Origin of the sequence: Fervidobacterium riparium, assembly GCF_025370035.1 — a bacterium.
Taxonomy (GTDB): domain Bacteria; phylum Thermotogota; class Thermotogae; order Thermotogales; family Fervidobacteriaceae; genus Fervidobacterium; species Fervidobacterium gondwanense.
Window position 1 is genome coordinate 765,686 of sequence record NZ_CP009277.1, and the last position, 57,671, is coordinate 823,356.

Genomic DNA, 57,671 nt, shown 5'->3' on the forward strand with positions numbered 1-57,671 from the left:
ATGGTGGACCAGACTGCCCAGATGTTCATAACGGGTCCCAACGTCATAAAGGCAGTGACAGGAGAAGATATATCGAAAGAGGACCTCGGTGGTGCTTATGTGCACAACTCAAAGAGCGGAAATGCGCATTTCCTTGCTTCTGACGATAGACAGGCTATAGAGATGGTCAAGAAATTGCTTTCTTACATTCCTGAAAACAACATGGAAGAACCGGTTTCACAAGAAGAATATGTTACGCCCAATATCTCTGATATCCACACAATAGTTCCTATCGATTCGAGAAAAGGATTTGACGTTAGGGATGTTATAAAGAAAATAGTTGACGAAGGAACGTTCTTCGAAGTGCATGAGCATTTCGCAAAGAGCATAGTAGTTGGATTTGCAAGGATTGGCGGGAAATCGGTCGGTATAGTCGCAAACCAGCCAAATTATCTTGCCGGTGTGCTCGACATAGACTCATCAGATAAGGCGGCAAGATTCATAAGATTCTTAGACGCTTTCAACATACCGATAATTACATTTGTCGATACGCCTGGATATTTACCAGGAGTCAAACAAGAACATGGCGGAATAATAAGGCACGGTGCAAAATTGCTCTATGCATACAGCGAGGCAACTGTTCCGAAGATTACGATAATTCTCAGAAAGGCATACGGTGGGGCGTACATTGCAATGGGGAGCAAGCACCTTGGCGCTGACTTTGTTGCCGCATGGCCAACAGCCGAAATTGCGGTCATGGGACCAGATGGTGCGGCGAATATCATATTCAAGAAAGAAATAGACGCTTCAGAAAACCCAGAAGAAACAAGAAAGCAGAAGATAGAAGAATACAGACAGCTCTTCGCAAATCCATATGTTGCAGCCTCAAGAGGATACATAGATGCTGTCATCGACCCAAGAGAAACGCGTGAATGGATCGAAAAAGCTCTCGAATACAGTGCCACAAAAGTAGAATCAAGACCGAGGAAAAAACATGGCAACATACCTTTGTGATCGTTAGATTGAAAAAATAGTTAAGAAGCTAAGAGGTGATTGATTCATGCCACAAGAATTAGTAGTGATGATAGTAGGAGTTACAGCAGTTTTTGCCATATTCGTTGTTCTTTATTTTGTTTTCAAGCTGATGGAACTTTTTGGTGTAAGCAAGAACAAAAAAGTGAAATTGCCTTCGCAAGAACCTCGAGAAGCTGTTGAGACAGCGACTAAAAAAACCGATGAAGGGAAAAAACTATTCAGCGAAGCGAAAATCTCTGAGGCTTTAGATAATTTAGATAATACCGAAGAAATAGCGGCAATATTTGCAGCAATTTACGCAACGATAGGAACGAACGTCGTCGTAAGAAGTATAAGACCTGTGTCTAAAGGAGAAAGTAAAGTAAGGCACAAAGGTATTAGAGGATGGGATGAATGGAGAACATATGGTTGGAGAGGTGGAAATAGATGATTAGAAAATTCGTTGTTAGGGTGAATGGAAAAGAGTACGTCGTAGAGGTCGAAGAATTGGGAGCACAAGTGCAACAATCTGTGCAAGTATCTCAACCAACACAACCAGTGCAATCAACTCAGCAAGTAGCTGCAGGACCCACACAACAAATGCAGAGAACATCTGCTCCGTCGACAACACCGACAACACCAACTGTGCCAACTACACCAACAGCACCATCAAGTTCCGGCACAAGTGCTGGTGCGAAAATAGTGGCACCGATGTCTGGTGTGATACTGAAAATACTGGTTGGGGAAGGACAAAAAGTTGAGTACGGTCAGAAGGTTCTGATACTCGAAGCGATGAAGATGGAGAACGACATCGTAGCTGATAAACCGGGAGTTATTAAGAAGATACTCGTGAAAGAAGGAGACAACGTAGATACTGGACAAATAATGATTGAACTCGAATAATCTTTGGAAGATGGGTAAAATTCAGATAATCTAAAATTCAAGAATTCAAGCCGATGGACGACCATCGGCTTTTTATTTATTTTTTGATTATGATTTAAGCGTTTTTTAATACTTATTCCTTGCATTTTCCTATACATGGTTATAGAATGGTTTACCTTTGTAAATAATGGGACTATACTTGCGTAAAGGGAGAAGCGTTTCAAGAAAGGAGGGATGAGATATGAAGAAGTTATTAATCGTTCTCTTGATAGTTCTTGTCTTTACGGAGTTCGTAGCAGCTGGAAGCACCACCATTCAAATGAGTTCAAGTGGACAGTGGTCACAGACGCTCAAGTTTTCAGTAAAACACAAAATCGTTGTTACTTGGGAATACGATGTGTCATCAACATTCTTAGTCGATTATGATACCGGAACTGCAAGTGTTGGAGATATTCAATTCTGGTCTAATAAGAAATTCAAACTTTACTACGCTATAGGCAACCAACTTCCTACTGGCTTAGGAATTTCTGCAGTCCAAGTTGGCACGCAAGTTCTTTCAGACAATGCTAATAGTCCAACAGAAGTTCCTACAAAGTCTCTTGCCGGTGTATTAAGTGTAACGTTTACAGGTTATACAGACATTGAAGATGACTTTGACGTAAAACTCGATTTTACCTTCTTGCCGTTTTGATTAAGGATATGATTTTAATAAAAACTGAAAGAAGAGGGCTTCGTGCCCTCTTTTAATTTAAACAGTTTCGTAGGAAGTGGTATAATTTTAGAGCGAGAAGATGGTAGTAATAAGAAGGTGATCAAGAGAATGATAATAAAACGACAGTTCGAAAAAGGTGACAGCATTGAGCGGTTCAAGGTATTAGCGATTTTGCTTTTGATCATATCTTATCTATTCTGCGCTGAGCGGACTTTTGCTGAGCAGATAATAACAATTACTTGGTATTACGATGAGAGCCAGACTTTTGTAGTAAGTGAATACACCAAAACAGCGTCAGTTGGAGAAATTTATATTTATGCTTCGGTGAGCAGATTTAAGATGTATGTTGAACCTGTCGTATTGGATTCTCAAGATGTGGTCGTTAAAAGTGTTAACATAGGCAACACCAAAATATCAATGTCTCAAGATAAACCAACAAAAATAAATAACTTCATAAGAGGAATTCTATCTCTGCGTTTCGATTTAGATGAAGCAGCTGGAGACTTCCAAGTGTCTTTAACGTTTGTATTTTTGCCGTTTTGATTTTTAGCACCCTGGTATAACGGAGGTTGATTTTTTGACAAAAAGATTGTTTTTGGTGCTTTCTGTTGTTTTAATACCACTTTCGTTGTTTTCTAATGGTCCAGTTCATATAATATTTGGACCAAGCGGAGCTGTCTGGAGTCAGGTACTTACTTTCACTGTAAAGCCGGCAATAAAAATCTCGATGGACTACGATGAAAGTCAGCAGATTCTAACCGAGCAAATGGATTTAAAAACGGTTGTGGGAAGCATCACATTAGAATCAAGTAAGAAATTCAAATTTTCTGTGGACGTTTTATCCACTGACGGTGTTGCTCAAGAAATGAGAATACCTATAACAATTAGGTTAGGTAATAAAGTCATATCTTTGAGCCAAGCTACTGAATTCAATCCGAGAAAACAGTTTAGAATGACTTCTGTTTTCTTCATCATAAACTTGGAAGAACTTGAAAAAGAAGAATCTCCAGTGGTCCTTTCATTTACTTTTTTTCCGTTCTGACTAATTGGCTAAAGAGCTAAAAAAGCTTTCCTCACCAAGAAATTCCTCCAGTAACTGCAAAAAACTGACCTGACCATAAAGTTCCTAATCTGAATTCATAATCTTTCCCTCTGTATCTTGCTGTCACTCCATATCCCGTGGTTTCATAAAATGCATTCCCTTGGTTTCCGAATTTTATCAATGGAACGAGTGAGAAATCGCCAAAAGAGATAACAAAGTCTATTTCTGCCGTGATTGCAAATGAATTATCATTTATCGAATATCCTATTTTTGGATAAATCTCAAAAAGAGGAAGAGTAATCTTGTCGTGTACCAAAATGTAGATCTTTGAACTTGATACCTCAAACCCAATTCCTATGAAAGTATTATCCACTATTCTTGTTAGTATCTCTGCATACAAAGGTAAAAAGTCTTGACTGCTTACAACAACCGATGCTTTGTTCCTTTCATTCTGAATAGACAGTATGGTCGATGAACTGCTGTATGTTAGTTCAATATCGCTTTTTAGTTTTGTTAGATTGTAGTTATCTTTCTTCTCTACATACGTATAATTTCTTACTTCATCAGTATTTTCAATTTCCAATTTGTAGAATTCCAAGTATATCAGATATTGTCCAGACTCCAATATAGAGTATCCTGTGCCCTGACCTTCTCCGAATTTAATCTTTTCCTCTGCACTCTTCAAAATCGGTATACTGTTCAGCGGTAGTGTCCCCTCAGCTTCTTTTGTTCCGAACTTAATAAACTCGGTACCATCTTTGTTGATCAACCGTACAGTAACTTGTCCAAAACCACCTTCTATTGTCATTGTTGCAGCGATGGTTTCTGACAAAAGCAAGGTTGACTCTTCAACTTGAGCTTTGTAGATCGGGATAGATATGTAGCAATATTCTCTTGAATATTCGCTCACTCGTTCAACGATTCTTGGCAAAATGTATGCTATATTAGATTTGTCGATACTTTGGTTAGCATTTTTGTTTGCTGAAATCGTGAACTCGCTTTTTGAAATCGACAACAGCTTTACCAAAAGAATCGAAGAATCTTTGGAATCCTTCCTTACATCGAGCTGTGAAATGATAGAAAGCAATTCATCTGCCTTCTGATTGCTCGCCGAGTAAAACACATTTCGATTTTCAAAAACATAATTCTCAATGTCTAAAGTGTCCAAAACACTTTTGATAGTAAACGGGTCCAGGTATTTTGGCTCGTAGTTTGTGATATATCTTGGGTAATACCGTGTCTGCGAAAAAACGACATAAGTTTCTGAATCGATTTTCTCAAAATCAAAGCCGAGATTTAGAAGCAACATTTTCAGCGCAGTCTCTATATTAACGTTTTTCAAGTTGATAGTAATCTTAAGTTTAGAGAGTTCTAAAGGGTAAACTATGACGGAACTGGTTTCTGAAGATATGAAATCGAGAATCTCAGAAAGAGGCGTATTTGTAAAATCAAGAGTGACCGAAATGCCAACGGAAAATAAAAACGAAGAGATAAGAAAAAAGAGCAAACTGTATAGACTTCTTCTCATTTTCCATCAACTCCTGATTCTTGAACATATTCGTTCATATTCGACAACAAATCTATACTTCTTGCGACGATTACAAGGAACATAACATATCTTTTCTCTGATTCGATGTAATAGCTTTTGAAAAGACTACCTATTATCGGCAAATCTTTAAGAAATGCGATTCCACCTTCCTTTTGCACACTCTTGTCATAACTAAACGATCCAACCAAGTAAACCTTCCCGTATTCCAAGTTAACTGTTGACTGAAGTATCGCACCCCTTGTTTCAAAGTTCAACTCGTTGGCATCTGGAATTCCATCTAACTTCAAAGAGATTTCCATTACACAGCTGTTGTACAAAAATCTTGGGGTTATGGTCATCTCCATTGTTGTTATATTCTGCCCGCTTGTTAATTTACCATCTCCGAATTTTGAAATCGTAATACTTCTCTGAGCCGTTATCTTTGTTTGATAACCACTTAAAGCTTGGACTTTACCTTCGTATATGATTTTAAAATCTTCCGAGTCTTCCTTGTTGTTAAGAAGAATATTTAGGTTTGTATCAGAAATTGGAATTTGCAACAAATTCGGCGCAAAGATTGACTGGCGTGAGGACGAGAAATCGAGCCGGAAGTTAAAGAGAAAGGCCTCGCTTATATCCGTAATCTTCACATAAACTTCGTAAGCTTGTTTCGGCTTGTCGATATCTGAAACAAAGCTCGCAATCTTCGAAGCTATCGGCGGTGGTGCAAACACTAAAAGATTATTCTGCTCAAAGGGTTTCAAAACGAAACTTTCAAGAGCCTTCGGCATGACAGCAATGATCTTCTCAGCAGAGCAAAACCTAAGCGGTATCTGATAGAATTTAGCAGTATTTAAAAAAGAAGATGCGTTTACATCCGAGATGCCGACAAAGTATACGTTTTCGAGCTTAGTCCAGTAGTAATTGTAAGGCATTAAAATCAAATCGAGGACTCTTTCAAAATCAGCATCTACTTGTATCGTAACTGCACCACTGATATTTGGTTCGTAAATGATAACAGCACCAGTATCAAGTGAAAGAATATTCAAAGCCTCTTTTATATTAGTGTTGAAAAACGATACTTCCAACGCAAACAAAAAAGGTAGAGAGTATATCATAATCAAAATAATTAAAAGAACCGGTGAAATTCTCTTCACAAAATCCCTCCTTCGAAGGTTTTTAAAGATCCATCAAAAGTCTTCGAGCGAGTTAGTTGTGTTTTCTCCATAAGGTCCGTACTTCACTTGTAGTTGGTTCTTGTTAATAACTGTCCCAAAATCGATGGTGAGTGTCTGCCCGGGGAAGATAACCAAAGATTCGCTGTTCAATTTCTGGTTGCCGTACATAACATCGAACTGTACAACGCAATTCCCTTCGTTGCTTACTACCAAACTTGAACCAAACTGGGATGATTCTAAATGACCTTCTAACAAGGCATTTATAGTCTTGCCTCGCAATACTACGTACGCAGGTTGAACATTCCTCAAAGTTGTTGACGATTCTGCTTGGAATTTTATTTCATATATCCTGTCTCCTGAGAAACCAAAGTCTTTTGTTGATGTTCTAACATTGAATGAAGTGGTCCTGTAAGGATAGATTATGGACTTTTTGGGGATAAACGAGAGTTCATCTGAATTGACAATTGGTATGATCGAATCTTTGATAAAAGAAAGGTTGCTTATTGTTAAACTGTATACTGTGTTTTTGTTCTTATCGTTAAAAATAACAAGTTGAGGTTCTGTCTTGACTATCATCAGGTTGTTTTTATTCTCGATTTTCTTTGAAGCACTTGTGCTAAAATCAAGACCATATGATTTTCCAGAGAGGTTGATGTCTAACGTTCCAGACGGTAGCGTGCACGGTATGTAAAATGTGTAGTAAGTTCTTTTCTCAGGAAAGACAACAAGATCAAATGAATCAATAGGAACCTCAGCTATCGTTGTTTTTAGTTCTCTTGCTGAAACTAAGATAGAACCTTTTGGTATTAATCCGATATTTCCATTATTCTCAATTTCAAGTGTAATCAATGAACCATAATTTCCATATTCATCGTCTGGCTCTAAAGAGAGATCCCTCACTGAAATATCCTTAATTTTAACTGATTGAAATATCGGAACAACCGTGAACCTTATAAAGAACGGTACTATATAATTTAGGCGTATCTGTACCTTACCGCCAGTGGTACTTTCCTGAGAAATCCGCAATGCGAAGACACCAGTCGCACCCGGAAAATTCTGAGGCACGTTGAATTCCAACTTTACAGGCTTTTGTTCGTTCACAGCTAAAATGATCTCTTTTTCGTTTACCGACACGTGATTTCTCAAACTGTATTTATAGTCCGGTTCGTCGAACGAATAGCTTCGACCATCAGTTATGAAATCTATTACCTCGACAGTAACTTTACTTTCGTAAGGTATATCGTTCTTTACGTAGAGTTCGTAAGAGAATTGATATTTCGCACTCTCAATTTGATATATGAGGTTAGGTGATATTTCTAAGGCGAAGAGAAGAGTTACAAAACACGTAAATACCAAAATCATGAAAACTCTCAAATTCATACGCAAATCCCTCCGTTCCTTTCGTGCTAATGGACGTTAATTTGAAAAATCCTTTTTTTCATAAGAATCACTATTCCTGATTTTTATTATTTCTAAAACACCATTTTCATCAAGAATCTTTACAGCTTGTTCAGTCAGCCCTGCCCTTTTTAAGAAACCTTTGATAGTTTTTTCATACGACTTTGTCCCTTTTTCTAAAACAATGATAACAATGTCTTCAAAATCAACCAAAATGTCGCCTTTTCTGACCGAAAATCCAAATATTACTTCGTCTTTTCTGAGAAGTAATGGTATGAAATGCTTTTCTCTTGTCAATTTCTGCTGTTCAAGGATGGCTTTTAATTTTGTGATTGGATTATTTTCTTTATCGAGGTTCTTTTGAGAGGCAGGATAGTTTAATTCTTCAAACATCTTCTGGCAGGTTAGTCTATATTTTTTCACCCAATCATCGTTGATACCATCTAAAAGAGGACCGGTGTACATGCTTTCTGCTCTCTTCAAATCACCCGATTCTACCGCTTCAAGGAACTCTTTGTAGTCACTTTGAAAATGACTCTGCGCAATGTGCACAAAATCCCTTTCGCCGCTTAGATAATCGGTAGGTATTTTAAGTCTGTTCTCAAATAACACAGGAGAGTATTTAGGTTCTTCTTGGCATAATCTTTGTTATATCTAATCCAGAAAGTTTTGAAAAGTTCATCCTCAGATACTCTCGTTCTTCCAGATAGTACAAGGTAAAATAGGATCTTCAATGATTTCTGGGATTTGAATTTTTTAATCAACTTTCCATTAGAATACACCTTCCAATCTCCGAAAAACTTGATGTACATCACCTTAACCACCCCTGAACCAGGGTTGACGGTTCAATCATTCTTTCTTCATCTTGATCAAAGCGTGTATAGTTTCGGAATTCACAACTAATACCACTTCATTATCGCCAACAAACGAAACTTCACTGCAACCCTTAATTAGATTTAAAAGCATATCCGTTGGTATGTTCGTAATTCTCAAAATCCCCAATTCTTCATTAACTCCAAAGACATAATCACCAATGTTGACACGAACATAACCAGAGAGGCTTTCCAAGGTGCTCAAGTCTATAACGCTCATCTGCAATTCGGGAAAAATTCTTAACATTTTTAACTTTGATGCTGAAGAAAGAGTCTTTGACAAGTACAATTTTGAAAATAGGGAGAAGACTATAGATTTAAGCATGTCTCTATAACTCTCGACCCAAAGGTTTTCTATGAATGGAAGAAAGTGGCCACGATAAAGTGCCAATAAAGACTCAATATCCGTGTCTTCCAAAGCACTGTGTTTCATTTTCTCTTCCACCTTCTCAACTTCCTTAGGCAAAACTTTTATATCACAGCTGTCTCTAAATTCTGAGCTAATTCTTCCTTCAGATACGTTTATATCAACATTATCACACACCTTCGCTCTTAGATTTTTTAAGATCTTCCTTACGTATGCAATTTCATAACGTCCTTTTTCTTCTAAAATATCATATAACTCATTTATGTAAAATCTCTCTTTGACCGCACAATAGGCAAGAGCTATCAATTCGTTCTTAGATAATTCCAGCTCGTTGCAATTACCTATAGAGAAATCGCCGAGAAACCTAATCATTTCGAATCCTCCCTAAGTGCGAGCGTTAAAAACCGACGTAGCGTACTGGGTGCAAAGATAAATAACAATTAAAAAATCTTTCAAAATCGTAAATAGACAATCTTTATCATATTTTAGAATATTTGATAGTATTTGATTAATTTTACACCTAAACAGACTGTTTAAGCACGAAAATACATTACGTTTTAGTAAAGTAATTGTAAATTTTTAACACATAAGTTGGATTTTTTCAAATCCCAATAAACCTTGGTGTAAGTTTGCATGCGATTTTGTGTAAGTAGAGAACGATGCCAAAAAACGTCTGAAAAGAACTTTCCGTTTTATCGAAACTCTAATTCAAGGCTCTTGGGCTTTTTTTCTACTTTGAATCTTTTATCTTGTGTGATAGAATAAAACTAAATAAAAGTATCGATTTTATCGGAAGGGGTGAGCGCTTGTGGATAAGAAAATTAGGGTGTTGATTGCTAAGCCCGGTCTTGATGGACACGACAGAGGAGCGAAAGTTGTCGCTCGTGGTCTTAGAGATGCAGGTATGGAAGTAATATACACCGGTTTAAGACAGACTCCTGAGGAAATTGTGAGAGCTGCTATGCAGGAAGATGTTGATATAATCGGGCTTTCAATACTTTCAGGCGCACATATGAGTGTCTGTAAGAAAGTCTTTGAGCTTATGGATCAGTACGATTTCCACGTTCCTGTTTTCGTTGGTGGCATCATTCCAGCAGACGATGCTGAGGAATTGTTAAAGATGGGAATAAAAGCTGTTTTTGGACCTGGAACGCCTATTTCCGAAGTTGTGAAAAAGATACAAGAAGTTGTCGAACAAGGAGTTGCGTAATAAGTGAAAAAGTCCATAGATGTTGAAAATATCTTTCATTACTGCGAAAGGATACTGAATGGTGACCAAATAGGACTTGCAAAGGCTATAACGCTTGTGGAGTCTGACCCAGAAGTCATTTTTCATGTTGAGTCGAGGTACTGGGAGCAGCTTAATAAATCTTCTTCGCATATAGTCGGATTCACCGGAAGCCCCGGTGCGGGAAAAAGTACGCTGACAGATGCTTATGTTGCGCGTCTGAGAAAGGAAGGCAAGAAGGTAGGCATCATCGCTGTTGACCCATCGAGTCCATTTACTGGCGGTGCTCTGCTTGGTGATAGGATTAGAATGAAGAGGCATTTTACCGACAGTGGTGTTTTCATACGAAGCATGGGCAGTCGCGGGAACGTCGGTGGATTGAACGATGCCGTATTTGGTGTAATAACGCTTTACAAACTCTACGGATTCGACTATATTCTAATCGAAACTGTCGGAGCAGGGCAGAGTGAAATAGATATAGCTTACGTTGCCGATACCGTTGTCCTGGTTCTCTCTCCAGCCGCTGGTGATGAAATTCAGCTCATGAAAGCGGGAATAATGGAGATAGCAGATATTTTCGTAATAAACAAATCAGACATCGAGGGCGCTCATGTTTTGAAGACGAATCTCGAAATGGTGCTTCAATTTTCCGAAACAGTTAAACCAATAGTACTCACAGTTGCGACATCTGGTAAAGGGATTGACGAGATGCATACGGAGATTGAGAATCATAAAAGAAAAATAAATGAAACCGGGGAAATTGTGAACAGAAAACTCCGCAGAGTGAAAAAGCATGTCGAGGTTTTGATAGGTAAGAAAATCTCGCAACTTGTCAGTTCGCAAGGTTTAAGCGAAACGGATAGGGTGGATGTGATCGTTGAAAATGTCATCAACAAAATCTGCGAACTTAAAAAGGAGAAAAACTAAAATTCCTCATTTTCGGAGTGTGGTTTTCATTTGAACGATATCACAACTTCTGAACGTCTCTGTACCAAGGAAGAAGCCATCTATTTAAACTATCGATTTTCAGATATTGTTAACATCGTTGGTGTTGGAAGAGTCTCATCATCTATTGCACATGCTCTTTTCGGGAAGGTAGAGTTTGGATACGTCATCTCGAGGGACATTGAAAAAGCAAAAAAGCTTTCTAAAGAAATAAACGCCGTGCCGAAGACGTACGATGATGAATTTCTTTTAAACGGCACGGTTTTGCTTGGTTTAAACGACTCTACACTTCCAAGAGCCGAAGAACTGTTAAGCGGAAAAATTGGTGATATAACAGCTTTACACTTCAGTGGTTTCTTGACATCAGATATATTTCCTTCCGACTGGTCACCAGCCTCAATGCATCCAAACTGTGCAGTATCAAGTGAATGGCAAGATTTTAAGGACATTATTTTTGGTATAGAGGGAACTAAAAAGGGAACAGAAATTGCGAAGGACTTGATAACACTGCTCGGTGGTACGTTTGTTGAAATCAGCAAAGAAGAAAAACCACTGTACCACTTAGCTGCAGTCATTGTGAGCAATTTTTCCGTTGCACTTTCGTACCTTTCAAGTTCCATATATAAAGACATAGGGTTTTCAGATGAACAATCCCGAAAAATCATATCGACACTTCTCAAAAGTGTAAGCGAGAATATTTCTGAAAAAAAGCTTTCTGATGCACTCACAGGTCCTGTAAAGCGCGGCGACTGGGAAGTTGTTGAGAAAGAAGCACTAATTTTCAAGAGCAAATACCCAGAATATGAAAAACTCTATTGGATGTTAGTTGATATATTAAAAAAGTTAGAATGACTATATATTGAAAAAATCTCACTTCCTTCCTGTGAACAATTCGGCTCCAGTTATGAAATATTTAGTCATGGAAAGGAATATGATTAGCATTGGTATACTTGCAAGGACCGCCGCTGCCATGAGTGCTCCTTCGTTTGTGTATTTCTCCGATGCGAATTGTGAAATGTAAAGCGGTATTGTTTTCTTTTCAGGGCTTTGGACTACGAGAAGTGGCCATATTAAGTTGTCCCACTGAGCTCTGAAAGTTAGTACTGAGAGCGCTGCTATCGCTGGTTTACTATTCGGTAGTGCTATCTTCCAGAAAATCATTAATTCATTCGCACCATCTATGCGGGCCGAATCCATTAATTCATCGGGGAAAGTAATGAAGAACTGCCTCATCATGAAGATTCCGAATGCGCTTGCGATGAGTGGGATTATTAAGCCTACATATGTGTCTTGCCATCCGATGTTAACTACAAGCAGATAGAGAGGAATCATTATTGCTTCGAATGGTATCATCATTGTGCTGAGTATCAAGATAAATGTTAAATTTCGTCCCCTGAATTTGTATTTTGCCAAACCAAAAGCGGTGATTGCTGAGAGCAATACAGTACCAAGAGTTGTCAATGATGCCACGATTAGGCTGTTTAATATGCTTCTTGCAAAGAGAAATTTCCCATCGTTTCCTCTTATTGCCTGCCAAAAATTCTGAATTTGAAGCGTGCGCGGTATCCACGGATACGGGATGCTCATGATATCTTTCGATGGCATCCACGATGCTGTGAACATGAATATCACAGGCACTATTACAAACACTGCGAATCCTATCAAGAAAAGCCAAATAAGTGTATCGATGACAATGGAAAAGAATCTATTTACATTTCTCAAAGAGATCACCTCATTTCTCTTTCTAAATATTTTCTTCAATAGCTTCAATACTGGACTTCCTCAGATCTCGAAACCCGGAGCTGAATTATCGTAAGGATCATGATTACTATGAAAAGTAAAACACTCATCGCACTTGCCCTTCCAATATTTCTGTCTCGAATAGCGGTATGATAGATATTTAAAGTAATCACTTCTATTGGCTTAACACTTGCTCCCGCCTGGACAAAAAGGTACTGCGTACTGAACGTTCTGAGACACTGTATCATAGCGACAACAGAGACAAGGGTTGTCGTCGGTTTCAAAAGCGGAAGAGTTATATATATAAAATCTTGGAATCTATTTGCTCCATCTATTCTTGCAGCTTCGTGTATTTCGCGCGGGATACTCGCCAGACCGGCGAGGAAAAGGACGGTAAAATAGCCTATGTATTTCCAAAAGTATACAATTATTGTTGATAGCACAAGCATATTCTCGTTAACCAGCCACTTGTAATCAACGCCTTTTGTGTTAAGGATAAAATTCATGAACTGATTTGCGATACTTCTCGGGTCGAATATTATCAACCAAACGAGCGCTGCAACGGCAGACTGCATTATAGCTGGTGAGTAGTATACCACCTGAAACAACTTCTGAAATCTCTTTCTTCCGAGTATGAAAGTTGCTAACAAGAGGCTGAAAACTACCATAGGTACGAAAGTACCCACTGCGAACTTAAGTGTTGCAATTACCGAATTCCAAAACGAGTCTGATTCTAACAGCCTCACATAGTTTCTCAAACCTATGAATTTTGGCGATTCTAACGATAGAAGCTCCTTCTTATAAAGACTTACGAAGAAAGCATAACCAATTGGGTAAAAGCTAAAAATGGAAAACAAAATTATCGAAGGTAATACAAAAACGATCCCCCAAACGGCTTTTTTTCTTTCTAAACCGCTAACCTTCTTTTCTTTAGACTTCTTTTCCTTCTTCAACTTTGCATCCCCCTTCCATTGTTTCATATTTACAACAAGAGTTAAAGCACTATCTATTAAAAAGGGGGCGCCGAGCCCCCGAATGATATGTAGATGGCAATAAATATAAATCAATCTTCGAGTAATTGAGCTAACTTCTTCTTGAAGTTGTTCAAAGCGTTTTCTGGTGAGACGTTGGACAGCATTACCGACTCTACCATTTCCTTCAAAAGCTGTTCGATTTGAGGATCCTTTTCGTGTAGTGGTATCATGTGAGATTTTTCAAGATCTTCTAAGAAGACTTTTGCATAAGGGAATTTTTTAAATGTTTCCGACTGCATCAAAGATAACTTTGGTTGAATGAGTCCAACCTCTGTTAGATACTCTTCTGGGTGGCTCAGCATATACCAAATCAATTTCCAAGCCATCTCGCGCTCAGGTCTGGAAGCTTGCATGTTCACCATGTAATAATGTCCGTAATAGTTGCACCTGACGTCTTTAACCGCATCTTTCCAAATGGGCCAATTAACCACCATCCATTCTCCGCTGTTGTAGAAATTCGGATTTTCTTCCTTTATTCTAAGTATCTGGTAAAGTCCCGATTCGCACATCGCTATCGTGTTGTTGTCTTTATTAAACTCTTTTCTTGCTGCAGTGTAGGTTGGAGAGCCGAGATTCTTACCGTTTGGTCCCCATTCTTTCATGTAGTTCAAAACTTTAATCCAAGCCTGGTCGTTGATAACAACAGGATTTCCCTTCTTATCGAACAAAGCTCCGCCCAATTGTTCTACCATCGGCAGGAAGAATGTGAGGTAATACGGATACCTGAAGTCGAAGCCTCTTCTCTTTATTATGTTACCATCGCGGATCGTCAGTTTCTCACTTATCCTCATTAAATCTTCCCATGTCTTTGGATAATCCTTTTCAGGATCCAATCCCACTTCTTTGAAGTACTTTTTGTTTATGAACAGTGCCCAGTTTGTAACTTCAAGTGGCAAGCCATAAATCATATTTCCATACGTCACTGCGTCCAATGTTCCCTTAACGTACATGTTCTTAAGTTCAGTATAGCTCTTTACACCTATCGCGTTAAGATCGACCGGAACGACTCGCTTGTTCGTGATGTATGGGTAAGCGTACTGAATTTCGAGGTTGAATATAGTGGGACCTTTACCTGCCGCGAACGCTGTCAAAACGATATCTCTTATCTTGTCGGATGGATAAGTTACTCTCTTCACTTCTACATTTGGATACATCTTCATGAACTCTTTAATGTACTTCTCCTCGATCCTTGTCCTGTTTGGATCCTCATGTGTCCATATCGTGATCTGGATCTTCGCACCGAAAGATATAACTACTGAAATCAACAAAATTGACAATAATAACTTCCTAAACATACGATCACCTCCTATCGGATAAAACAATTTTACTACTTATATTTTTGAAAAAGAAAGAATACAGTTTTGAGAATTTTAGAGTAAATAATCGTTTTTAACAGGAAATAACCCTTCTAAAATATATGCCAATCTTTTTCACCGATATTCACGAGACTTTCGTTAAAGTTGTATTCTTGGAAATGCTCATGAAATTGCCGAGAACAAATTAAAAATAAAAAAGGGACAGATTATTCTGTCCCTTTCTTTTCATTAAATTAGCTAATTTAATCTCTTCTCGCTATAAGTATCATCCTTACAAGTTGTAAGACTGCCATGAGCATTGCTGCTACATATGTCATTGCAGCGGCAGAAAGAACAGCCTTGACGCCTTTTAGTTCTTCAGCAGGCATCATTAAGTTCCTTTGCAAGATTGAAAGCGCTCGTCTGCTTGCGTCGAATTCCACTGGGAGCGTTATTATAGAGAACAGAACGGCTATTGAAAAGAGTATTATTCCAAGCTGAGCAAGGCCGAACATTCCTGTGACTAAACCTATTATGAAGAATATCCACGCAAGGTTTGAAGAAAATTGTGCCACAGGTGCAATGGTGTTCCTAATAACTAGAGGCACATAACCTTTTGCATGCTGAATCGCATGTCCGATTTCGTGTGCTACAACGCCGAGCGACGCAACGGAATCGCTTGAGTAAGTTGCCTGTGAGAGTCTTACTACTCTTGTTCTTGGATCATAATGGTCGGTTAATGTTCCAGGCAAAGCTTCTATTTTTACATCATACAGTCCTGCTGAATCAAGTATAAACCTTGCAAGCTCTGCACCAGTCATTCCAACTCTTGATCTAACTCTCGAATATTCAGAAAATCTTGACTGAACAGATATAGTCGCCCAGAGTGAGAGCAAAAGTGCGGGCAATAATATTATAAATGTTGGATCGTAAAACATCTTGCTTCACCTCCCGGTTTTTAAGCTTTTTTCTATTATATATTATACCACAAATACAAACTCTAACCTTAGAAGAAACTTAGAATCAGAACTCTGATTTTATCCTCCAATATTCATTCGCGAGTATACCCATTATTATCACGTCAAGGTACTGACCTTTCAAATATCTTCCTTGCCTCATTCTTCCTTCTTGGATGAATCCGCATTTTTCATAGACCGCTATGGCTCTTGGGTTGTTCTCAAAAACCTTTAGCCAAACGCGGTTCAGATTCAGGTACTCGAACGCGTATTTCAATATTAACTGAGTAACTTCCGTTCCTATGCCGCGATTCCAATATTCTGGATCGTATATGGCTATCCCGTACTCAGCACTGCGCGCTACCCAATCTATATCTTTTAATCCAGCCGTTCCTATAAGGACGCCTTCAACATCTATTCCAAAAGTTAAGTTGTTGTGAGATATTGCATTCCGCTTTATCCATTCTTCTTCCAAGAACTGGTTTATTGGAAAGACCAAACTGACAAACTCTTTGATGCTTTCATCGTTTAGATAATGTGCTAATTTTTTCACGTCCGATATCTCTAAGGGTCTGACTCGTGCAAGCTTCCCCTCTAATCTCATCTCTATCACCCCAATTTGAGCTTCGAATGTTTATTTCTTAACTAATTCCTCGCTCAGATTTATGATTTCTCTTAAACCAAGATTCCTTATGTGAGACACTTTTCTGTTCTCTTGGATGCTTCTTAACTCATCTATATTTACAACTTTCGTTGTCTTTTTAGCACCTTCGTAATACGTTACAGAATAGAATTTTTCATACTTGTTCCAAAACTCGTCAACGTTTCCAAAGAACGTCGTTTTTCCATTCTTTAGGACTAATATCTTATCACACACCTCTTCAACCTCGTCTTCATCATGGGTCACATAAAAAACGATGCATCCTTTATCTTTGAATGACTTAACGATATTCTTGACTACCGCTTTGGTTTCGACATCTAAGCCTTCTGCTGGTTCATCGAGCAAAATAACAGAAGCGTCCTTTAGCAAGCTTATCGCCAAGGATAGCCTCTGTCTTTGACCTTTCGACAGCCTTGCCGGTCTTTGACTCAAAAACTTTTCGATACCAACTTGTTCAGAGATGGAATTTATATCTTTTTCAGATTTGAATACATACTTGAAGTAGTTTAGATTGTCTTTTAAGTTAAGCTCCGATATGAATTGTGAGTTTTCGGAGACATAAGTGACCAATTTGCGATATTCATTTATGCTTTCTGGAGAACCGAAAACATCGATATTGTTGTAATAGAGTTTCCCTTCTGTTGGTTTAAGAAACGTCCCAAGTATATTTAAAAGCGTACTCTTTCCGCTTCCGTTTTCACCAATTACGGCAACAACTTCGCCTACTTCCACTCTACCTTCGATTTTATCAAGAGCGAGTTTACTCTCAAATCGCTTGGTGATTCTCTCTAAGATTAACACTTAGCACACCTCACTAATATCAGTCATAATTATCCTCATGGCTTTGGCACTCGCAAGATGAGTTTTCCATCTGAATCTATTTCGAGAGAGTTAAAGATATTCTTTACCCTCGTTGGATCTATGTCGTCAAGCATGTATTTAATGATGTACTCTTTTGTGTCTGACTTGTAGGTTATCGTGAATCCGCTGGGTTTAGTACTAATATGGCCTTGGGTATAAATATAATCCAATATATCCCCAGTTGTGGGGGGATTCGGTTCAAGTGTTAACATTTGAAGTACAGCTTGGTTCAACGTACGAAAATTTCCAGCAACATTTGTTGCTTTTGCTTGTTTTAAAGCATTTATACCTGTTGGAGTTGCCACAGCCATGAGAGCAGATATAATAGACAAAACTATCAAAAGTTCAATAAGTGTAAATCCTTTCCTCACTTTCTCGCCCTTCTTCCTGTTTTACCTATTAGATGTAGAAGGTGAAACTAAACTGCAAGAATTAGCCTATTAATACTATGCTCTTACTGGTAAGACTATGTAGATGTATCCTTCTACATTCCTCGGGTTTATTTGCAACGGGTTTATGTTGTCAACAAAGTTGAATTCAATTTCCTTTTCACCAATGTGCTTGACAGCCTCGCTCAAAAATTTCGGGTTGAAGTTGACTATCAAATCTTCGCCGTCTTTTGTGACTGGTATGTTTTCAATTGCCTCGCCGAAATCTGGACTCTGGCTGGAAAGTTCCATTACATCGTCGGTGATTTTGAGCTGGACCTTTTCGTTTCCACGTTTTGATATGATCATTACGCGCTTGAGTGCTTCTGAAAAGTCTTCGCTGTTGAGGACAACACGGGTCTTAAATGCCTTTGGAAGCACTCGCTTGTAATCTGGGAACGTTTCTTCAACGGTTCTAACAACCATAGTTACATCTCCGGCGCTAAACGACACGATCGAGTGATCGTACACTATATTAATAGTTGGTTCTGTAGTGCTTGAGACGAGCTTCTCGAGCTCTTTTACACTCTTTAGAGCGAGTATGAAGTCGAACTCACTATCGATGTCGAGTTTCTGTTCTGCGAGCGCAAGTCTGTAACCATCACTTGCCACCAGTCTCAAGAATCCGCCGTGTACCTCCCAGTAAACTCCGTTAAGTGCCCTCATTGCGCTTTCGCTTGATGCGCAAAAGCTCACTCTTTCGAGCATTTCTTCTAATATGGAAGTGTCTATGCTGAATCTAATTCCACCGTTATCTATTTCTATTATCGGAAATCTTTCAATGTCTGAAATAGTTGAGATGTTGTATTTTGCCTTGCCACTTTTGACCAAGAGTTTTCCATTTGAGTATTCAAAGATAACCTCTTCCTCAGACTGGTTACTTACTATATCGTCTATCAGCTCTGCATCGACAGCGAATGATTCGTTGCCTTCATATTCGCCAACGCGCACCAATGAAATCACAGAAGTTTGCAGATCTGTTCCATATATGCTTATGTGCCCGTCCGTTGGTTTGAACAACAAACATTGCAGAATTGGGTCTACAGTTCTTGAGCCTATTGAAGAAGATGCAATCGATATTTTCTTTGCGATCTCTGACTTGTTAACCGAGAATCTCAGCATCGTATATCCCCCTCTCACATATCGGTGTTATACATTATTTCGTTAATCTATCAAATGCTCTCTAATGAGCTTCACAAACATCCTCACTATATTTGGATCGAATTGAACTCCGGAGTGTTCAATCAGTTCTTTCAAAGCATCTTCTTTACTTAGACCCTTTCTGTATGGCCTACTGCTTCTCATAGCATCCCAAGCGTCTGCCACTGCTATGATTCGCGAAATGAGCGGTATGTCTTCACCTGAAAGTCCTGATGGATAGCCTTTGCCATCCCAACGTTCATGGTGGTGGTACACGTATCTTGCAAGTTCTCTCAAGTCAGCAGATGTTGAGAGAAAATCATGGCCATAAACAGGGTGTTTTTTAATTATTTCAAATTCTTCGATCGTGAGTTTTCCTTCCTTGTTAAGTATCGTTGACGGAATGACAATCTTTCCTATGTCGTGCACTAAAGCTGCCCAATAAGTTTTTCTTATTAACTCATCAGACAGTCCCAATTTCTCTGCCAATAGTGAAGCAAGATTTGCAACGTTCTTAGAATGCCCTTTCGTATATGGATCATGGTATTCCAAAATTCTAATTATTGTTAAAATCATGTCTTTTTGGAACTTACCTTGGGTTGTCACATAGCTGTGAGTTGCCATAAAGGACGTAAGAAAACCACTCAGGCTCTTAATGGTCTCTATTTCCTCTGTGACAAACGGTTCATCACGCTCAATTAAGAGTTTACCTTTCAGTTCGCCTCCGATATGTATATCAGTTACGAGAAGCTTGTTAGTAGAATTGTTTGAAGACCCTGAAGGGTTAGATGTATCGAGTGAAGGTTCAAAGAGTGCAGAAAATCTGTCCTTCTCAATTAAGTATACCCTTTCTGCAGAATAAGGCAAGTCTATCTTTCTTACTTTTCTTTCCTTCGCTGAAGTGTCGCCAAGAACAGATACAACTTGTCCATATTCACCATCAAAAGTTATTAAGTAGCTTTTCTTGACGTTCTTAAGGAAACCAACTGATAATTCGTGGAGGTTTTTGTAAAAAGTCTCCTCTCGCTGCACAACGATGTCTCTAAGTTTTGTAGAGAGATCTCGAAACTTTTGCAGCTGAGAGGAGTAATTTAAAAGCTGCTTTCTTTTCTTTCGAAGTCTAAAGAGTAAAATCATATTCAAGGACATGGACAAGATTATAGCTGTCGTAAGAAGAAAATGCAGAGTCACACTGCGACCTCCCGTTATAAAACTAAAATGCAGATTTGAGACAAATCTGGAAAACAGCTTACCCACTACTCGTTACTTTTACTATTTTCACTTCCTTGTCCTTCCTAATTACGCGATCTTCCGTATAAAGTTCGCCGTCAACAATTATTAAATGTTCCTCTGGATTCAGTCCCAATTTCTTTAAAAGCTCGTAGCCTCTAAGAGATTCATCAAACTCGAATGTCTGATATTCGTAAAAGACTTTCACCTTATTATGCTCACTCCTCAAGTATATATACGTAGTCACCTGTTTTCAACATAGCAGCATTTGCTTCATCCGTATCAACATGAAATTCAAGGGCGAATTTCTCGCTTACCCTTATAAGAACGTCATCGAATATCAATCTCCTATCTCCTTTTTCAACGACGACTTTAACGATATCTTTATCCTTAACGCCAAATTTCTCTGCGTCTGCTGTGTGCATGTGGATGTGCCTTTTCGCTAAAATTACGCCCTTATCTTTTACAACCGTTCCTTTTGGACCAACTATAACGATTCCAGGTGTGCCTTCAATATCTCCACTATCCCTTACCGGTGGCATCACGCCGAGTTTAAATGCGTCTGTGAGAGAAATCTCAACTTGTGTTTCTTTTCTCTCTGGTCCAAGTACCCTAACATTTTCGATAGCGCCTTTTGGGCCAACAATAATAACAGTCTCTTTACAAGCAAATTGCCCAGGTTGTCCAAGGTCTTTAATCGGTGTAAGTTGATAACCCTTTCCAAAGAGTATTTCAACGTCTTCTTTAGAAAGGTGAACATGTCTGTTGCTAACACCTGCAACAATCGGTAACTCCTTCTTTTTCATATAATACTCCTCCTCTCTGAACTTTAATGACGCAACAATCTTAAATTTTATTAAATTTCCTTTTCGGTTGCATTAATGCTTCCCTCACGTATACATTCACATCTTGAGGTAATGTGAGTTTGAATTTTACAGGACCTCTCTTAACATTTATCCAACAGAACCCAGATACCGATAGTTCCTGATTTTCATCTACAACTATCTCTTCTTCCTTGAAGTTCAGGATTGAGATATCGAATTTACCACACGGAGGAACAAGAACTTTTCCAAAATATTTTGAATAATTGTTTATAAAGCTCTCGTTCTTAGTTTTGTGGAACGCTACATTTTCAGGAGCGTATATCTGGAAAATTGGCCTAAGGGTTTCATCGGGGACGTAAACCGCGTTCAATTTACAAAGTCCGCCGATGAAGATCGTTTCTTCAGGATAAGGTTTAAACGTTTTCCGCGTGACTTCGCCCTTAGCGAGTATTTTTGATTGACATTCGGGATCAAACAGCTCCATCATTCTGTCACCTACAACAATTCCCGGTGCGTCAAAAATTCTAAGTTTTCCAATTTTGTGTTCCACAAGCCCTATAGTCGTGCCTGGATAAGGAGATACAGTAACGGATGATTCGGTTATACTTTTCAGTATAGAAGATTTCCCAACATTTGTCACGCCAAGAACTAAGATACTGCCCGTGAGTTTTTCCAAATCTTTTTTCAACTTACTAATCCCAAATCCATTCTTAGTGCTTGTTATGTATATTTGCGCATTCGGTACGTTTATGCGTTTAATAAGCCACTGCTTCAACTGATTTGCGCCAACGGTTTTGGGGAGTGTATCGAACTTATTAGCGACAAAAATCACATTGTTTTTTTCCAAAAGCTCAATAATTTCAGGTCTGAAAGTACCTTCGAAATCAAATACATCGAAAACGTACATTACATTTTTGAATTTCTTTAACACTTTCATCAAAAAATCCATGATTTGATCTTCGTCGGCTTCGCTTGTGAACATCCCGTAATTTTTCAATTTAAAACACCTTTGGCAAATTATTTCCTTTCCTTCTTTTGAGCGTTTCTCGTATACTTCGTAAGGAATAAAACCTGGTTTTCCTGGATGCTCAAACTGGATCTCCGCTCCACATCCAGGACATGCGTGTTTTTCTTTTAAGTCTCTATGAGTCTTGGAAGCACCTTGATTATTTGTCATTCTATCACCTCAGATTATTTACTTTAGTGCCTTTTCCATTCTCACAAAGGTGAATTTTTGATTTCTAATCGTTACTCTGTTTACCTTCTTGCCAATGTACCCAAGTTTCTTATAAAGATCTATCGCCTGTTTGTTTGTATTCTCAACATCGAGCGAGATTTTCTTGAAATTATTCCTCTTCGCAAGTTCTTCAGCAAATTCCATCAGTCTTTTGCCGTATCCCATACCTCGATATTCCCTGCTGACGGCTATATTTGATATATAAAATTCGTCTCTGCTTATTTTATTACGCATCCACACTAACCTAAACGAAGGAAGCCTTCTAATCAAGTCAAAACCCATGATTCTGAATAATGCAATACCAGTTTTGAATGCTCTCTTCATTATCGTATTTCCTGCAAATGCTACTATCATTCCGACAACTTTTCCCTTCTCTACCTCGAGGACATAGATATTATCAACCGAGTATACAGTACCGGGTGTCTTTATTAACCTGCCAAGGATTACCTTCACATATGGTCCAAAAAGCAGCGGTAGAAAAGACTGCCCTGTTTCCAATATTAAACTTGAAACAACATCTGCGTCAGAAACCTGAGCCTCTCGTATAAGCACGTCAGCCATAAATGGAATACCTCGCCTTGAGTTTTTATGAAATATAAGCCAACAAAATTATACCATAACATTTGAACTGTTTAAACCTCAGTATCCCTGATATGCAGTTTCTTAAATCTTAAAATTTTGTCACTGTGATTTAACATATTTTATTATCTCCACATCGTGCATCATTATTATCAAACCTTCTGTTATCATGTGGTCAATCATTTTTATGAATTCATTAAGTTTCTCCTCTTTATCAAGAATCTCTATGATTATCGGCAAGTCTTGTGAGAGAATTTCACTGAGCGTAGTGTGGACCCTACTGTTGGCTCCAAAACTCTCAATTGCGTATTACAGTTGCACCTGCAAGACCGAACTCCTTAGCCTTCTTGACGATTGCGTGATATAACGGCTCGCCGTGCAACTTATCTGATTCGCCAATAAATATCCTAAGCAATTTACCGTGTCCTTCTAATTTCACAAATAATCCCCCCTCAAGTTAGAGAACGGTACTAAATGACTATGTAAACAACTAACCTTCCGAGTACTACGCCAAATACACTCAAAAACAAATTCAAAACCACGTTCAAAAAAACAAGCATATATGCACCATCTGATAGCAATGCAACCGTTTCATAACTGAATGTGGAGAACGTTGTGAACCCGCCGAGTATACCTGTGGTTAAGAATAACCTCAATTCTGGTGAAATCAACTCTGTTGATAGACTGAACTCCATAATCGCACCTATCAAAAATCCACCCAACGCATTAACTAAGAGTGTGCCCAGTGGTATATCGAACTGACCTATTTTGGCCATATATAAAGACACAGAATAACGAAGTATAGCTCCGATAAATCCGCCAGCACCAACCATTAACACCTTAGACAACTTAAGCGCCTCCCAAGTTCTTAAAAATAAATAGTGGTGGCAAGACTACCACCACTATTCTAACCACTGACAAATTATTGTGCAATACTTTTCATTTCCTTATTCCGTTGATGTACCTTATTTCGCCTGAACTCTTGAGAGGTATAGTCTTGTAATTCAGATTATGTTGTGCAATAATTCTTCTAATTGTTCTTGTTCTTGATCTCATCACTATCGACTCTGTTATTGCAGTGTTCTTGTAGAATTTCACACCTTTAAGCATATCACCATCTGTCACGCCGGTTGCCGCAAATATTACATTATCGCTTTTTATCAAATCATCTGTTTTGTAAACCTTTTCGATGTCATATCCCTGCTCTGCAAGTTTCAACCTTTCATTTTCATCAATAGGCCATAGTTTAACTTGTATTTCTCCGCCGAGCGATTTTAACGCGGCTGCTGCAAGGAGCGCTTCTGGCGAACCACCTATTCCAATGTATATGTTGACGTTGCTTTCAGGAAGAGCTGTTGCAATTGCCGCTGCTATGTCGCCATCGCTTATGAGCTTTATCCTTGCTCCGACCCTTCTGATTTCATCGATTATTTCTCTGTGTCTATCCCTATTAAGTACAACACAAGTCAATTCTGATATTTCCATACCTAAGATTGCTGCAGCTACTCTAAGATTTTCCCTGATTGTTGCATTTATATCGAGCTTCCCGGCAAGCTCTGGACCAACTGCGAGTTTGTATGAATAGTACGTTGGAAGATACTCAATACCACCCTTTTCCGTTGCTGCAATGACGCTTATGGCATTAGGAAGTCCATATGCAACGAGTCTTGTTCCATCGATTGGGTCAACAGCGATATCGAGTTCCGGGTCCTCCTCTTCCCACCTACCGACCTGCTCACCTATATACAACATCGGGGCTTTGTCTTTCTCGCCTTCCCCAAGGACAACAGTACCTCTCATTTCGATATAATCCAGCATACCGCGCATAGCGTCAGATGCCTTTTGATCAACGATTTCTTTATCGCCGCGTCCAAGATATCTGCTTGCCATCAAAGCAGCTGCTTCCGTAACACGCACAAGTTCCAAGGTAATTTCTTTCTCCATAATGTCCCCCCCTTGTTTGAACCTCAGTAAAATTTTAGCACCGTTGTGCACGTGAAAGTATTGTTAAAAGAATATGCATACTGTTATATACTCTTTCTTTAAAATGAATAATGGAACTTTTTTCATAACAAGGGAGAAAAGTGCTGATTTTCGGGAAATGTTGTGAATCGTTGTGTCCAGCCAACAAGCACAAATTTGTTCACATTACTATTTTGCTTTAAAATCAGAAAGTATCTCGATGTTAAGGTCTACGATAGTAACTTGATTTCGATAAGATATCTTTGAAAAATAATACCCATCGGAATTCCTTGTAAGCGGAATGGGAGCGGTTATCAGAGTTTCTTGGAATGGTTCGCCGGGGATTATGCAGTAGAACGGAAACATCTGACTTATCATCCAGCCAAGTTTCTTATCGTTCACGACAACGATGACCGTGCCATGATTTTCAAAAGAACGTAGTTTCTTTATATCAAAGGAGTTGACGTGGTTTATATAATTTCCATGATGGTATAAAACAGAGTTGCTGTTATCGAGCTCGGTTAGAAGAATGTGTTTGTTTTGGAAACTTCTTTCAAATGCTCTCAAAATTTTCAAATCTTCCTTCGAAAAATTCTTCCCAACGATAACATCCGCTGACTTCAGTTCAACGGAAAAGTTGCCTATTACATCTTTAAGACCTTTTCCATCGTAATGTATTATTGCAACACTCAGAAATTTTCTCGGCACTCTTCTTGAAAAAGCTAACTTTCGCAAGTTCCTTAGAAATTTCTTAAAGTAATCACTGAGTATGTTCAAACCTTTATCACTTCCCTTGAGACGTTGTAATCCTGCTTCCTATTATATCATCAAACTTCGGGAGATTTTGAAAATCAGAACCTATAACCCGTTCTTGAATTATGTAATCGATTACATTTTGCAGTCGAAATTCAAGAAAAAATTAGGTATATGCAGCATTGCATATTTCTCGAAATATAAAGATGAAAATCGCCAATATTCAGCACTTTTTAGGAGTTAATTTTCACAAATATATTGTGATATATTACCAATGTAATCGATTACATTAAAGACATGCAACATATAGATTTAGGGGTGTTCTTATGGACATCAAAGAATTGGCGAATTTATGTGGAGTTTCAGTTGCAACTGTATCAAGAGTTTTCAATGAGCCTGAAAAGGTAAGGGAATCTACAAGAGAACTGGTGCTTTCGATGGCGAAGAAGTATGGATATTCTCCTCATTCAGTTGCGAAATCTCTTCGCAAGAGATTCACTGGACTTTTCCTACTTGCAGTTATGAGTGAAGTTGAGAGAGTTTTTGAAGATTCGTACACTTCTAAGTTCCTCAAAGGCGCTGTTGGATATTTCTCAGAGAACAATCTAAAGCTGGTGGTTGACGTTGTCAATCCAAACAAAACGAATGTTATTGAATACTACAGAAGCCTTGTGCTCTCTAAAATGATAGATGGAGTTATATTGATGGATTTGAAAGACGATGACGAACGTGTTGAATTGTTAAATGAGTTGCAGTTTCCTTATGTATGCGTTGGACGGAACAATAGGAACAATTTCATCTATGTCGATTCTGATAACTACAACGGAGGTTACATAGCAGCAGAACACTTCTTGTCTCTTAGGAGAAAAAAGTTGTTGTTTGTAGGAGGTGATCCAACTCTCCCGTTTGAAAGGGATAGAAGGAATGGTTTCTTTGATGGTTGTAAAGGACACGGCGACATAACAATAGTTGAGGAATACGGATATTATGATGAAAAGAAAGTAAAAGAGATACTTGAGATTTATCAGGGAAAATTTGATGGAATTTTCTGCACATCTGATGTTATGGCGTATGCAGCACTGAGATTCTGTGAAAGGAACGGGATAGATGTTCCAATTGTTGGTTTCGACAATATACATCTTTCAGAGATCGCGAACCTGACAACCGTAGACCAGCACATAGAAGTTGTCGGTACTAAGGCAGCTGAGAAGCTCTACAGATTATCAAGAGGACAAAAGGTAGATTCAGAGCTAATTAGCACAGAGTTAATTGTTCGTGGAACCAAGAGGTTCCTTATTCCATAACTATTCTGAAAAGGAGGGTTTAGTATGAGGAAGTTACTCGTGGTACTTTTGACGGTTTTGACAACACTTTCGATCTTCGCAGCATCGAAGATCACTATCAGTGGTTGGCCCGGCAACCCAATCGAAGAGGGAGCTATCAAAAAGGCAGTTGATACTTTCAACACAACGGTAGGAAAACAGAAAGGTATCGAAGTCGTTTGGGAACCTATCGCTGGAGATTACAAGCAAGTTCTTATGACAAGACTTTCCGGTGGAACAGGACCAGATATCTTCTACGTTGATGTTTATGTTTTCGAAGAACTAGCAAAGGCAAACGTGCTTTTGCCACTTGACACATATGTCAAGAGAGACAATTTCGACCTCAACGACTTCTACACATCGCTTGTCGATGCTTTCAAGTACCAGAACAGACTATACGGAATTGCGAAAGACTTCTCGACGTTGGCAGTTTGGTTCAACAAAGAGATATTCGATAAATACAAAGTCCCACATCTCACCAACGATGAGACATGGGACTCCTTCCTCAAGAAACTCCAACAGCTAAAAGCAGCAGGTTACGAAACCCCTCTGGCTCTCGCACCAGATTTTAACAGGGTCATACCATTTATTATAAGCTTCGGTGGAAGACTTGTAAAGCCAGACCTCTCAACAGCTCTTGGAGAACCAAATTCAAAGAAAGCACTGCAATTCTACATTGACCTCGTAACAAAACACAAGGTTGCGAAAGAACCATCAGCACTTGGTTCAGGATGGCTTGGTGAAGCTATAGCAACAGAAAAATGTGCAGTTGTTATGGAAGGTCCATGGACAATAGGCTTCATGAAAGGCTCATTCCCAGATACGTTCAAGAAGATGGGCATCGTTGAAATGCCGAAAGGTATCAAGAAGGCAACGATGATTTACACAGTAGCGTGGTCAATCAACAGAGCAACTCCAAACAAAGATGCAGCATGGGAAGTTTTGAAGTTCCTCGTTACGGAAGGTCAACAGATATTCGTTGACGGCGCAGGTGTGCTTGCGTCAAGAAAATCAATCGCGGCGAAAGATACAGATCCAGTAAAGAAAGTCTTCTACAAAGGTGCCGAATACGGTGTGCCTTGGAAAGTTCCAACACCAACCGGATTGTTCGCAACAGCAAACGATCAGATTAACTCACTCCTTAAAGACCTCTTCTACTCAAAGATAACAGTTGATGATGCAGTAAAGACGATAGAAACAAACTACAACAAGTGGATAGGCAAGTAACTTCCTTGGACAATTTAAAAAGAGGGAGGCGCCTGCCTCCCCTTTATTAAAAACATTCTGGGGGTCTTAGCCGTGAAGTACAGGACAAAAGAAGCTATTGTGGGTTATCTGTTTTCTCTGCCAGTAATATTAACAGTTCTTGTGTTCACAATATATCCAATAATCGCTGCATTCTATTATAGCTTGACGGACTACCAGCCTTTAGAAGCAAGAAAGTTCACATATATTTTTAATCCGTACGATGCACTCGAGATTCATACGGGCGTTTTGCGTGAGGAAGCGAAAAGTTATTCTGTTGATGAACTTCTGAGTTACTTTGACCCCGTCACATTTGTTGAAATCGACGTTGGTGTTAAGTTGAGTGATGAAGAGAAAGAATTGATAAAGAAAAACTTGGATTCACTTAATCTGCTGGCTGACTACAGAAAAGGACGCTTGCCTAAGGAAATTAAAATCTCAGACTTCATGAAGCGCTACATGAGAAATGATTCTAATCGCTTTACGCGATACAGACCGAAGTTTGTCGGAATTCAAAACTTCAAGGACATGTTTAAGGATATGTATTTTTACACATCCTTTTGGAATGCATTTCTATATTCAATCATCGTAGTTCCAATCCAAACTCTGCTTGCAATAATCCTTGCCGTTGCGGCAAATTCCAAGATACGAGGCGTTAACTTCTTCAAGTCCATTTTCTTCTTACCAGCGATAACTTCTTCAGCAGCGCTTTCAATGATTTTCTGGCTCATCTATTCAAAGCCAGGAATTTTGAACAAAATACTTCTTTCGCTTTTTGGAAGATTTGGATTTGAGCCGATAGATTACCTCAACGAACCGAATATAGCACTCTTTGCGATAATGGCGATGAACATATGGTCAACGGCTGGATACTTCATGGTTACGTTCCTTGCCGGGTTGCAAGATATTCCATCAAGTATCTATGAAGCAGCGAAAATCGATGGTGCGAACGGTTGGCAAACTTTCTGGAAAATCACAGTTCCACTTTTGAGGCCTCAGATAGTTTTCGTTTCCATAATGGGAACAATAGGATGTATGCAGGTGTTTGACCAAATATACTTCCTCATAAGAAACCTGAGAAACATAACTATCTCGTTCTACATATACAAGAATGCATTTGAATACGGAAAGATGGGTTATGCATCAGCTCTTGCGGTTGTACTCTTTGCTGTGATTTTGACGCTTTCACTGATCCAAAGAAAAGTCATCAAAGAAGAATACTGATATTTCGGGATGGGCGGTGAGTCTATGGACAGTAGAAATGACAAGAAGAATATATCAATCGTAGTATCATACGTTGTACTTATAGCATACGCAATAGCTACGCTCTTCCCATTTACTTGGGCTATCCTTGTTTCACTTACGCCAATTACATACTTTGATGAAAGCGGAAATGAAAAGGGCGTAAATATCTTTGATTGGCCACCGAAAATAAGACTCTTCCCAAAACCATCTGCGTTTGGTGCGCCACTTACGTTTCAGAATTACAAGTTGATCTTCGAAGTTGTTCCGCTTTACAGAAAGTGGCTGTGGAATACCATAGTCTACGCTGGGCTCTTGACGATGGGAAATATACTGCTAAATTCTCTTGGTGGTTATGCGTTCGCTCGGTTGAATTTTCCGCTTAAAAACTTCTGGTTCACGATGTTCCTTGCAACAATGATGGTCCCAGGGCAAGTAACGCTTATTCCTCAGTACAACTTGCTTGTCAAATACGGTTTGGTGAACACTTACACTGGACTCTTCCTTCCAAAGCTCACAAACATATTTGGCTTGTTCTTGATGAGGCAATTTTTCTTAAACTTTCCAAAAGAACTTGAAGAAGCTGCTAGGATAGATGGTTCGGGTATTTTGAGAACATACTTCAAGATAGTTTTACCGAACGCACTCCCAGCTGTCAGTGCACTTGCCATTTACACGTTCCTCGGAGCCTGGAACGACTTTCAGTGGCCATTGATAATACTCAGCAGGAAAGAGATGTACACACTTACTCTCGGATTGAACTTCTTCAAAACATCTTACTACACTTACTGGCAATACATGATGGCTGCATCGATATTCATGACTATACCGATGATAATAATATTCCTCTCGTTCCAGAGGTACTTCATCGAAACAGGAAAAGCGGTAGCTGTGAAGGGATAAAGATAAGAAAATTCTATTAAGGAGGACGAGGCATGAGACCTAAGGCTTGTATCTTTGATCTCGATGGTGTTATCGTCGATACCGCAAAGTATCATTACCTTGCTTGGAAAAGATTAGCGAAAGAACTCGGATTTGAATTTACGGAAAAAGACAACGAAAGATTGAAAGGTGTAAGCCGAATGGAGTCGCTTGAAATTTTACTCTCAGTTGGTGGGATTAAGATCGAAGACCAAAAATTGAAAGAACAGTTATCCGACAAGAAGAACAATTGGTATGTCGAATACATCAGTCAGATGACAAAAGACGAGATACTTCCAGGTGTCGAGGAGTTCTTGAGAAAATTGAAAAACGCCGGAATTAAGATTGCTATCGGTTCTGCAAGTAAGAACACAATGACAATACTCAGAAGAATCGAACTTGTTGATCTTTTCGACTCGATAATCGATGGTACTAAGATCACGAAAGCCAAACCAGACCCAGAGGTATTCCTGAAAGCAGCCGAGGAACTCAATGTTGATCCAAAAGATTGTTGTGTCTTTGAAGATGCGGTAGCCGGAATAGAGGCGGCGAAGAGGGCAGGAATGAAAGTGATAGGCGTTGGTGATCACGAGATACTTAAGGATGCTGATAGGGTTATAACCTCGTTCGTGGGTCATGGAATAGAGCTTGTTGAATTCTGACTTGAATTCTGAGTTTACGGAGGGAAGTGTGATGTGGACAGTGCGTAGAGAGAAATACTTGCCAGAAGAAAACCTCGTTTACGAAACCATCTTCACATTGGCAAACGGCTATCTAAGTTTACGCGGTACAGAAGAATTTTCAAGCAGAGCAATGAGAGGCACATATGTTGCCGGTATCTTTGATAAACACCACGCACAGGTTACCGAGCTTGTTAACCTTCCAGACCCTCTTAGGTTTGCTATATACGTTGACAATGAGCCGCTGAGTCTTGATTATTCAAATTTGAAAAAGTATGAACGAACACTCGACATGGAGAATGGCTTGCTTAACTCTTTGTATGAGTTTGAAGTTAATGAGAAGACGATACTCGTAGAATCTCAAAGATTCGTAAGCAGAGCCAACCTCCATCGCTTTGGTGTTAGATATAAAATTACGCCAAAGTTTAACGGGAAAATTGTGGTTGAAAGTAGCATCGATGCGAATACATATAATGGTTACCTCGAGCCTATTAACAAGGTGCAACACTATGAAATAATTGATTCAAAGGACCTCGAACCAGGAATAATTGTTCTTGTGAAAACACACGATAAAGGGCACAACATAGCAATCGCAACTTACATTTCTGGAAAATATGAAGATGGAGAAAACGCTTTGAAGTTCAGAAAGTTTAGAAAAATTGGCGACAATCCTCAAGAGAGCTACACGATATTTGTAAAGGAAAATCAGTCGATAATTATTGAGAAATTCGGAAGCATTTACACATCGTTAGATGTTGAAATTGAAAATCTTGTAGAAAGGACAGTTTGTGAATTAGAAAGTTTTCTAAAAGACACCTTCGATAAAGAACTGGACATACATGCTAAGATTGTACAAAAAACTTGGGATGATATGGACATAGTGATTGAAGGAGATGAAACCGCGCAAGTTGGAATACGATTCAACCTCTTCCACCTTTACCAGTGCGCTCCTGACAATCCAAAGGTAAGCATAGGTGCAAGGGGTTTGCATGGTGAAGGTTATAAGGGACACGTTTTCTGGGACACTGAAATATTTATGTTCCCGTTTTTCCTTTACACGCTGCCTGAATATGCAAAGAATTTGCTCCTTTACAGGTACAACACACTTCCTGGTGCGAGAAGAAATGCACAGATGAACGGGTTCAAAGGTGCCCAGTTCCCGTGGGAATCAGCCGACGAAGGGCTTGAGGTTACGCCAAAGTGGGGTGAAGATTACCTTGGAAATCCTGTGAGAATCTGGACTGGCGACGAAGAATTTCACATAAATTCAGACATAGCTGTTGCGTTAGTGCACTACCACACAGTGACTAAAGATGATGAATTTATGATTGACTACGGTGTTGAGATGCTACTTGAAACCGGCAAATTCTGGGAATCGAGGCTTGAGTACAATGAAAAAGAAGACAGGTATGAAATAAAGAGGGTAATAGGACCAGATGAATTTCACGAACACGTTGACAACAACGTTTATACAAACTACCTTGCGAAATGGAATTTGTTGAAAGCAGTTGAATACTATAATTGGATAAGGGAAAAATCTCCCGTAAAGTTTGAAAAACTAAAAACGCTTCTCGGATTGACTGATGAAGAAGTAAACAGCTGGGTAGAGAAGGCAGAAAAAATATACATTCCTCGAAAACCTGGCGAGAAACTGATAGAACAATTTGAAGGATACTTCAAATTGGAAGATATCGAAATCACTGAATGGGATGAGAACGGGCTACCAAAATGGCCAAAAGGGCTTGATTTGACAAAACTCGGGGAGACACAATTGATCAAACAACCAGATGTTGTCATGCTCATGTTAGTCTTGCCCGAAGAATTTACATTTGAAGAGATGAAAGTGAATTATGAGTACTACGAAAAAAGAACGATGCACAAGTCCTCTTTAAGTCCATCGATGTATTCAATAATGGGTCTTAAAGTCGGGGATACGCACAATGCTTACAGATACTTTTTAAAGACTGTACTCGTTGATTTAGAAGACAACCAGGGCAACACGAACAACGGTTTCCACGCGGCATCCGCCGGCGGAGCGTGGCAATCGGTTGTATACGGATTTGCAGGCATGGAATTGGAAAAAGATGGTTCACTCAAGTTCAATCCGTGGCTACCGGAACACTGGAAATCTTTGAGTTTCAAAATACATTACGCTGGAAAGCCAATTAAAGTGAGCATCACAAAAGAAAAAATCGCATTCGAATCCGAGACAGAGCTTGAAGTTGAAGTAAAGGGCAGAAAGTATAAAATAAATTGTGGAAAAACAGAGGTTCAATTGGTATGAAAAAGAGAAAACGGCTAAGGTTGATACCTTAGCCGTTTTGTTAATTTATACACCAGATCACTTATTGCTGTACAACCAAAATCCTTCCAAAAGCGTATTTTCTTGCCGAGAGTAAAGACAAAGGACGCCTATCAACTTTATTTTGGTGTATCCCGTCGGACATCTCAGCGGAATCCCAAACCCATATATTTCCGTATTTATCGATTCCTTCGAATATAACAACGTGGTCAAACACCGTGTCTTCATTCATGTCAAAGAAAATGAGGTCACCTTTCTTTAAATCTTTCAACTCCTTTATGGGCTTTGTGTTGTACCTGTACATATTGTCTGCCGTAACGTCATACACTAAGGAATTCTTGTAAACGAATCTCTTGTACCCTAACTGATTTAATAAGTAAATAATTAATCCACTGCAGTCTAAACCGAGCTCGGAGGTTCCGCCCCAAACGTATGGAACCGCCCTCAGTTTATACAGTTCCGAAAACATTTTTTCTATCTCAGAGCTTGTAAGCTCTCGTGTTGTAAAGCCGAAATACATTCCACTGATTACGAGAAGTAAAAATACCAAAAGAATTTTCCGCATCACTATTTCTTCTCCTCCTTGCATCATCTCAGAAAATTATAACATACCAATTCAACATTAGAAAGATTGAAAACTTCAGAATGTTGAAAAGAAAGCAGATATGGTATAATCTAAATTAAGTATCTTGAGCAAATGAATTGAAAAACAAGGAGGCATTGGGTATGGAGTGGGTGTACATAAAAGATTTAAAAGAATACATCGACCAGGAAGTTGAGCTGAGAGGCTGGGTAAGGCGCAAAAGGTCAAGCGGTAAGATTCTGTTTATAGAAATGCGCGATGGGACAGGATTTGTTCAGGTTGTAGCTGAAAAGAGCACAATTGGCGATGAGAATTTTGAGAGTGCCGATAAACTCAGGCTTGAATCATCTTTCATCGTAAAGGGAAAAGTCAGAAAAGACGAGCGCGCACCATCTGGCGTTGAAATACTTGCTACGGAAATCATTCCAGTTCAGATACCGCAAGAAGACTTTCCAATCCAGAAACCGGACCACAGCATAGAGTACTTGATGGAACACAGACATCTCTGGCTTAGGGCCAAAAGACAGTTCCACATACTAAGGATAAGAGATGCTGTGATAAAGGCTATTAGAAAATTCTACTGGGAAAGGGATTTCGTGCAGATCGATACACCTATATTTACCGGAGCAATTGGCGAAACTGCAGGTAACTTGTTCGAAGTTGACTACTTTGACTATGGTAAAGTCTACCTTACGCAAACAGGTCAGCTTTACTTAGAGGCAGCCTGTATGGCACTCGGAAAAGTGTTTAACCTCGGACCAACGTTCAGAGCTGAAAAATCAAAGACGAGAAGGCATTTGATAGAGTTCTGGATGAACGAAGCGGAAGTTGCCTACTACGAACACGAAGATAACGTCAGGCTCCAGGAAGATTTAGTTTACTACATAGTCCAGTACGTGTTGAACAACGTATACGACGACCTTGTTGCGATTGGCAGGGATGTTTCAAAACTCGAAAAGGTTCAAAAACCATTCCCGAGAATGACTTACACGGAAGCTGTTAACTTCTTGCAAAAGCAGGGATTTGACATAAAATGGGGCGATGACTTTGGAGGAGACGAAGAAACAGTCTTGGCAAAACAATTCGACAGCCCATTGTTTGTAACACATTACCCAAGACAGGCAAAGGCATTTTACATGCAACCTGATCCAGAAAATCCGCAGGTTGTTCTCTGCGATGACCTACTTGCACCGGAAGGCTATGGTGAGATAGTCGGTGCATCGCAACGTATACATGACTACGATCTAATGGTTGAAAGATTGAAAGAACATAACCTGCCAGTTGAAAAATACGACTGGTACCTCGACTTAAGGAATTTCGGCTCAGTTCCGCACAGCGGATTTGGACTTGGTGTGGAGAGAACAATAGCATGGATTGCAGGCCTTGAACACATAAGAGAAGCCATTCCGTTCGCAAGAACGCTCTACAGAGTGCATCCGTAATTTTCGAAGCAGTTTTAAATAACTGATTGGGAGGCATATGCGCCTCCCTTTTTATAAAGACTTTTGACAAGGAGCGAAGAACATGATTTGGTGGGTATTAATCGTATTTTTTGCAGGTTTCTTTGTAGGGAAATTCATAAATACAAAATGGATAGGAAAATATAAAGTGATAATGCTTCTTACAATGACCTTGTTGTTCTCTCTCGGACTTAAAATTGGGAGTAACGATGAACTTTTCAGCAAAATTGATTCAATAATATTTTTCGGACTATTAATCGCACTTGCAGGTGGGGCGGGGAGTTTCTTGGTTGGTTACATTATTGAGAGGGTGGTGAATAAAAAATGAGCATCTTAATGTTGATTGGATCTGTTGTTATTGGACTGATAGTTGGACGTCTTACTCGTACTCAATTACCGGGAAATACTGTTGACATTGTTCTTTATTCACTTGTATTCTTGGTAGGTTTGGATTTAAGTAAGGAGAAGATAGAGAAGAGGTTTTTGAAAGATATTATAGGAAGCATAATTTCAACGATTGTAGGTACCCTTTCATTTGTATTAGTATTGTCCTTCTTCCTACCGTTGAAACAGCTTGAAACTATAGTTGCTGCCTCAGGATTTGGATGGTACAGTCTGTCTGCTGTCCTCATAACAAATTCATACAGTGCGTATATAGGAAGTATATCGTTCTTTGCAAATGTGCTGAGGGAATTAATTGCAATAGTTATCTCTCCGTTTGGACTAAAATTTTCTCGCTACGGAACAATATCTGTTGCAGGGGCAACGTCTATGGATACTCTTCTTGGAATTATCGCAACTTATAGCGACAGAGAGACAGCTCTTGTTTCCTTCGGACATGGGTTTGTTATTTCCCTGCTCGTTCCAGTTTTTGTGAACATATTCTTGAAATTCCTAATCTAATTCACACTCCCATATTATTTTAGCGTATTTTAGTCACTATCGAAACGCCTGAGAGATAGGCATGCTGTGGTTGTTTGTAACAGAAAGTGGTAAGGAGTCGTTACGGAATGAGGCTTTACAGTTAACGCAAGATGGTGTAGAATGAATCTCGCCGTCTGACAGAAGGCGGAAGGAAAGAAGCGAGAAAGAAGAAAGACAAAAAAGACAGTTGACAAAACAAAGAGGATATGGTAAATTAAGAAACGCTTGAGGAAAGCAAGCGGAAGAAAGTACGGGTCTTGACAAAATTGAAGGACTATGGTAAATTAACAAAGCGCCGAGCGACGACACGAAGAAGGTAAGGGAAAGCCCGGTCATTGAAATACGAATAGCAGCCACCGAAAAAAGATAAGCTTGGGTTGAACCTGACAAGGGTTAGCTTGGAGGGTTTGATCCTGGCTCAGGGTGAACGCTGGCGGCGTGCCTAACACATGCAAGTCGAGCGGTGCGGCTGGAAGCTTCGGTGGAAGGCTGCATAGCGGCGGACGGGTGCGTAACACGTAGGAACGTGCCCCCTGGAGGCGGATAGCCGTGGGAAACTGCGGGTAAACCGCCGTAGACTCGGGAGAGTAAAGGCCGAAAGGCGCCAGGGGAGCGGCCTGCGGCCCATCAGGTAGTTGGTAGGGTAACGGCCTACCAAGCCGACGACGGGTAGCCGGTCTGAGAGGATGGCCGGCCACAAGGGCACTGAGACACGGGCCCTACTCCTACGGGAGGCAGCAGTGGGGGATTTTGGACAATGGGCGAAAGCCTGATCCAGCGACGCCGCGTGGAGGACGAAGCCCTTCGGGGTGTAAACTCCTTTTCTCAGGGAAAAAAGCTGATGGTACCTGAGGAATAAGCCCCGGCTAACTACGTGCCAGCAGCCGCGGTAATACGTAGGGGGCGAGCGTTACCCGGAATTACTGGGCGTAAAGGGTGCGTAGGCGGCCGTGTGTGTCTGGCGTTAAAATCCACGGCTCAACTGTGGGTATGCGCTGGAAACTGCACGGCTTGGGTGCAGCAGAGGCAGACGGAACTGCTGGTGTAGGGGTGAAATCCGTAGATATCAGCAGGAACGCCGGTGGAGAAGTCGGTCTGCTGGGCTGTAACCGACGCTGAGGCACGAAAGCTAGGGGAGCAAACCGGATTAGATACCCGGGTAGTCCTAGCCGTAAACGATGCTCACTTGGTGTGGGGGCGAAGGTCTCCGTGCTGAAGCTAACGCGTTAAGTGAGCCGCCTGGGGAGTATGCCCGCAAGGGTGAAACTCAAAGGAATTGACGGGGGCCCGCACAAGCAGTGGAGCGTGTGGTTTAATTGGAAGCTAAGCCAAGAACCTTACCAGGGCTTGACATGCTGGTGGTACTGAGCCGAAAGGTGAGGGACCTTACCGAAAGGTAAGGAGCCAGCACAGGTGGTGCACGGTCGTCGTCAGCTCGTGCCGTGAGGTGTTGGGTTAAGTCCCGCAACGAGCGCAACCCCTGCTCTTAGTTGCCAGCACGAAAGGTGGGCACTCTAAGAGGACCGCCGGCGACGAGCCGGAGGAAGGAGGGGATGACGTCAGATACTCGTGCCCCTTATGCTCTGGGCGACACACGCGCTACAATGGGATGGACAGCGGGAGGCGAGGCAGCGATGCTGAGCAAACCCCACAAACCATCCCCCAGTTCAGATTGTGGGCTGAAACCCGCCCACATGAAGCCGGAATTGCTAGTAATCGCGGATCAGCCACGCCGCGGTGAATACGTTCCCGGGCCTTGTACACACCGCCCGTCAAGCCACCCGAGTTGCGGGCACCCGAAGACGGTGACCTTTAGGGGCGCCGTTGAGGGTGAACGTGGTGAGGGGGGCTAAGTCGTAACAAGGTAGGTGTACCGGAAGGTGCGCCTGGATCACCTCCTTTCTAAGGAGAAGTGGTGGCTGCTATTCGGATTTGAGTGATTGGGCTCGTAGCTCAGATGGTCAGAGCGCACGCCTGATAAGCGTGAGGTCGGAGGTTCGATTCCTCCCGAGCCCACCATGGGTGGGGACATAGCTCAGCTGGGAGAGCACCTGCTTTGCAAGCAGGGGGTCAGGGGTTCGAATCCCCTTGTCTCCACCAATGGGGAAGGGTCATTGAAAAGTGCATAGGGAAAGGTGAAGGAAGAAAGGGCATGCAGTGGATGCCTAGGCGGCAGGAGGCGAAGAAGGGCGTGGCAAGCTGCGAAAAGCCCGGGGGAGCTGCAAGCGAGCGTTGATCCCGGGATACCCGAATGGGGAAACCCGCATGGGTGAGAGCCCATGTGCCGAAAGGCGCGATACCCGGGGAAGTGAAACATCTCAGTACCCGGAGGAGAAGAAATCAAACGAGATTCCCTGAGTAGAGGCGATCGAAAGGGGAGGAGCCTAAACCAGCGCGAGCTGGGGTTGTGGGACACAGTTAGGCTGAGTCCGCACTGAAGCGTTGTATAGCCGAACAGTCTGGGAAGGCTGACCGTAGAGGGTGACAGTCCCGTAGGCGAAATGCAACGCGTAGGTGTGACTGTGATCCCGAGTAGCGCGGGACTCGAGGAATCCCGCGTGAATCAGGGGGGACCACCCTCCAAGGCTAAATACTACCTGCCGACCGATAGCGCAACCAGTACCGTGAGGGAAAGGTGAAAAGCCCCCCGGAAGGGGAGTGAAAGAGACCTGAAACTGCATGCCTACAAGAAGTCGGAGCCCGCGAGGGTGACGATGTGCCTTTTGATTAATGAGCCTGGGAGTTATCGCATCTGGCGAGGTTAAGCCGATAGAGGCGGAGCCGAAGCGAAAGCGAGTCCGAATAGGGCGCGAGTCAGGTGCGATAGACCCGAAGCCGGGTGAGCTACCCATGGGCAGGGTGAAGGTGGGGTAAAACCCACTGGAGGCCCGAACCGGTGGATCGTGAAAAATCCTCGGATGACCTGTGGGTAGGAGTGAAAAGCTAACCGAACTCGGTGATAGCTGGTTCTCCCCGAAATGCATTGAGGTGCAGCCTCAGCAGTTCTGTGGCGGAGGTAGAGCGCTGGTAGGGCTAGTGGGGTAACCTGCGAACCCTGTCAAACTGCGAATGCCGCCACACGATATGCTGGGAGTGAGCCCGTAGGGGATAAGCTCTACGGACGAGAGGGGAACAACCCAGACCGTCGGCTAAGGGCCCGGAGAGGTGGCTAAGTGTGAAGAGGAAGGATGTGGTGTGTCCCTGACAACCGGGATGTTGGCTTAGAAGCAGCCATCATTTAAAGAGTGCGTAACAGCTCACCGGTCGAGACGCACTGCGCCGAAAATGTGCGGGGCTGAAGCCACCCCCCGAAGCCACGGAACCAGAAATGGTTGGTAGGGGAGCGTTCCGCGGTAGGGAGAAGGTAGACTCGAGAGAGCTACTGGACGAGGCGGAAGTGAGAATCCAGGCATGAGTATACGAGAGGATGGTGAGAATCCATCCCCCCGAAAGCCTAAGGGTACCTGGGGAAGGGTCGTCCGCCCAGGGTGAGTCGGGACCTAAGGAAAACCCGAAAGGGGTATCCGATGGGAAACCGGTTAATATTCCGGTACCAGCTGTGTATCGATACTGCAAGCGGGGACGCAGGAGGCTAAGTTCTGGGGATAAGTGGCAAATCCCTCCAAGCGGTTAGGTGTTGAGGGCTGTAGGTAAGTCCGCAGCCTGAGCTGAGCCGTGAAGGGGAGGCTCCGAGAGGGGCCAACGGGACTGACGCCACACTGCCAAGAAAAGCCGCGTGTAGTGATACATGGCTGCCCGTTCCGCAAACCGACACAGGTAGGCGGGCTGAGAAAGCTAAGGGGAGCGGGATAACCCTTGCCAAGGAACTCGGCAAATTAGCCCCGTAACTTCGGGAGAAGGGGTGCTACGTTAGGTTGAAGTCAGGGGAATCCGCGAGGAGGAAACTGACGGAGGCCGAGGTAGCCGCAGTGACAAGGCCCTGGCGACTGTTTACCAAAAACACAGGTCTCTGCCAACTCGATGAGAGGAAGTATAGGGACTGACGCCTGCCCGGTGCCGGAAGGTTAAGGGGAGGGGTGCAAGCTCCGAACCGAAGCCCCGGTAAACGGCGGCCGTAACTATAACGGTCCTAAGGTAGCGAAATTCCTTGTCGGGTAAGTTCCGACCTGCATGAATGGCGTAACGACTGGGGCACTGTCTCGGCAGGGGACCCGGTGAAATTTCAGTCTGGGTGAAGATGCCCAGTACCCGCAGCTAGACGGAAAGACCCCGTGGAGCTTTACTGTAACCTGGTATTGTGCTCTGTTGCGGCGTGTACAGGATAGGTGGGAGGCTAAGAAGCGGGCTCGCCAGGGTCCGTGGAGCCGACGGTGGGATACCACCCTCGTTGCAGCGGAGTTCTAACCTACGTGTGTGGAGAGCACACGAGGGACAGTGCCAGGTGGGCAGTTTGACTGGGGCGGTCGCCTCCCAAAGAGTAACGGAGGCGCGCAAAGCTCGGCTCAGGTGGGTTGGAAATCCACCGTTGAGTGCAAGGGCAAAAGCCGGGCTGACTGCGAGACCGACGGGTCGAGCAGAGGGGAAACCCGGTCCTAGTGACCCGGCGACTCCGAGTGGAAGGGTCGTCGATCAACGGACAAAAGTTACCCCGGGGATAACAGGCTAGTCTAGCCCGAGAGTTCACATCGACGGCTAGGCTCGGCACCTCGATGTCGGCTCATCCCATCCTGGGGCTGAAGCAGGTCCCAAGGGTTAGGCTGTTCGCCTATTAAAGGGGTACGTGAGCTGGGTTCAGACCGTCGTGAGACAGGTCGGTCCCTATCTGCTGCGGGCGCAAGAGGCTTGAGGAGGGTCGCCCTTTGTACGAGAGGACCAGGGTGAGGGAGCCACTGGTGTACCAGCTGTCCTGCCAAGGGCATACGCTGGGTAGCTACGCTCCTGAGCGATAACCGCTGAAAGCATCTAAGCGGGAAGCGCGCTCCAAGATGAGGCCTCCAAGGCCGGTCCGAGAAGAGGACCTAGATAGGCCGGTGGTGGGAGCACCGAGAGGTGTGGAGCCAACCGGTACTAATAGGCCGAATCCTTCACCTTAACCCTATGCACTTTTGAATGACCCTGGGTGCCGATACTGCGGTGGGAAACACCCAGCTCCATTCCGAACCTGGCCGTTAAGCCACCGCGGGCCGATGGTAGTAAGGGGGCGACCCCTTGCGAGAGTAGGTAGTGCCCAGGTTTAGGATAAATGAACAAACCACTCCCTGAAAAATACTCAGGGAGTGTTTGTTTTTTAGGTACAAGTGCCAAGTTCTGAGTTGCGGGTTGCGAGTGAAAAAACAAAAAATAATCACTTTCTCGCAACTCGTAACTCGCCACTCGAAACTTCTTACATTCTCGACGGTTTTTCATATCCTGTCTTTATCCACCAGATATGCAATACTCTGCCTTCTATTTCTTCTTTCTCATACTTACTCTCTTCTATTTCTTTCTCAAATATCACATACCATCCTTCGTTTAATCCTCTTCTTTTTATGTATTCCAACAACTGCCTTTTCCCTTTCTCATATTCGTCGTACCATATATTCGATTTTACTTCTATCAGGTATTCTTTGTTGTTCACGTTCACAAGTAAATCGACTCGTCCTCCACATATTTGTGCTTCTGGGTACACTTTCCCTCCGATTATCTCAACGTACGTACTCAAGAATTGATCCAAGTTGTATTGGTAAACGCCTTCGTAGTAATTTCTTCCATTGAACATTATCCCGCCTCGTTGCTCAATGTATCGGATGTATCGTTCAAGTAATTTGTTTAAATCTATCCCACCATCTTGGGTTATGTACGTTTTTATCGTGTCTTTGAGCGTTATCATGTAATCTCGCTCACCATTAATTTTTGGTTTGAAGTAAGAATAAAGCTTTTTGTAATACAACGGTACTTTGACACAGCATACTCCTTCGCAGTTGTCTATCACTCCGTGTAAGTATAAAAACTTTATCCTCTCATCGCTTATATCAAACTCCACCTTATTTGGGTCAAACAATATACGGAGCATTATCTCTTGTTCTTTTTTTGCCTTTGCAACGATGTTTTCCATGTTTCTATTTATGTACACTTTGAGGAAATCGTATAGTGTTTTATCAAAGTGTTGTTTGGTAATGATTTTCTCATTCTTAGCTTTGTTTTCGACTAAATCGTATGCAAGAGCGTTTGTTAATCCTGGTTGTCCAGCTGCGTTGTGCCAGATTAATTCTTTGACTTGCTCATCGAACATTTGCCCTGTTTCGTTTTCGTGTTGGGAGAGTAAATCGTACACTTGTTCTTTGGTAAAATACGGAAGCCAAAGGTGTTCCGCTATATTGAACGGACTTGCGTTATCTGAGAGTACCCCGCTTAAATACCCTACACTTATCAGTATCACGCTTCTTAATTTCACTTCTTTTTTTCTGTGATATATCCCCCTTATCACATGTAAAAAGCTGTTCATTACTTCCGAATTATTCATCAGCTCAAATTCATCTATCATCAGTACTATCTCTTTTTCTTCAATTTCATACAATCTTTCAAACAATCCCTTTATGCCTTCCATATTTTCTGGTACAGCTATATCTACATCTTTTCCATAATCCCATTTTATGCTTCGTTTTATATCATCAACAAATACTTTGAGAAATTCATTTTTGTTGTTGGTAAAATAGGTTTCAAAGGAAAGAAAAATAGAAAGGTATTTGTCTTTGATTTTGTCTCTTACATCGTTTAAAAACGTAGTTTTCCCAGTTTGTCTGGGAGCAGAGATGGTGAAGTATCGATAATTTTCGATGTATTCAAGAGCTTTTTGCATTTCAACTGGTCGTTCAACGTAATAGCAAGTTTCTTTATCGACCGGTCCTGTGGTGCAGAATCGTCTCATCGGAACACCTCTTTTAAAGTCGCAAGTTCCGAGTGTCGGGTTGCGAGTGTTTTCATCGGAATCTGCTGATCTGGAATCCGTAAAAAATTGTTTCTCAATTTTCTGACGATATTCTTATTTTATTATATCACAAAACAAAATGAAGTCTTCCTAAAAAAGAGAGAGTAAGAATTTATGGTAAAATAGGAGTTAATAAGATACAATGGAAATCTTTGGAGGTTTTTGTATGAGGACAATTATTGTTTGGTTTGAGAATGATTTGAGGGTTTCTGATAATCCCGCTCTATATTATGCATCTAAACAGGGAAGAGTTGTTCCAGTGTTTATTTATGCAAGTGATAATGTAAGAGAATTAGGTGGAGCAAAGAAATGGTGGTTACATAAGTCCCTTTTAAGTCTGATCGAAAGTTTGAAAAGTTTAGGAGTAAAATTGATTATCAGAAAAGGGAAAGATTCTTCATCTGTTTTGAAAAGTCTAATCAGTGAGGTACACGCCGATTCGGTTTATTGGAATAAACGTTTTGATCCATTGGCTAAATCAAGGGATGAGAATATAAAGAAAGAGTTGATTTCTTCTGGGATAAACGTCGAATGTTTTGACGGCTTTTTATTGCATAATCCAAATAGTTTCTTTACCGCCGATGGAAAGCCATACGGTGTTTTTACCCCATTCTGGAAGAAATTCCAAAACGAAATTGTTGTGTCAGCACCGTTACCTGTACCAGAGCGTTTGCAAGGTGTGGAGTTCGATGTTCATTTAGAGCGTTTAGAAGATTTGAACTTGTTACCGAAAATAAAGTGGTACGCTGAGATGGAAAATTTCTGGAGTGTTAGTGAGCAAGATGCACAGAAACGTCTAAATTGGTTTATCTCACATGCTTTGGATGGTTATGGAGAAAACAGGGATAGACCAGATTTAGATGGTACGTCCTTGATGTCTCCGTATCTTGCAAGTGGTTTGATTTCGCCAAGACAGATTTGGCATTCGGTTGTAAATAGTAAAAAGAATGGAGTTTCAGAAGGTGCGGAGGCTTTCTTGCGTGAATTGGCTTGGAGAGAGTTTTCTTACCATGTTCTTTATCACAATCCTGATATGGTAAATGCCAATTTGAAAAAGGAATTCGATGCTTTTCCTTGGAGATGGGATAAGACAGATGATTATGTGAAATGGACAAAGGGTTTGACTGGAATTCCGATAATCGATGCTGGTATGCGTCAGTTATGGAAAACAGGTTGGATGCACAACAGAGTGCGCATGATAGTGGCTTCTTGGTTGACGAAAAATCTTCTGATACATTGGAAAATTGGAGAAGAATGGTTTTGGGATACACTTGTGGATGCTGATATTGCTAACAACGTTCAAGGTTGGCAATGGACAGCTGGCTGTGGCGCTGATGCGGCACCGTATTTTAGGATATTCAATCCTGTTTTACAATCGAAAAAGTTTGATCCGAAGGGTATGTACATCAGAAAGTGGGTACCAGAACTTGCAAAACTTCCAGACGAATACATACATGAGCCATGGAATGCACCAGTGTATTTACTTAAAATGATAGGTTTAGAACTTGGAAAAGATTATCCGTTACCCATGGCTTCGATAGAAGAAACAAGAAAAAGGGCGTTGGAAGCTTTTGAAAAAATCAGGCGGAAGAACTTATAGAAATTTTAAGTCAAGGAGTCATATTTTTTCGTATTTTCTCAGCTGGGAAAACTATTTTTATTGGTTTTATAATTAGAATAATTGTGAGTAATATAAAAAACTCTATCCAACTTTGCAGTGAAATAAAATTGAATAAGTTGGAATGTATCAGAAAATTAAACCTTTGCGAATACCAAGCCCCAAAAAAGTTATGTAAAAAGTGAATTAATGTTGCTAAATAAAGGCTTTTTGTGCTTTCGAAGATTATAGTAACTAATGTACCTATTATAAGGATTTCAAAGGCTGTTCTCAGGAAACTTTTCAAAAACAATTGATTCACATTAAACGAAGAGAAATGAACACCAACAAATATCAAATTAACAACTAAACATGACGAAAAAACTCCGAAAAACTTTCTTGAATTTTTATACAATACAAATCGATAAAAAAATTCTTGATAAAGAGCGCCCATAAAAAAGCGAAAAAGAAAAGCAATTTGAACATTAGTTGGCAAAAAATTTATATTTGATTTTACAAAGATTTTTGTAGTATCTGGAATGAGAAAGTTTAAAAATAATAAGATTGAAAAGACAAAAGGTATCGTTATAGTGAGGTAGAGAATGAGTTTTAAATTCTTTTTGATTAACGTGAAAATTTCTTCGTCTTTGAAAAGAAGTTTTGAGAAAAAACTTATAGTTGATATTAGCACAAGAAATTTTAGAAATGAACTTATCATAAACTTATAAATAATAGAGTTATTTTCAATAGCTAATTCATACCTAACTGCTGGATTCAATACTATATCAGCCATTAATCTGAAAAAGTTATTTGCAAATATTCTACTTGTTAAAACAAAAATAATTTCATTAACGATAATTATAGAGATGAACTTGATAAGAAAAACTAATTTATGAGTGTTAATTTTCATTTTTTATAAATCAATCTCCCTACTTTTATATTTTTATCTAAAAGACAAATTCCCGAGAGTAATGTCATACACTTGATTTCTATGGGAATTAAGTTACCTTTCTCACGAAATCTTTGAAGAATTGGGAATAAATAGAAATCCTTTTCAAAATGAAATTCTCTTTCTAATTCTTTAGTAAAGAGAAAAACTATTCTTTTGTCTATACTAAGAACAATAGAGAGTGTCTCTCTTAACTGTGAATTTCTATTATTGAAAAACTTTCCAGAGACTAAAAGTGTAAATTTTTCATCAATTTCTGGCATAAAAGTTGTTCTTTGTCTACCGTTAGAATCAAAAATCAAAAGATCAATTTTGAAATTTTGAGTTAATATTGTGTCTTTGCTCAATGTTTTCTTAAAAAATACTTTCTTACCAAGTTCTATTTTTTCATCTCCGAAAATATTATAACATATTTCTTGGTTGTTCAAAAATAGTTTGTAAGTATCGTTTGTTTTGACCTTAAGCCAATATTCTTTGAAAGAAATATTTTCCGTGCAATTGCTATAAAACAGTACTATTTTTAAATTTTTGAAATCGATATCTTTGTTATTTGGTATATTTCCTTGTCCAATCGTAATCAAATTCACACGGTGCTCCACCACCAGCTACTTTTCTAATGTCTGGTTCTACAATTTGGGTTGATATTATCCCTTCGTTATAGCCTCCAAACGTTATGTATGTTCTGTCTTGTGGTTCAAGCTCTGAATAATAATTACCTGCGAATTCATGTCGAGTTTTTGTATAGTTTGAAGTTCCATACCATCCTGCTGGATCAGGATTATCTTCCCATCTGGAATCTGTTTCTTTTATCGTGTTACTTGCTTTTTTCTGAGCAACAGCTCTTCTCATTTCATCTTCCCATCTTGGAAGATATCCACTTCCGTCTATTCTTGAAATATCCATCTAAATCCCCCCTTGTACAAGCATTTTCAATCAAGATTTTATCAAAACAACTGTTTTGTTGAAAATTCTTTAAATTAGAGATATTGATAAATCTCTTCCGTTTCTTAGAGTTTTCTTTTCTTTTCTTTTCTCATGATTTCTTACAATTTTATTGTTTTAGTTGCTTTTACATTAAATAATATACTATGTATAATTACAACGAGCATTTATGAAAATAAAATTCAAAGGGGGAATAGGTTGTGAGGAAAACATTGTTATTAATTTTGGTATTGCTGTCTGTTTTATTTTTATTTCTTACATACTATCCACGGTTATTTTTCACCGAAGGTAACGGCACACAAGATTCACCATTTGTCATTAAAACAGTGAAGCAATTTAATTCGCTTTCAAAGATACAAACAAAGGGAAAGTTTTTTATTTTGGGGAATGATTTAGATTTTTCAGGAGTTGAGCTTAAACCAATAAAAGTTTTCGGCGGTATACTTGACGGAAATGGACATGTTATCAAGAATTTGAAAATCGCACCGAATAAAGATGGTAATTCAGCCATTTTTGAGAAGATATTGCCAACTGGTCAGATAAAGAACCTAACTTTTGAAAACTTGGTGATAGTACCTGGAGCAAAATCTTCAAGTATCTCTATTTTTAATCAAGGAGAAATCAAAGATTGTAAAGTTTCAGCTGAGTTGTTTTTTAAAGAACCTCCAAAGGCAAGTTCGGAGGTTAGATATTATTATCCGAATACAGTAACAATTTTGGCAATTAAAGTTGGTGGAATCGCGACTGTAAATCAAGGTAAGATAGAAAATTGTACTTTTTCAGGAAAGATTGCATCGGAAATTTTTGAGGATGAGAGACTATATCTGATAAGTGGAATTTGTGTGGAAAATGAAAAAGATGGAACGATAGATAATTGCAAAACCTACGGTGAAATTACATTTGAAAGATTTTATTCCGTTGATATCGCTGGGATATGCACATGGAATAAATCTGGTGGTATGATTAAAAATAGTTCTTCTTCCTTTAAAATCAAAACCGATGGAAATTTTGCAAATGCCGCTGGTTTGGTTTTTAGAAATGATGGAACTATTTCAAGGAGCATTTTTAATGGACAAATGGAAGGAAATAGTGTTGCTGGGATTGTTTATGTGAATTCGAAGACAGGTTTTGTCGATAAGACAGGGATGATTGGTTCTTTAACTGCTTTTAATTCAGTTTGCGGTATTGTAGAATCAAACTTAGGAAGGATTTTTGAAAGTTTCTTCAACGGGGAAATAAGAAGTTATAACAACGTGAATGGGGTGTTTTACGAGAATTTTGGAAAGATAGAGGATGTTTATTTTCACGCTAACGTGTATACAAAAAATATAAATAACATAGGATACAAGTTAGGTGATGGCGGAGAGGTAAATAACGTTTTTTCAAAGGTGATTTTTAAGAACCAAAAAGAACGATTCAATTATTTTGTGAATTATATTTCCGATAAAGCACTCTTTGGAAATTGTATATCCGTTTTTTCAGACGATGGTGTGAATTTTGAAAGAAAAGCAAATATCTCTGATTCGTCGAAGAACTGGGATTTTGAAAATGTTTGGCTTGATAAAGATGGAGAATACGAATTAAGGCTTATGGAAGAAATGCTCAAAAATACCAGATAAAAAATCCCCCAGGATACGATCTGGGGGATTTTTACACTTCATTCAGCTTCCAATTCTTCTTCAGGCTTTTGTTCAGTGACAGTTGTTAGCTTTCTTGGTACTTTCTTGATTATGTAAAATTCCAATTCATCTCCTTCTTTTATATCGTCAAAATTCAAGAACTTAATTCCGCATTCTTGAGGTGCACTGACTTTGTTCACATCTTGTTGATAGTGCTTGAGCGATTCTAATTTACCTTCGAATACAAGTGCGCCATTTCTGTATATCCTTACAAAACCATTCTTTTCCACGTATCCATCGTACATCTGTACACCAGCGATGTTTCCAACTTTGTGTATTTTGAATACCTTCTTTATCTCTCCAGTTCCGGTCTTTTCTTCAACTTCTTCAGGTTCGAGCATTCCTTCGAGAGCGGCTTTGAGTTCTTCGAGTAATTTGTATATGATTGTATATGTTTTTATCTGTACACCCTCCGTTTCTGCAAGTTTTGAAGCTTGGTTATCTGCTTTCACTCTGAAGCCAAGTATAACTGCTTCAGAAGCACTTGCCAACATGACGTCACTTGAATTGATAGCTCCAACAGCTGCGTGGACAACATCGATATCAACTTCGTTTGTTCTAAGTTTTGCTATAGCGTTCTGAAGTGCTTGCAATGAACCAACGGTGTCGGCTTTCAGAATAAGTTTAACTTCTTTCTTTTCGGTTTCTTGCATCTTCTTGAGTATCTCTTCAAGTTTTATCTGGCGTTTCTTTCTCAATTCTCTTGCTTCTATCTCTTTTATCTTTTCGACGATTTCTATCGCTTCTTCTTTTGAATCAACAACGTAAATGATACTGTGTGGATCTGGTAATTCTTCAAAGCCAACTATCATAACCGGTGTTGATGGTTCAGCTTCTTTGATTCGCCTACCTTTGTCATCTATCAACGCTTTAACTTTTCCGTATACTTTACCTGCTACAACGTAGTCTCCAACTTTTAGAACTCCGTCTTTGACAACGGCGTTTGCAACTGGACCATAACCTTTATCGAGTCTTGTTTCGATGGTTACAGCTCTTACAGGACTATCCGGTATACATCTTATATCTTGCATTTCTGCAACTAAAAGAATCATTTCAAGAAGAGTATCGATATTGATTCCATTTCTTGCTGAAATTGGAACGACAATTGTATCCCCACCCCAATCTTCGATAATGTTAACTAAAAGTATTGAAACTTTCCAAAAACCGCATTATCCTTATAAAGAGGGGACACCCCCCAACCAACTCTCGACAAAGGAGGTATCCCGATATGAACAACTCAACGCTCTCTTGTCCAAAATGCGGTTCCACCAGCTTATACAAAAACGGTCATGACAAATACGGTAACCAACAATTCCTTTGCAAACTCTGCCATCATTCTTTCAAACTCTCCCATTCTCAAAAACGCAAAAACTTCCCTTTCCCTTATCCCAAATGCACTTCTTGTGGTAAATCTATGCAAATTTACAAAGTCCGTCGCTCTTTCGTTGTCTTCCGTTGTAGAGCTTGTCGTACCAAAGATAGAGTACCTTTTAACCTCCCCGAACCAGTCACCCTTATTCCTGAGAAATTTTAATATTTCCGCTTCCCTATCTTTTTCGTCTTAAAGGCTTTTGTTTTGTATATGAAACACAATATGTCTTATCGCTCTCTTGCTCATTCTCTTAATATCAAAGTATCTCATGTCACCATATACAAATGGGTTATTAGATTGTGTACTTTATTCTCTGTACTTTTCCCAACATTTACCATCGAAAATGTTTTCTCAGTTCATGCTGATGAAACTGTTCTTGTGTTCAAAGAACAAAAGTACTATGTTTGGCTATTAGTTGATCACGAAACTAACTTAATTCTTTGTTGGCATGTCTCAAAGTACCGTGATATGGGACAAGTCAAAGTATTGCTCGAGAAGTTCTTTGGTAATTCAAAACCTAGAAACATTGAACTTATTACTGATGGACTTGGTGCATATGAAAGTGCAGTAAAGCTGTTGTTCAGAAATATCAATCACGTAGTGGTACCGCTCGGTAAAAACAATCAATGTGAATCTAAGTTTTCATTGTTGAAAGACTTTTTCCGACTCAAGCGAGGGCTGAAGAATACGAAGAACTTAGCGAAATATATTCAAGGATTTTGTGTAGTGAAGAATCTTTGGAAAACGCACAATGGCAATATCAATCGCATTCTTTCACAATTACACTCTTTCATCACTACAAGTTAACACTATCGGGGAGTGAAAGAGACCTGAAACTGCATGCCTACAAGAAGTCGGAGCCCGAGAGGGTGACGATGTGCCTTTTGATTAATGAGCCTGGGAGTTACCGTACCTGGCGAGGTTAAGCCGGTAGAGGCGGAGCCGAAGCGAAAGCGAGTCCGAATAGGGCGCGAGTCAGTAGCGATAGACCCGAAGCCGGGTGAGCTACCCATGGGCAGGATGAAGGTGGGGTAAAACCCACTGGAGGTCCGAACCGGTGGATCGTGAAAAATCCTCGGATGACCTGTGGGTAGGAGTGAAAAGCTAACCGAACTCGGTGATAGCTGGTTCTCCCCGAAATGCATTGAGGTGCAGCCTCAGGAGTTCTGTGGTGGAGGTAGAGCGCTGGTAGGGCTAGTGGGGTAACCTGCGAACCCTGTCAAACTCCGAATGCCGCCACACGAGATCCTGGGAGTGAGCCCGTGAGTGATAAGCTTCACGGACGAGAGGGGAACAACCCAGACCGTCGGCTAAGGGCCCGGAGAGGTGGCTAAGTGTGAAGAGGAAGGATGTGGTGTGGCCCAGACAACCGGGATGTTGGCTTAGAAGCAGCCATCATTTAAAGAGTGCGTAACAGCTCACCGGTCGAGCCGCACTGCGCCGAAAATGTGCGGGGCTGAAGCCACCCCCCGAAGCCACGGAACCTGTCGAAAGGCAGGTTGGTAGGGGAGCGTTCCGCGGTAGGGAGAAGGTAGACTCGAGAGAGCTACTGGACGAAGCGGAAGTGAGAATCCAGGCATGAGTATACGAGAGGATGGTGAGAATCCATCCCCCCGAAAGCCTAAGGGTACCTGGGGAAGGGTCGTCCGCCCAGGGTAAGTCGGGACCTAAGGAAAACCCGAAAGGGGTATCCGATGGGAAACCGGTTAATATTCCGGTACCACCGGCTAACCGATACTGCAAGCGGGGACGCAGGAGGCTAAGCTCCGGGGATAAGTGGCAAATCCCTCCAAGCGGTTAGGCGAAGAGGGCTGTAGGTAAGTCCGCAGCCTGAGCTGAGCCGTGAAGGGGAGACTCCGAAAGGGGTCAACGGAGCTGACGCCACACTGCCAAGAAAAGCCGCGTGTAGTGGTTAGCAGGTGCCCGTTCCGCAAACCGACACAGGTAGGCGGGCTGAAAAAGCTAAGGGGAGCGGGATAACCCTTGCCAAGGAACTCGGCAAATTGACCCCGTAACTTCGGGAGAAGGGGTGCCACGGTAGGTTGAAGTCAGGGGAAGCCGCGAGGTGGAAACTGACGGAGGCCGAGGTGGTCGCAGAGAAATGGCCCTGGCGACTGTTTACCAAAAACACAGGTCTCTGCCAACTCGATGAGAGGAAGTATAGGGACTGACGCCTGCCCGGTGCCGGAAGGTTAAGGGGAGGGGTGCAAGCTCCGAACCGAAGCCCCGGTAAACGGCGGCCGTAACTATAACGGTCCTAAGGTAGCGAAATTCCTTGTCGGGTAAGTTCCGACCTGCATGAATGGCGTAACGACTGGGGCACTGTCTCGGCAGGGGACCCGGTGAAATTTCAGTCTGGGTGAAGATGCCCAGTACCCGCAGCTAGACGGAAAGACCCCGTGGAGCTTTACTGTAGCCTGGTATTGTGCTCTGCTGCGGCGTGTACAGGATAGGTGGGAGGCGAAGAAGCGTGCTCGCCAGGGCACGTGGAGCCGACGGTGGGATACCACCCTCGTTGCAGCGGAGTTCTAACCTACGCATGTGGAGAGCATGCGAGGGACAGTGCCAGGTGGGCAGTTTGACTGGGGCGGTCGCCTCCTAAAGAGTAACGGAGGCGCGCAAAGCTCGGCTCAGGTGGGTTGGAAATCCACCGTTGAGTGCAAGGGCAAAAGCCGGGCTGACTGCGAGACCGACGGGTCGAGCAGAGGGGAAACCCGGTCCTAGTGACCCGGCGACTCCGAGTGGAAGGGTCGTCGATCAACGGACAAAAGTTACCCCGGGGATAACAGGCTAGTCTAGCCCGAGAGTTCACATCGACGGCTAGGCTCGGCACCTCGATGTCGGCTCATCCCATCCTGGGGCTGAAGCAGGTCCCAAGGGTTAGGCTGTTCGCCTATTAAAGGGGTACGTGAGCTGGGTTCAGACCGTCGTGAGACAGGTCGGTCCCTATCTGCTGCGGGCGTAGGAGGCTTGAGGAGGGTCGCCCTTTGTACGAGAGGACCAGGGTGAGGGAGCCACTGGTGTACCAGCTGTACTGCCAAGTGCATACGCTGGGTAGCTACGCTCCTGAGCGATAACCGCTGAAAGCATCTAAGCGGGAAGCGCGCTCCGAGATGAGGCCTCCATAAGGCCGGTCCGAGAAGAGGACCTAGATAGGCTGGTGGTGGAAGCGCCGAGAGGCGTGGAGCCAACCGGTACTAATAGGCCGAAACCTTCACCTTTAAGCCCTATGCACTTTTGAATGACCTGGGTGCCGATACTACGGTGGGAAACGCCCAGAACCATTCCGAACCTGGCCGCTAAGCCACCGTGGGCCGATGGTAGTAAGCGGGCGACCGCTTGCGAGAGTAGGTAGTGCCCAGGATTTCTTAAATCCTCACCCCCTGAATCATTTCGATTCAGGGGGTTTTTGTTTATACTATTACCATTGTGGATGTTGTGGTATAATCTTTTTGCTGTTGAAAATTATTTAATGAAAGAAAGGAGTTATTTTTTTCTATGAATAAATTAGTTCACATCATTGGAGCAGGGCTTGCAGGTTCTGAAGCTGCTTGGCAACTTGTAAAAAATGGTTTTAATGTAGTTATACATGAAATGAAAAGAGTAAAGAAATCACCAGTGCATGTAAGTGAAAATTTTGCAGAGCTTGTTTGTAGTAACTCGTTAAAATCTACTGACTTGAAGAATGCCGAAGGTTTACTAAAAGCGGAAATGGAAATATGGGGAAGTTTAATTTTAGAATGTGCTTACAATAATAGCGTGCCTGCTGGTAAGGCTTTAGCTGTTGATAGAGAAAAATTTTCTCAGTGTGTTACTGAAAAACTTCTTCAAACTGGACTTGTTAAAGTAGTGTGGGAAGAGGTGGAAAAACCTTATACCGATGATATATGGATAATCGCTACAGGTCCAACTACAGATGGAAAGCTTGCTGAATGGATAAGGGAACAAACTGGTGGATTTTTTAATTTCTTTGATGCTGTTGCACCAATTGTTAGTGCAGAAAGTATTAATATGGACGTTTGTTTTGTTGCTGATAGATACGGTGTAGGCACAGGTGACTATATTAACTGCCCTATGACAAAAGAAGAATATGAAAGGTTTTGGAATGAACTTGTAAACGCTCAAGTTATAGAGATAGAAGATTTTGACAGAAAACTTTTATTTGAGAGGTGCCAACCGATTGAAGAAATAGCTCGAAGTGGTAAGGATGCCATGCGTTACGGTCCTCTGAGACCTGTTGGTATTGTAGATCCAAAAACGGGGAAAGAACCATATGCTGTCATTCAATTGAGAAAAGAAAACGTTGAAGGGACTATGTACAATATCGTTGGGTTCCAGACAAGATTAAAGTGGGGAGAGCAAAGAAGAATAATTCAATTAATTCCTGGGTTAGAAAACGCGGAAATTCTAAGATATGGTGTGATGCATAGAAATAGTTATATAGACTCCCCAAAGGTTTTGGATGAGTATTTGAGATTAAAGAAAATGCCAAATGTATTCTTTGCTGGACAGATTACAGGTGTTGAAGGTTATGTTGAATCTGCTATGACTGGATTATACGTCGGCTTAAATATTTCAAGATTAATTTTGGGTAAGGATATGATAAAATTTCCAGAAAAGACTATGTGTGGCGCATTAGTAAGATACATAACAACCGCTCCAGAGCTTAAACCAATGTACGCAAATTTTGGATTACTCGGCGGGGGAAAAGACAGGGAAAAAATAGCTTTGAAAGCGCTTGATGAGATGAAAAAATTCTATCAAATTACTAGTTTGACGATTGGAGGATAAGCGATGAACAATCGAAATATAGAATTGCTGCTCGGAGATTACAGGAAAGCCATTGTAAAGTTATCTATTCCAAATATGATTTCCATGTTTGTCCAGACAATATATAACCTTGTTGACGCTATATGGGTTGCCGGACTTGGAGCTGTTACACTTGCAGCTATGGGATTTTTCTTCCCAATCTTTATGATTGTTGTTTCGATCGCGACGGGAATAACTGTTGGAACAAGTTCGGCTATTTCCAGAAAGATAGGTGAGAAGGATTACGAAGGTGCAAATTCCGTAGCGGAACATTCGATCTTACTTTCGCTGATTGTTTCACTTTTTACAGTTTTAATAGGTATCACAACGTTGATACCTGTTCTTAAAGGTATTGGCGCGAGTGGTGAAGCGCTTCAGAAAGCATATGATTATGGGTTTATAATTTTTTTGTTTACACCATTTCTAATGTTTAACAACACCGCTGTAGGAATATTACGTGGTGAAGGTGATTCTAAAAGACCTATGTATGCTGTAACATTTAGTTCTATATTGAACATCTTTTTGGATCCTATTTTTATATACACATTTAAACTGGGAATTGAAGGTGCGGCTTGGGCTACTGGAATATCTATTATATCGGCGACGTTTATATTTATCTATTATTTATTCTTTTCCGATAAAACTTTTTTAAAGATCTCTTTGAAGAAGTTTAAATACAATGGTAAATATCTCCGAGATATTTCCATAGTTGGTTTTCCAACGGCGCTGGCTCAAATAACGATGTCAATTGCAATTTATGTTTTGAATAGATTTGCTGTGAGTGCTGGAGGGGATGTTGGAGTTGCGACTTTTACGGGAGCATGGAGAATAATAAACCTTGGAACGTTGACTATTATAGGTATTTCTTCTGCTGTAACACCAGTTACAGGTGCAGCTTACGGTGCTAGAAATGTAAAAAGGATACAAGACGCGCTAAGTTATGCTATAAAATTTGCGGAGCTTTTTAGTTTAACCATAATGTTAGGAATATTCATCTTCTCAAAGCAGTTAGCATTTCTTTTCGCTTATTCAAAAGCATCTAGTCAATTGCTTGAAAATATTTCTCAAGCATTAAAAATTTTGTGTTTATTTTTACCAGGTACTCCTCTTGGAATGCTCACGTCCGGGATGTTTCAGGGAATTGGTCAAGGTTTTAAAAGTCTTGTGGCAACTATTCTTAGAACTATCATATTCCAATTATTTTGGACATGGCTATTTGTCGATGTTATAAAAATAGGTTTAGCTGGAGTTTGGTGGGGAATAGTTATCGGAAATGCAAGTGCGTCGTTGGTTACATATACATGGGGCAAGTTGTCGATCCAGAAATTGTACGAGGAGTTTCAAGAATAAGTTTAATTAGTAAACTACTGCATTGGTACAAATCGCACGTGAGTTAGATCTTCTTCAATAATTTTTTCTCCTGATTTTCTAATTAGTTTTAGTATCTGGACATACTCATTACCAACTGGAATAACCATTATCCCATTGTCTTTCAATTGCTCAATTAATTTTTTCGGAATGTGCTTAGCATAACAAGTTACTGTGATTTTGTCAAAAGGGGCATATTCTTCAAAACCTTCTTTGCCATCGCCGATGGTGATGGTTATGTTTTTTATTCCGAGCAAATTGATTCTTTTTTGAGCTTCTTGCGCGAGTTCTGGTATTCGTTCGATGGCGTATATCCAGCCACTTTCACCAACGAGTAGGCTCATAACCGCTGCGTTGTAACCACTTCCTGTACCTATTTCGAGAACTCTGTCCCCATCTTTTAGTTCAAGATACTCACACATCATTCCAACCATATGTGGAGCTGAGATTGTTTGACCATAACCTATAGGGAGTGGAATATCAAGATAAGCACTTTCTTGGAGTTCGCTTGGAACAAATAATTTCCTGTCAATTTTATTCATCGCTTCGATAATTTTTCTTGAAACACCGTAATATTGAAGGTGTTCGAATAACAAATAAGTTTCACCTCGATGGATATTTATCCACGATAGATTAAGTAAATTGTGTAGCCAACGTAAGTTGATACCATAAGCAACCCTTCAAATTTCTCTATTTTCAAATTTTTTGAAAATAGTAACAATATTACAGTAATTATGACAAGCAAAGTTACGTCAAAGTTCAAAACAGTTGTGTAAACTATGGGTTTTATAACAGCTGATATACCCAGTATGAAGAATACATTGAATATATTAGAACCTACTGCATTACCAAGTGCTATTTCGTTATTGCCTTTTATTATTGCAGCTAAAGATGTTGCAAGTTCAGGAATGGAAGTTCCCGCAGCTACTATGGTTAATCCTATGAGTTTATCTGAGACACCAAAAGCTTTTGCTATGTCAACTGCGCCGTTTACTATCCATCTACCGCCAAAAACCAAACCTGCAAGCCCACCAATTATGTATAGAATAGAGATAATTGTACCTAATTGTTTTTCTTTGGTCTTCTCAAGTTCCTCAAACATTTCACGGTCTTTTTGTGCCATTTCCAAGATATAAGACATGAATATCGCAAAGAATAGTAACAAAACTATTCCATCTCCTCTTGTTATAACAGATGGTGTTTTGTTTCCAAGTGCAAGAATGGAAAGTGCTGCTATTAAACTTAATGGAATTTCTTTTCTCAATGTAGAATGTTGGACTATTACAGGTTTTATCATAGCAGATAATCCAACGACAACAAGTATGTTAAAAATATTACTTCCAATAACATTTCCTAAGCTTATATTTGATGTTCCTTTAATGGACGAAACGATATTAACAGCAAGTTCTGGTGCAGAAGTACCAAATGCTACAATTGTAAGACCTATTAATAAATCAGAAACCTTTAGTTTTTTCGCTAAAGTTGACGCACCTTCAACCAATT

The 57,671-nt window shown here is 40.7% G+C and carries 52 protein-coding genes, 2 tRNA genes, 5 rRNA genes and 3 pseudogenes (2 of these 62 running past the window's edge); 31 read left to right on the forward strand and 31 right to left on the reverse strand.

Annotation, left to right across the window (positions count from 1 at the left end; all coding sequences use genetic code 11):
- From IB67_RS03410 to IB67_RS03435, 6 genes are all read left to right on the forward strand, one after another.
- Positions 1-993, forward strand: the 3' portion of a protein-coding gene (locus tag IB67_RS03410; protein ID WP_072759294.1) for an acyl-CoA carboxylase subunit beta. The gene continues 546 nt to the left of window position 1, outside the view; 993 of the gene's 1,539 nt are visible here — the last part of the coding sequence; its start codon lies beyond the left edge, outside the window; its stop codon occupies positions 991-993.
- 46 nt (positions 994-1,039) lie between these two features.
- Positions 1,040-1,444, forward strand: coding sequence for an OadG family protein (locus IB67_RS03415; RefSeq protein WP_072759292.1), 405 nt, complete (start codon positions 1,040-1,042; stop codon positions 1,442-1,444).
- Entirely contained in the window at positions 1,441-1,896 is a 456-nt protein-coding gene (locus IB67_RS03420) for a biotin/lipoyl-containing protein (protein WP_072759291.1), read from the forward strand. Before IB67_RS03415 ends, IB67_RS03420 begins: the two co-directional genes overlap by 4 nt.
- Positions 1,897-2,116: 220 nt before the next feature.
- Positions 2,117-2,566 carry a hypothetical protein gene (locus IB67_RS03425; protein ID WP_072759289.1) on the forward strand — a complete coding sequence of 150 codons (450 nt, stop codon included), beginning with the start codon at positions 2,117-2,119 and terminating at the stop codon, positions 2,564-2,566.
- 129 nt (positions 2,567-2,695) lie between these two features.
- Entirely contained in the window at positions 2,696-3,130 is a 435-nt protein-coding gene (locus IB67_RS03430; RefSeq protein WP_143145288.1) for a hypothetical protein, read from the forward strand.
- A 34-nt stretch (positions 3,131-3,164) separates the two neighbouring features.
- Complete coding sequence (locus IB67_RS03435) at positions 3,165-3,629, forward strand: hypothetical protein (protein ID WP_072759285.1); 465 nt, start codon at positions 3,165-3,167, stop codon at positions 3,627-3,629.
- Positions 3,630-3,660: 31 nt separating this feature from the next.
- Here IB67_RS03435 and IB67_RS03440 read toward each other — a convergent pair whose 3' ends face one another.
- From IB67_RS03440 to IB67_RS03465, 6 genes are read right to left on the reverse strand one after another with little or no spacing between them, the layout of a single operon-like run.
- Positions 3,661-5,157, reverse strand: a complete 1,497-nt coding sequence (locus IB67_RS03440) for an STN domain-containing protein (RefSeq protein ID WP_072759282.1) — start codon at positions 5,155-5,157, stop codon at positions 3,661-3,663.
- The gene (locus IB67_RS03445; protein WP_434223473.1) at positions 5,154-6,314 is read right to left on the reverse strand and encodes a secretin GspD/PilQ domain-containing protein; all 1,161 of its coding nucleotides are present in this window, start codon (positions 6,312-6,314) and stop codon (positions 5,154-5,156) included. The genes IB67_RS03440 and IB67_RS03445 overlap by 4 nt, the downstream gene beginning before the upstream one ends.
- 33 nt (positions 6,315-6,347) lie before the next feature.
- Complete coding sequence (locus IB67_RS03450) at positions 6,348-7,715, reverse strand: hypothetical protein (RefSeq protein WP_084634374.1); 1,368 nt, start codon at positions 7,713-7,715, stop codon at positions 6,348-6,350.
- Between the two features lie 36 nt (positions 7,716-7,751).
- Entirely contained in the window at positions 7,752-8,285 is a 534-nt protein-coding gene (locus tag IB67_RS03455; protein WP_072759276.1) for a hypothetical protein, read from the reverse strand.
- 17 nt (positions 8,286-8,302) lie between these two features.
- A complete protein-coding gene (locus IB67_RS03460; protein ID WP_072759274.1) occupies positions 8,303-8,545 on the reverse strand; it encodes a hypothetical protein in 243 nt (80 codons plus the stop codon).
- Positions 8,546-8,582: 37 nt separating this feature from the next.
- The gene (locus IB67_RS03465) at positions 8,583-9,344 is read right to left on the reverse strand and encodes a hypothetical protein (RefSeq protein WP_072759272.1); all 762 of its coding nucleotides are present in this window, start codon (positions 9,342-9,344) and stop codon (positions 8,583-8,585) included.
- 436 nt (positions 9,345-9,780) lie between these two features.
- Here IB67_RS03465 and IB67_RS03470 point away from each other — a divergent pair, with 436 nt between their 5' ends.
- The 3 genes from IB67_RS03470 to IB67_RS03480 are packed head-to-tail and all read left to right on the forward strand — an operon-like array spanning position 9,781 to position 11,997.
- A complete protein-coding gene (locus IB67_RS03470) occupies positions 9,781-10,182 on the forward strand; it encodes a cobalamin B12-binding domain-containing protein (RefSeq protein WP_072759270.1) in 402 nt (133 codons plus the stop codon).
- A gap of 3 nt (positions 10,183-10,185) precedes the next feature.
- The gene (gene meaB / locus IB67_RS03475) at positions 10,186-11,127 is read left to right on the forward strand and encodes a methylmalonyl Co-A mutase-associated GTPase MeaB (protein ID WP_084634373.1); all 942 of its coding nucleotides are present in this window, start codon (positions 10,186-10,188) and stop codon (positions 11,125-11,127) included.
- Positions 11,128-11,157: 30 nt separating this feature from the next.
- A complete protein-coding gene (locus tag IB67_RS03480) occupies positions 11,158-11,997 on the forward strand; it encodes a Rossmann-like and DUF2520 domain-containing protein (protein WP_245789545.1) in 840 nt (279 codons plus the stop codon).
- 18 nt (positions 11,998-12,015) lie between these two features.
- Here the strand turns inward: IB67_RS03480 and IB67_RS03485 are convergent, their stop codons facing one another.
- The 17 genes and pseudogenes from IB67_RS03485 to IB67_RS03565 form a co-directional block, all read right to left on the reverse strand.
- On the reverse strand, positions 12,016-12,867 hold the full coding sequence (locus IB67_RS03485; RefSeq protein ID WP_245789543.1) for a carbohydrate ABC transporter permease: 852 nt from the start codon (positions 12,865-12,867) through the stop codon (positions 12,016-12,018).
- 44 nt (positions 12,868-12,911) lie between these two features.
- Positions 12,912-13,838, reverse strand: coding sequence for a carbohydrate ABC transporter permease (locus IB67_RS03490; RefSeq protein ID WP_245789542.1), 927 nt, complete (start codon positions 13,836-13,838; stop codon positions 12,912-12,914).
- A 110-nt stretch (positions 13,839-13,948) separates the two neighbouring features.
- On the reverse strand, positions 13,949-15,214 hold the full coding sequence (locus IB67_RS03495) for an extracellular solute-binding protein (protein WP_072759266.1): 1,266 nt from the start codon (positions 15,212-15,214) through the stop codon (positions 13,949-13,951).
- Positions 15,215-15,477: 263 nt separating this feature from the next.
- Positions 15,478-16,152: a zinc metallopeptidase gene (locus tag IB67_RS03500; protein ID WP_339746351.1), complete on the reverse strand. Its 675-nt coding sequence runs from the start codon at positions 16,150-16,152 to the stop codon at positions 15,478-15,480.
- Positions 16,153-16,237: 85 nt separating this feature from the next.
- Positions 16,238-16,774 (reverse strand): GNAT family N-acetyltransferase, encoded by a 537-nt coding sequence (locus IB67_RS03505; protein WP_339746354.1) that lies wholly within the window; start codon positions 16,772-16,774, stop codon positions 16,238-16,240.
- A 30-nt stretch (positions 16,775-16,804) separates the two neighbouring features.
- The gene (locus IB67_RS03510; RefSeq protein WP_339746357.1) at positions 16,805-17,632 is read right to left on the reverse strand and encodes an ABC transporter ATP-binding protein; all 828 of its coding nucleotides are present in this window, start codon (positions 17,630-17,632) and stop codon (positions 16,805-16,807) included.
- A gap of 35 nt (positions 17,633-17,667) precedes the next feature.
- Positions 17,668-18,063, reverse strand: a complete 396-nt coding sequence (locus IB67_RS03515) for a type II secretion system protein (protein WP_339746360.1) — start codon at positions 18,061-18,063, stop codon at positions 17,668-17,670.
- Between the two features lie 75 nt (positions 18,064-18,138).
- Positions 18,139-19,242, reverse strand: coding sequence for a DNA polymerase III subunit beta (gene dnaN / locus IB67_RS03520; protein ID WP_498875471.1), 1,104 nt, complete (start codon positions 19,240-19,242; stop codon positions 18,139-18,141).
- A gap of 42 nt (positions 19,243-19,284) precedes the next feature.
- Complete coding sequence (locus IB67_RS03525) at positions 19,285-20,451, reverse strand: HD-GYP domain-containing protein (protein ID WP_498875472.1); 1,167 nt, start codon at positions 20,449-20,451, stop codon at positions 19,285-19,287.
- Positions 20,452-20,509: 58 nt separating this feature from the next.
- Entirely contained in the window at positions 20,510-20,698 is a 189-nt protein-coding gene (locus IB67_RS03530; protein ID WP_339746369.1) for a ubiquitin family protein, read from the reverse strand.
- Positions 20,699-20,708: 10 nt separating this feature from the next.
- Positions 20,709-21,296, reverse strand: coding sequence for a phosphate propanoyltransferase (gene pduL / locus IB67_RS03535; RefSeq protein ID WP_072759240.1), 588 nt, complete (start codon positions 21,294-21,296; stop codon positions 20,709-20,711).
- 40 nt (positions 21,297-21,336) lie between these two features.
- A complete protein-coding gene (gene yqeH, locus IB67_RS03540; protein WP_424695486.1) occupies positions 21,337-22,491 on the reverse strand; it encodes a ribosome biogenesis GTPase YqeH in 1,155 nt (384 codons plus the stop codon).
- An 18-nt stretch (positions 22,492-22,509) separates the two neighbouring features.
- Positions 22,510-23,112, reverse strand: coding sequence for a GNAT family N-acetyltransferase (locus tag IB67_RS03545; protein ID WP_424695485.1), 603 nt, complete (start codon positions 23,110-23,112; stop codon positions 22,510-22,512).
- A 120-nt stretch (positions 23,113-23,232) separates the two neighbouring features.
- A pseudogene (locus IB67_RS03550) lies at positions 23,233-23,569 on the reverse strand (DUF190 domain-containing protein).
- 31 nt (positions 23,570-23,600) lie between these two features.
- A complete protein-coding gene (crcB, locus tag IB67_RS03555) occupies positions 23,601-23,969 on the reverse strand; it encodes a fluoride efflux transporter CrcB (RefSeq protein ID WP_424695487.1) in 369 nt (122 codons plus the stop codon).
- A 100-nt stretch (positions 23,970-24,069) separates the two neighbouring features.
- Positions 24,070-25,074, reverse strand: a complete 1,005-nt coding sequence (glpX, locus tag IB67_RS03560; RefSeq protein ID WP_424695484.1) for a class II fructose-bisphosphatase — start codon at positions 25,072-25,074, stop codon at positions 24,070-24,072.
- Positions 25,075-25,281: 207 nt separating this feature from the next.
- On the reverse strand, positions 25,282-25,869 hold the full coding sequence (locus tag IB67_RS03565) for a hypothetical protein (protein WP_498875473.1): 588 nt from the start codon (positions 25,867-25,869) through the stop codon (positions 25,282-25,284).
- A 302-nt stretch (positions 25,870-26,171) separates the two neighbouring features.
- On the opposite strand from IB67_RS03565, the gene IB67_RS03570 reads away from it, so the two are divergent.
- The 6 genes from IB67_RS03570 (at position 26,172) to IB67_RS03595 (ending at position 33,539) form a co-directional block, all read left to right on the forward strand.
- Positions 26,172-27,149 (forward strand): LacI family DNA-binding transcriptional regulator, encoded by a 978-nt coding sequence (locus IB67_RS03570; protein ID WP_498875474.1) that lies wholly within the window; start codon positions 26,172-26,174, stop codon positions 27,147-27,149.
- A gap of 24 nt (positions 27,150-27,173) precedes the next feature.
- On the forward strand, positions 27,174-28,394 hold the full coding sequence (locus IB67_RS03575; RefSeq protein WP_072759224.1) for an ABC transporter substrate-binding protein: 1,221 nt from the start codon (positions 27,174-27,176) through the stop codon (positions 28,392-28,394).
- Positions 28,395-28,466: 72 nt separating this feature from the next.
- Complete coding sequence (locus IB67_RS03580; RefSeq protein ID WP_498875475.1) at positions 28,467-29,636, forward strand: carbohydrate ABC transporter permease; 1,170 nt, start codon at positions 28,467-28,469, stop codon at positions 29,634-29,636.
- Between the two features lie 24 nt (positions 29,637-29,660).
- Positions 29,661-30,557, forward strand: coding sequence for a carbohydrate ABC transporter permease (locus tag IB67_RS03585; RefSeq protein WP_072759220.1), 897 nt, complete (start codon positions 29,661-29,663; stop codon positions 30,555-30,557).
- A gap of 32 nt (positions 30,558-30,589) precedes the next feature.
- Positions 30,590-31,237, forward strand: a complete 648-nt coding sequence (pgmB, locus tag IB67_RS03590; RefSeq protein WP_072759218.1) for a beta-phosphoglucomutase — start codon at positions 30,590-30,592, stop codon at positions 31,235-31,237.
- 31 nt (positions 31,238-31,268) lie between these two features.
- Positions 31,269-33,539: a glycoside hydrolase family 65 protein gene (locus tag IB67_RS03595; RefSeq protein ID WP_498875476.1), complete on the forward strand. Its 2,271-nt coding sequence runs from the start codon at positions 31,269-31,271 to the stop codon at positions 33,537-33,539.
- A 61-nt stretch (positions 33,540-33,600) separates the two neighbouring features.
- On the opposite strand, the gene IB67_RS03600 is transcribed toward IB67_RS03595, so the two are convergent.
- Positions 33,601-34,122 carry a C40 family peptidase gene (locus IB67_RS03600; protein ID WP_434223577.1) on the reverse strand — a complete coding sequence of 174 codons (522 nt, stop codon included), beginning with the start codon at positions 34,120-34,122 and terminating at the stop codon, positions 33,601-33,603.
- A 161-nt stretch (positions 34,123-34,283) separates the two neighbouring features.
- On the opposite strand from IB67_RS03600, the gene asnS reads away from it, so the two are divergent.
- The 8 genes from asnS (at position 34,284) to rrf (IB67_RS03640) (ending at position 41,717) form a co-directional block, all read left to right on the forward strand.
- The gene (gene asnS, locus IB67_RS03605; RefSeq protein ID WP_498875477.1) at positions 34,284-35,582 is read left to right on the forward strand and encodes an asparagine--tRNA ligase; all 1,299 of its coding nucleotides are present in this window, start codon (positions 34,284-34,286) and stop codon (positions 35,580-35,582) included.
- An 82-nt stretch (positions 35,583-35,664) separates the two neighbouring features.
- On the forward strand, positions 35,665-35,928 hold the full coding sequence (locus tag IB67_RS03610; RefSeq protein ID WP_072759212.1) for a LysO family transporter: 264 nt from the start codon (positions 35,665-35,667) through the stop codon (positions 35,926-35,928).
- Positions 35,925-36,503 carry a LysO family transporter gene (locus IB67_RS03615; protein ID WP_072759205.1) on the forward strand — a complete coding sequence of 193 codons (579 nt, stop codon included), beginning with the start codon at positions 35,925-35,927 and terminating at the stop codon, positions 36,501-36,503. Before IB67_RS03610 ends, IB67_RS03615 begins: the two co-directional genes overlap by 4 nt.
- Before the next feature lie 416 nt (positions 36,504-36,919).
- Positions 36,920-38,426, forward strand: a 16S ribosomal RNA gene (locus tag IB67_RS03620).
- Between the two features lie 40 nt (positions 38,427-38,466).
- Positions 38,467-38,543 (forward strand) — tRNA-Ile (locus IB67_RS03625).
- Positions 38,544-38,548: 5 nt separating this feature from the next.
- Positions 38,549-38,624 (forward strand) — tRNA-Ala (locus IB67_RS03630).
- 34 nt (positions 38,625-38,658) lie between these two features.
- A 23S ribosomal RNA gene (locus tag IB67_RS03635) occupies positions 38,659-41,576 on the forward strand.
- Between the two features lie 24 nt (positions 41,577-41,600).
- Positions 41,601-41,717: ribosomal RNA gene (gene rrf, locus IB67_RS03640) — 5S ribosomal RNA — on the forward strand.
- The 16S, 23S and 5S rRNA genes sit together here with 2 tRNA genes alongside, the layout of an rRNA operon.
- A gap of 151 nt (positions 41,718-41,868) precedes the next feature.
- Here rrf (IB67_RS03640) and IB67_RS03645 read toward each other — a convergent pair.
- Positions 41,869-43,392, reverse strand: coding sequence for an AAA-like domain-containing protein (locus IB67_RS03645; RefSeq protein WP_014452079.1), 1,524 nt, complete (start codon positions 43,390-43,392; stop codon positions 41,869-41,871).
- 226 nt (positions 43,393-43,618) lie between these two features.
- Here IB67_RS03645 and IB67_RS03650 point away from each other — a divergent pair, with 226 nt between their 5' ends.
- Positions 43,619-45,052 (forward strand): cryptochrome/photolyase family protein, encoded by a 1,434-nt coding sequence (locus IB67_RS03650; protein WP_372590511.1) that lies wholly within the window; start codon positions 43,619-43,621, stop codon positions 45,050-45,052.
- Between the two features lie 10 nt (positions 45,053-45,062).
- Here the strand turns inward: IB67_RS03650 and IB67_RS03655 are convergent, their stop codons facing one another.
- From IB67_RS03655 to IB67_RS03665, 3 genes are read right to left on the reverse strand one after another with little or no spacing between them, the layout of a single operon-like run.
- The gene (locus IB67_RS03655; protein ID WP_014452076.1) at positions 45,063-45,959 is read right to left on the reverse strand and encodes a CPBP family intramembrane glutamic endopeptidase; all 897 of its coding nucleotides are present in this window, start codon (positions 45,957-45,959) and stop codon (positions 45,063-45,065) included.
- Positions 45,956-46,585: a hypothetical protein gene (locus IB67_RS03660; protein WP_014452075.1), complete on the reverse strand. Its 630-nt coding sequence runs from the start codon at positions 46,583-46,585 to the stop codon at positions 45,956-45,958. Before IB67_RS03660 ends, IB67_RS03655 begins: the two co-directional genes overlap by 4 nt.
- Positions 46,545-46,901 carry a hypothetical protein gene (locus IB67_RS03665; protein ID WP_014452074.1) on the reverse strand — a complete coding sequence of 119 codons (357 nt, stop codon included), beginning with the start codon at positions 46,899-46,901 and terminating at the stop codon, positions 46,545-46,547. Before IB67_RS03665 ends, IB67_RS03660 begins: the two co-directional genes overlap by 41 nt.
- A 239-nt stretch (positions 46,902-47,140) precedes the next feature.
- Here IB67_RS03665 and IB67_RS03670 point away from each other — a divergent pair, with 239 nt between their 5' ends.
- Positions 47,141-48,559 carry a M26 family metallopeptidase gene (locus IB67_RS03670; protein WP_014452072.1) on the forward strand — a complete coding sequence of 473 codons (1,419 nt, stop codon included), beginning with the start codon at positions 47,141-47,143 and terminating at the stop codon, positions 48,557-48,559.
- 38 nt (positions 48,560-48,597) lie between these two features.
- Here IB67_RS03670 and IB67_RS03675 read toward each other — a convergent pair.
- Positions 48,598-49,752, reverse strand: a pseudogene (locus tag IB67_RS03675) (translation initiation factor IF-2); the annotation flags it as partial.
- A gap of 95 nt (positions 49,753-49,847) precedes the next feature.
- On the opposite strand from IB67_RS03675, the gene IB67_RS03680 reads away from it, so the two are divergent.
- The 6 genes and pseudogenes from IB67_RS03680 (at position 49,848) to IB67_RS03705 (ending at position 56,150) form a co-directional block, all read left to right on the forward strand.
- A complete protein-coding gene (locus tag IB67_RS03680; RefSeq protein WP_498875478.1) occupies positions 49,848-50,153 on the forward strand; it encodes an IS1/IS1595 family N-terminal zinc-binding domain-containing protein in 306 nt (101 codons plus the stop codon).
- 60 nt (positions 50,154-50,213) lie between these two features.
- Positions 50,214-50,681: pseudogene (locus IB67_RS03685) on the forward strand (DDE-type integrase/transposase/recombinase); the annotation flags it as partial.
- Positions 50,668-53,213 (forward strand): 23S ribosomal RNA (locus IB67_RS03690). The pseudogene IB67_RS03685 and the gene IB67_RS03690, both read left to right, overlap by 14 nt.
- A 24-nt stretch (positions 53,214-53,237) precedes the next feature.
- Positions 53,238-53,354, forward strand: a 5S ribosomal RNA gene (gene rrf / locus IB67_RS03695).
- Positions 53,355-53,489: 135 nt separating this feature from the next.
- Positions 53,490-54,782, forward strand: a complete 1,293-nt coding sequence (trmFO, locus tag IB67_RS03700) for a methylenetetrahydrofolate--tRNA-(uracil(54)-C(5))-methyltransferase (FADH(2)-oxidizing) TrmFO (protein ID WP_011993917.1) — start codon at positions 53,490-53,492, stop codon at positions 54,780-54,782.
- A 3-nt stretch (positions 54,783-54,785) separates the two neighbouring features.
- Positions 54,786-56,150 carry an MATE family efflux transporter gene (locus IB67_RS03705; protein ID WP_498875479.1) on the forward strand — a complete coding sequence of 455 codons (1,365 nt, stop codon included), beginning with the start codon at positions 54,786-54,788 and terminating at the stop codon, positions 56,148-56,150.
- 14 nt (positions 56,151-56,164) lie between these two features.
- Here the strand turns inward: IB67_RS03705 and pcm are convergent, their stop codons facing one another.
- Together pcm and IB67_RS03715 are read right to left on the reverse strand one after the other, a co-directional pair.
- Positions 56,165-56,764, reverse strand: a complete 600-nt coding sequence (gene pcm, locus IB67_RS03710; RefSeq protein ID WP_498875480.1) for a protein-L-isoaspartate O-methyltransferase — start codon at positions 56,762-56,764, stop codon at positions 56,165-56,167.
- Positions 56,765-56,787: 23 nt separating this feature from the next.
- On the reverse strand, positions 56,788-57,671 hold the 3' portion of the coding sequence (locus IB67_RS03715; RefSeq protein ID WP_498875481.1) for a calcium/sodium antiporter. Its footprint extends 61 nt past the window's final position; the window shows 884 of its 945 coding nt (coding positions 62-945); its start codon lies off the right edge, out of view — the gene reads right to left on this strand; it ends in the stop codon at positions 56,788-56,790.

Bases quoted from the DNA above. Each gene is read 5' to 3' on its own strand.
- IB67_RS03610 (WP_072759212.1), top strand. From the start codon at position 35,665: ATGATTTGGTGGGTATTAATCGTATTTTTTGCAGGTTTCTTTGTAGGG.
- glpX (WP_424695484.1), bottom strand. From the start codon at position 25,074: ATGGAGAAAGAAATTACCTTGGAACTTGTGCGTGTTACGGAAGCAGCT.
- trmFO (WP_011993917.1), top strand. From the start codon at position 53,490: ATGAATAAATTAGTTCACATCATTGGAGCAGGGCTTGCAGGTTCTGAA.
- IB67_RS03615 (WP_072759205.1), top strand. From the start codon at position 35,925: ATGAGCATCTTAATGTTGATTGGATCTGTTGTTATTGGACTGATAGTT.
- IB67_RS03505 (WP_339746354.1), bottom strand. From the start codon at position 16,774: ATGAGATTAGAGGGGAAGCTTGCACGAGTCAGACCCTTAGAGATATCG.
- IB67_RS03440 (WP_072759282.1), bottom strand. From the start codon at position 5,157: ATGAGAAGAAGTCTATACAGTTTGCTCTTTTTTCTTATCTCTTCGTTT.
- IB67_RS03425 (WP_072759289.1), top strand. From the start codon at position 2,117: ATGAAGAAGTTATTAATCGTTCTCTTGATAGTTCTTGTCTTTACGGAG.
- IB67_RS03680 (WP_498875478.1), top strand. From the start codon at position 49,848: ATGAACAACTCAACGCTCTCTTGTCCAAAATGCGGTTCCACCAGCTTA.
- pduL (WP_072759240.1), bottom strand. From the start codon at position 21,296: ATGAAAAAGAAGGAGTTACCGATTGTTGCAGGTGTTAGCAACAGACAT.
- IB67_RS03705 (WP_498875479.1), top strand. From the start codon at position 54,786: ATGAACAATCGAAATATAGAATTGCTGCTCGGAGATTACAGGAAAGCC.
- pgmB (WP_072759218.1), top strand. From the start codon at position 30,590: ATGAGACCTAAGGCTTGTATCTTTGATCTCGATGGTGTTATCGTCGAT.
- IB67_RS03655 (WP_014452076.1), bottom strand. From the start codon at position 45,959: ATGAAAATTAACACTCATAAATTAGTTTTTCTTATCAAGTTCATCTCT.
- dnaN (WP_498875471.1), bottom strand. From the start codon at position 19,242: ATGCTGAGATTCTCGGTTAACAAGTCAGAGATCGCAAAGAAAATATCG.
- IB67_RS03460 (WP_072759274.1), bottom strand. From the start codon at position 8,545: ATGTACATCAAGTTTTTCGGAGATTGGAAGGTGTATTCTAATGGAAAG.
- IB67_RS03600 (WP_434223577.1), bottom strand. From the start codon at position 34,122: ATGCGGAAAATTCTTTTGGTATTTTTACTTCTCGTAATCAGTGGAATG.
- IB67_RS03575 (WP_072759224.1), top strand. From the start codon at position 27,174: ATGAGGAAGTTACTCGTGGTACTTTTGACGGTTTTGACAACACTTTCG.
- yqeH (WP_424695486.1), bottom strand. From the start codon at position 22,491: ATGACAAATAATCAAGGTGCTTCCAAGACTCATAGAGACTTAAAAGAA.
- IB67_RS03545 (WP_424695485.1), bottom strand. From the start codon at position 23,112: ATGGCTGACGTGCTTATACGAGAGGCTCAGGTTTCTGACGCAGATGTT.
- IB67_RS03585 (WP_072759220.1), top strand. From the start codon at position 29,661: ATGGACAGTAGAAATGACAAGAAGAATATATCAATCGTAGTATCATAC.
- IB67_RS03495 (WP_072759266.1), bottom strand. From the start codon at position 15,214: ATGTTTAGGAAGTTATTATTGTCAATTTTGTTGATTTCAGTAGTTATA.
- IB67_RS03650 (WP_372590511.1), top strand. From the start codon at position 43,619: ATGAGGACAATTATTGTTTGGTTTGAGAATGATTTGAGGGTTTCTGAT.
- IB67_RS03665 (WP_014452074.1), bottom strand. From the start codon at position 46,901: ATGGATATTTCAAGAATAGACGGAAGTGGATATCTTCCAAGATGGGAA.
- IB67_RS03570 (WP_498875474.1), top strand. From the start codon at position 26,172: ATGGACATCAAAGAATTGGCGAATTTATGTGGAGTTTCAGTTGCAACT.
- IB67_RS03500 (WP_339746351.1), bottom strand. From the start codon at position 16,152: ATGTTTTACGATCCAACATTTATAATATTATTGCCCGCACTTTTGCTC.
- IB67_RS03645 (WP_014452079.1), bottom strand. From the start codon at position 43,392: ATGAGACGATTCTGCACCACAGGACCGGTCGATAAAGAAACTTGCTAT.
- IB67_RS03450 (WP_084634374.1), bottom strand. From the start codon at position 7,715: ATGAATTTGAGAGTTTTCATGATTTTGGTATTTACGTGTTTTGTAACT.
- IB67_RS03430 (WP_143145288.1), top strand. From the start codon at position 2,696: ATGATAATAAAACGACAGTTCGAAAAAGGTGACAGCATTGAGCGGTTC.
- IB67_RS03415 (WP_072759292.1), top strand. From the start codon at position 1,040: ATGCCACAAGAATTAGTAGTGATGATAGTAGGAGTTACAGCAGTTTTT.
- IB67_RS03465 (WP_072759272.1), bottom strand. From the start codon at position 9,344: ATGATTAGGTTTCTCGGCGATTTCTCTATAGGTAATTGCAACGAGCTG.
- IB67_RS03420 (WP_072759291.1), top strand. From the start codon at position 1,441: ATGATTAGAAAATTCGTTGTTAGGGTGAATGGAAAAGAGTACGTCGTA.
- IB67_RS03595 (WP_498875476.1), top strand. From the start codon at position 31,269: ATGTGGACAGTGCGTAGAGAGAAATACTTGCCAGAAGAAAACCTCGTT.
- asnS (WP_498875477.1), top strand. From the start codon at position 34,284: ATGGAGTGGGTGTACATAAAAGATTTAAAAGAATACATCGACCAGGAA.